This is a genomic window from Hydrogenoanaerobacterium sp., from assembly GCF_032017025.1.
In the GTDB taxonomy this organism is placed as follows: domain Bacteria; phylum Bacillota; class Clostridia; order Oscillospirales; family Ruminococcaceae; genus Hydrogenoanaerobacterium.
On record NZ_DALZQO010000022.1, the window covers coordinates 1 to 54,524 of the forward strand.

At 48.0% G+C, this 54,524-nt stretch carries 53 protein-coding genes and 1 riboswitch; of the genes, 36 read left to right on the plus strand and 17 right to left on the minus strand.

Annotated features, from left to right (window positions below; genetic code table 11):
- Positions 1 to 83: 83 nt before the first annotated feature.
- From RTV33_RS12170 to RTV33_RS12185, 4 genes are all read right to left on the minus strand, one after another.
- Positions 84 to 2,036 (minus strand): TRAP transporter permease, encoded by a 1,953-nt coding sequence (locus RTV33_RS12170; protein ID WP_312644609.1) that lies wholly within the window; start codon positions 2,034 to 2,036, stop codon positions 84 to 86.
- Between the two features lie 147 nt (positions 2,037 to 2,183).
- A complete protein-coding gene (locus RTV33_RS12175; RefSeq protein ID WP_312644610.1) occupies positions 2,184 to 2,702 on the minus strand; it encodes a DUF1850 domain-containing protein in 519 nt (172 codons plus the stop codon).
- 15 nt (positions 2,703 to 2,717) lie between these two features.
- Positions 2,718 to 3,671: a TAXI family TRAP transporter solute-binding subunit gene (locus tag RTV33_RS12180; RefSeq protein WP_312644612.1), complete on the minus strand. Its 954-nt coding sequence runs from the start codon at positions 3,669 to 3,671 to the stop codon at positions 2,718 to 2,720.
- A gap of 246 nt (positions 3,672 to 3,917) precedes the next feature.
- Complete coding sequence (locus RTV33_RS12185; RefSeq protein ID WP_312644614.1) at positions 3,918 to 5,597, minus strand: alpha-glucosidase; 1,680 nt, start codon at positions 5,595 to 5,597, stop codon at positions 3,918 to 3,920.
- Between the two features lie 625 nt (positions 5,598 to 6,222).
- Here RTV33_RS12185 and RTV33_RS12190 point away from each other — a divergent pair.
- The 12 genes from RTV33_RS12190 (at position 6,223) to spoIIID (ending at position 17,313) form a co-directional block, all read left to right on the plus strand.
- Positions 6,223 to 7,503 carry an L-serine ammonia-lyase, iron-sulfur-dependent, subunit alpha gene (locus RTV33_RS12190; protein WP_312644615.1) on the plus strand — a complete coding sequence of 427 codons (1,281 nt, stop codon included), beginning with the start codon at positions 6,223 to 6,225 and terminating at the stop codon, positions 7,501 to 7,503.
- Between the two features lie 252 nt (positions 7,504 to 7,755).
- Complete coding sequence (locus tag RTV33_RS12195; RefSeq protein ID WP_312644617.1) at positions 7,756 to 8,937, plus strand: ABC transporter substrate-binding protein; 1,182 nt, start codon at positions 7,756 to 7,758, stop codon at positions 8,935 to 8,937.
- 220 nt (positions 8,938 to 9,157) lie between these two features.
- Complete coding sequence (locus RTV33_RS12200) at positions 9,158 to 10,033, plus strand: branched-chain amino acid ABC transporter permease (protein ID WP_312644619.1); 876 nt, start codon at positions 9,158 to 9,160, stop codon at positions 10,031 to 10,033.
- 3 nt (positions 10,034 to 10,036) lie between these two features.
- On the plus strand, positions 10,037 to 11,095 hold the full coding sequence (locus tag RTV33_RS12205) for a branched-chain amino acid ABC transporter permease (protein WP_312644620.1): 1,059 nt from the start codon (positions 10,037 to 10,039) through the stop codon (positions 11,093 to 11,095).
- Positions 11,096 to 11,162: 67 nt separating this feature from the next.
- Positions 11,163 to 11,933 (plus strand): ABC transporter ATP-binding protein, encoded by a 771-nt coding sequence (locus tag RTV33_RS12210; RefSeq protein WP_312644622.1) that lies wholly within the window; start codon positions 11,163 to 11,165, stop codon positions 11,931 to 11,933.
- On the plus strand, positions 11,926 to 12,633 hold the full coding sequence (locus RTV33_RS12215) for an ABC transporter ATP-binding protein (protein WP_312644624.1): 708 nt from the start codon (positions 11,926 to 11,928) through the stop codon (positions 12,631 to 12,633). Before RTV33_RS12210 ends, RTV33_RS12215 begins: the two co-directional genes overlap by 8 nt.
- 51 nt (positions 12,634 to 12,684) lie before the next feature.
- Positions 12,685 to 13,674: a dihydroxyacetone kinase subunit DhaK gene (gene dhaK / locus RTV33_RS12220; protein WP_312644626.1), complete on the plus strand. Its 990-nt coding sequence runs from the start codon at positions 12,685 to 12,687 to the stop codon at positions 13,672 to 13,674.
- A gap of 13 nt (positions 13,675 to 13,687) precedes the next feature.
- Positions 13,688 to 14,332: a dihydroxyacetone kinase subunit DhaL gene (dhaL, locus tag RTV33_RS12225; RefSeq protein WP_312644628.1), complete on the plus strand. Its 645-nt coding sequence runs from the start codon at positions 13,688 to 13,690 to the stop codon at positions 14,330 to 14,332.
- 41 nt (positions 14,333 to 14,373) lie between these two features.
- Positions 14,374 to 16,074 (plus strand): sigma 54-interacting transcriptional regulator, encoded by a 1,701-nt coding sequence (locus tag RTV33_RS12230; RefSeq protein ID WP_312644630.1) that lies wholly within the window; start codon positions 14,374 to 14,376, stop codon positions 16,072 to 16,074.
- A gap of 15 nt (positions 16,075 to 16,089) precedes the next feature.
- Positions 16,090 to 16,572: an L-2-amino-thiazoline-4-carboxylic acid hydrolase gene (locus tag RTV33_RS12235; RefSeq protein ID WP_312644632.1), complete on the plus strand. Its 483-nt coding sequence runs from the start codon at positions 16,090 to 16,092 to the stop codon at positions 16,570 to 16,572.
- A gap of 72 nt (positions 16,573 to 16,644) precedes the next feature.
- A complete protein-coding gene (locus RTV33_RS12240) occupies positions 16,645 to 16,797 on the plus strand; it encodes a hypothetical protein (protein WP_312644634.1) in 153 nt (50 codons plus the stop codon).
- Between the two features lie 255 nt (positions 16,798 to 17,052).
- Positions 17,053 to 17,313, plus strand: coding sequence for a sporulation transcriptional regulator SpoIIID (gene spoIIID / locus RTV33_RS12245; RefSeq protein ID WP_312644636.1), 261 nt, complete (start codon positions 17,053 to 17,055; stop codon positions 17,311 to 17,313).
- Positions 17,314 to 17,458: 145 nt separating this feature from the next.
- Here the strand turns inward: spoIIID and RTV33_RS12250 are convergent, their stop codons facing one another.
- Positions 17,459 to 18,223, minus strand: coding sequence for a M23 family metallopeptidase (locus RTV33_RS12250; RefSeq protein ID WP_312644637.1), 765 nt, complete (start codon positions 18,221 to 18,223; stop codon positions 17,459 to 17,461).
- Positions 18,224 to 18,476: 253 nt separating this feature from the next.
- Here RTV33_RS12250 and RTV33_RS12255 point away from each other — a divergent pair, with 253 nt between their 5' ends.
- The 7 genes from RTV33_RS12255 (at position 18,477) to RTV33_RS12285 (ending at position 25,377) form a co-directional block, all read left to right on the plus strand.
- Positions 18,477 to 19,349, plus strand: coding sequence for a phosphate ABC transporter substrate-binding protein (locus tag RTV33_RS12255; RefSeq protein WP_312644639.1), 873 nt, complete (start codon positions 18,477 to 18,479; stop codon positions 19,347 to 19,349).
- A 193-nt stretch (positions 19,350 to 19,542) separates the two neighbouring features.
- On the plus strand, positions 19,543 to 20,415 hold the full coding sequence (gene pstC / locus RTV33_RS12260) for a phosphate ABC transporter permease subunit PstC (protein WP_312644641.1): 873 nt from the start codon (positions 19,543 to 19,545) through the stop codon (positions 20,413 to 20,415).
- Entirely contained in the window at positions 20,415 to 21,308 is an 894-nt protein-coding gene (gene pstA, locus RTV33_RS12265) for a phosphate ABC transporter permease PstA (protein ID WP_312644643.1), read from the plus strand. The genes pstC and pstA overlap by 1 nt, the downstream gene beginning before the upstream one ends.
- Before the next feature lie 20 nt (positions 21,309 to 21,328).
- Complete coding sequence (pstB, locus tag RTV33_RS12270) at positions 21,329 to 22,084, plus strand: phosphate ABC transporter ATP-binding protein PstB (protein ID WP_396327468.1); 756 nt, start codon at positions 21,329 to 21,331, stop codon at positions 22,082 to 22,084.
- Positions 22,085 to 22,136: 52 nt separating this feature from the next.
- Positions 22,137 to 22,805 (plus strand): phosphate signaling complex protein PhoU, encoded by a 669-nt coding sequence (gene phoU, locus RTV33_RS12275; RefSeq protein ID WP_312644646.1) that lies wholly within the window; start codon positions 22,137 to 22,139, stop codon positions 22,803 to 22,805.
- Positions 22,806 to 22,875: 70 nt separating this feature from the next.
- The gene (locus RTV33_RS12280; RefSeq protein ID WP_312644648.1) at positions 22,876 to 23,571 is read left to right on the plus strand and encodes a response regulator transcription factor; all 696 of its coding nucleotides are present in this window, start codon (positions 22,876 to 22,878) and stop codon (positions 23,569 to 23,571) included.
- Between the two features lie 78 nt (positions 23,572 to 23,649).
- On the plus strand, positions 23,650 to 25,377 hold the full coding sequence (locus RTV33_RS12285; RefSeq protein WP_312644650.1) for an ATP-binding protein: 1,728 nt from the start codon (positions 23,650 to 23,652) through the stop codon (positions 25,375 to 25,377).
- Between the two features lie 87 nt (positions 25,378 to 25,464).
- Here RTV33_RS12285 and RTV33_RS12290 read toward each other — a convergent pair whose 3' ends face one another.
- Positions 25,465 to 26,817 carry a GH1 family beta-glucosidase gene (locus RTV33_RS12290; protein ID WP_312644652.1) on the minus strand — a complete coding sequence of 451 codons (1,353 nt, stop codon included), beginning with the start codon at positions 26,815 to 26,817 and terminating at the stop codon, positions 25,465 to 25,467.
- A gap of 4 nt (positions 26,818 to 26,821) precedes the next feature.
- On the minus strand, positions 26,822 to 29,257 hold the full coding sequence (locus RTV33_RS12295; protein WP_312644653.1) for a GH36-type glycosyl hydrolase domain-containing protein: 2,436 nt from the start codon (positions 29,255 to 29,257) through the stop codon (positions 26,822 to 26,824).
- 500 nt (positions 29,258 to 29,757) lie between these two features.
- Here RTV33_RS12295 and RTV33_RS12300 point away from each other — a divergent pair, with 500 nt between their 5' ends.
- From RTV33_RS12300 to RTV33_RS12315, 4 genes are all read left to right on the plus strand, one after another.
- Entirely contained in the window at positions 29,758 to 30,765 is a 1,008-nt protein-coding gene (locus tag RTV33_RS12300) for a LacI family DNA-binding transcriptional regulator (RefSeq protein ID WP_312644655.1), read from the plus strand.
- Positions 30,766 to 30,809: 44 nt separating this feature from the next.
- Positions 30,810 to 32,210, plus strand: coding sequence for an ABC transporter substrate-binding protein (locus RTV33_RS12305; RefSeq protein WP_312644657.1), 1,401 nt, complete (start codon positions 30,810 to 30,812; stop codon positions 32,208 to 32,210).
- Positions 32,211 to 32,325: 115 nt separating this feature from the next.
- Positions 32,326 to 33,264: a sugar ABC transporter permease gene (locus RTV33_RS12310; protein ID WP_312644659.1), complete on the plus strand. Its 939-nt coding sequence runs from the start codon at positions 32,326 to 32,328 to the stop codon at positions 33,262 to 33,264.
- On the plus strand, positions 33,264 to 34,136 hold the full coding sequence (locus RTV33_RS12315; protein WP_312644661.1) for a carbohydrate ABC transporter permease: 873 nt from the start codon (positions 33,264 to 33,266) through the stop codon (positions 34,134 to 34,136). The genes RTV33_RS12310 and RTV33_RS12315 overlap by 1 nt, the downstream gene beginning before the upstream one ends.
- Positions 34,137 to 34,195: 59 nt before the next feature.
- On the opposite strand, the gene RTV33_RS12320 is transcribed toward RTV33_RS12315, so the two are convergent.
- The 6 genes from RTV33_RS12320 to RTV33_RS12345 all read right to left on the minus strand — a co-directional run bounded on the left by RTV33_RS12320 (position 34,196) and on the right by RTV33_RS12345 (position 39,941).
- A complete protein-coding gene (locus RTV33_RS12320; protein WP_312644663.1) occupies positions 34,196 to 34,789 on the minus strand; it encodes a flavin reductase family protein in 594 nt (197 codons plus the stop codon).
- 310 nt (positions 34,790 to 35,099) lie between these two features.
- Positions 35,100 to 35,846: a twin-arginine translocase subunit TatC gene (gene tatC, locus RTV33_RS12325; protein ID WP_312644664.1), complete on the minus strand. Its 747-nt coding sequence runs from the start codon at positions 35,844 to 35,846 to the stop codon at positions 35,100 to 35,102.
- A gap of 50 nt (positions 35,847 to 35,896) precedes the next feature.
- Positions 35,897 to 36,112 carry a twin-arginine translocase TatA/TatE family subunit gene (locus RTV33_RS12330; RefSeq protein WP_312644666.1) on the minus strand — a complete coding sequence of 72 codons (216 nt, stop codon included), beginning with the start codon at positions 36,110 to 36,112 and terminating at the stop codon, positions 35,897 to 35,899.
- A gap of 282 nt (positions 36,113 to 36,394) precedes the next feature.
- The gene (locus tag RTV33_RS12335) at positions 36,395 to 37,060 is read right to left on the minus strand and encodes a hypothetical protein (protein WP_312644668.1); all 666 of its coding nucleotides are present in this window, start codon (positions 37,058 to 37,060) and stop codon (positions 36,395 to 36,397) included.
- A gap of 83 nt (positions 37,061 to 37,143) precedes the next feature.
- The gene (locus RTV33_RS12340) at positions 37,144 to 39,243 is read right to left on the minus strand and encodes an aldehyde ferredoxin oxidoreductase (RefSeq protein ID WP_312644670.1); all 2,100 of its coding nucleotides are present in this window, start codon (positions 39,241 to 39,243) and stop codon (positions 37,144 to 37,146) included.
- 50 nt (positions 39,244 to 39,293) lie between these two features.
- Positions 39,294 to 39,941, minus strand: coding sequence for a ferredoxin-like protein (locus RTV33_RS12345; protein WP_312644672.1), 648 nt, complete (start codon positions 39,939 to 39,941; stop codon positions 39,294 to 39,296).
- A gap of 658 nt (positions 39,942 to 40,599) precedes the next feature.
- Positions 40,600 to 40,726: riboswitch (molybdenum cofactor riboswitch) on the plus strand.
- Positions 40,727 to 40,849: 123 nt separating this feature from the next.
- Between RTV33_RS12345 and RTV33_RS12350 the strand changes: the two genes are divergently transcribed.
- The 8 genes from RTV33_RS12350 (at position 40,850) to RTV33_RS12385 (ending at position 46,930) form a co-directional block, all read left to right on the plus strand.
- Positions 40,850 to 41,983: a molybdopterin-dependent oxidoreductase gene (locus RTV33_RS12350; protein ID WP_312644674.1), complete on the plus strand. Its 1,134-nt coding sequence runs from the start codon at positions 40,850 to 40,852 to the stop codon at positions 41,981 to 41,983.
- Positions 41,984 to 42,102: 119 nt separating this feature from the next.
- Positions 42,103 to 42,699 carry an ECF transporter S component gene (locus RTV33_RS12355; protein WP_312644676.1) on the plus strand — a complete coding sequence of 199 codons (597 nt, stop codon included), beginning with the start codon at positions 42,103 to 42,105 and terminating at the stop codon, positions 42,697 to 42,699.
- 80 nt (positions 42,700 to 42,779) lie between these two features.
- A complete protein-coding gene (locus RTV33_RS12360; RefSeq protein ID WP_312644678.1) occupies positions 42,780 to 43,307 on the plus strand; it encodes a molybdopterin-dependent oxidoreductase in 528 nt (175 codons plus the stop codon).
- Positions 43,308 to 43,320: 13 nt separating this feature from the next.
- Positions 43,321 to 44,022 (plus strand): ABC transporter ATP-binding protein, encoded by a 702-nt coding sequence (locus tag RTV33_RS12365; protein ID WP_312644680.1) that lies wholly within the window; start codon positions 43,321 to 43,323, stop codon positions 44,020 to 44,022.
- A complete protein-coding gene (locus tag RTV33_RS12370; RefSeq protein ID WP_312644681.1) occupies positions 43,997 to 44,671 on the plus strand; it encodes an ABC transporter ATP-binding protein in 675 nt (224 codons plus the stop codon). The genes RTV33_RS12365 and RTV33_RS12370 overlap by 26 nt, the downstream gene beginning before the upstream one ends.
- Positions 44,661 to 45,386, plus strand: coding sequence for an energy-coupling factor transporter transmembrane component T (locus tag RTV33_RS12375; RefSeq protein ID WP_312644684.1), 726 nt, complete (start codon positions 44,661 to 44,663; stop codon positions 45,384 to 45,386). Before RTV33_RS12370 ends, RTV33_RS12375 begins: the two co-directional genes overlap by 11 nt.
- A gap of 24 nt (positions 45,387 to 45,410) precedes the next feature.
- A complete protein-coding gene (locus RTV33_RS12380) occupies positions 45,411 to 46,223 on the plus strand; it encodes a molybdopterin-guanine dinucleotide biosynthesis protein MobB (protein WP_312644686.1) in 813 nt (270 codons plus the stop codon).
- A gap of 2 nt (positions 46,224 to 46,225) precedes the next feature.
- Positions 46,226 to 46,930 carry a hypothetical protein gene (locus RTV33_RS12385; RefSeq protein WP_312644688.1) on the plus strand — a complete coding sequence of 235 codons (705 nt, stop codon included), beginning with the start codon at positions 46,226 to 46,228 and terminating at the stop codon, positions 46,928 to 46,930.
- A 99-nt stretch (positions 46,931 to 47,029) separates the two neighbouring features.
- Here the strand turns inward: RTV33_RS12385 and RTV33_RS12390 are convergent, their stop codons facing one another.
- Together RTV33_RS12390 and RTV33_RS12395 are read right to left on the minus strand one after the other, a co-directional pair.
- Positions 47,030 to 47,614, minus strand: a complete 585-nt coding sequence (locus RTV33_RS12390; protein ID WP_312644690.1) for an isoprenylcysteine carboxylmethyltransferase family protein — start codon at positions 47,612 to 47,614, stop codon at positions 47,030 to 47,032.
- Positions 47,615 to 47,803: 189 nt separating this feature from the next.
- Positions 47,804 to 48,187, minus strand: a complete 384-nt coding sequence (locus tag RTV33_RS12395; protein WP_312644691.1) for a DUF1801 domain-containing protein — start codon at positions 48,185 to 48,187, stop codon at positions 47,804 to 47,806.
- 216 nt (positions 48,188 to 48,403) lie between these two features.
- Here RTV33_RS12395 and RTV33_RS12400 point away from each other — a divergent pair, with 216 nt between their 5' ends.
- Together RTV33_RS12400 and RTV33_RS12405 are read left to right on the plus strand one after the other, a co-directional pair.
- A complete protein-coding gene (locus tag RTV33_RS12400) occupies positions 48,404 to 49,429 on the plus strand; it encodes an ROK family protein (RefSeq protein WP_312644693.1) in 1,026 nt (341 codons plus the stop codon).
- 1 nt (position 49,430) lies between these two features.
- Positions 49,431 to 50,528 carry an MFS transporter gene (locus RTV33_RS12405; protein ID WP_312644696.1) on the plus strand — a complete coding sequence of 366 codons (1,098 nt, stop codon included), beginning with the start codon at positions 49,431 to 49,433 and terminating at the stop codon, positions 50,526 to 50,528.
- Positions 50,529 to 50,721: 193 nt separating this feature from the next.
- On the opposite strand, the gene RTV33_RS12410 is transcribed toward RTV33_RS12405, so the two are convergent.
- Positions 50,722 to 51,237, minus strand: a complete 516-nt coding sequence (locus RTV33_RS12410) for a GNAT family N-acetyltransferase (protein ID WP_312644698.1) — start codon at positions 51,235 to 51,237, stop codon at positions 50,722 to 50,724.
- 342 nt (positions 51,238 to 51,579) lie between these two features.
- Between RTV33_RS12410 and RTV33_RS12415 the strand changes: the two genes are divergently transcribed.
- The 3 genes from RTV33_RS12415 (at position 51,580) to RTV33_RS12425 (ending at position 53,860) form a co-directional block, all read left to right on the plus strand.
- Entirely contained in the window at positions 51,580 to 51,753 is a 174-nt protein-coding gene (locus tag RTV33_RS12415; protein WP_312644700.1) for a hypothetical protein, read from the plus strand.
- A 74-nt stretch (positions 51,754 to 51,827) separates the two neighbouring features.
- Positions 51,828 to 52,421: an RNA polymerase sigma factor gene (locus tag RTV33_RS12420; protein WP_312644702.1), complete on the plus strand. Its 594-nt coding sequence runs from the start codon at positions 51,828 to 51,830 to the stop codon at positions 52,419 to 52,421.
- Positions 52,418 to 53,860, plus strand: coding sequence for a hypothetical protein (locus RTV33_RS12425; protein ID WP_312644704.1), 1,443 nt, complete (start codon positions 52,418 to 52,420; stop codon positions 53,858 to 53,860). The genes RTV33_RS12420 and RTV33_RS12425 overlap by 4 nt, the downstream gene beginning before the upstream one ends.
- 104 nt (positions 53,861 to 53,964) lie before the next feature.
- On the opposite strand, the gene RTV33_RS12430 is transcribed toward RTV33_RS12425, so the two are convergent.
- The coding region (locus tag RTV33_RS12430; RefSeq protein WP_312644706.1) for an IS3 family transposase at positions 53,965 to 54,524 on the minus strand (560 nt) is incomplete at its 5' end.

The window sequence follows — 54,524 nt, forward strand, 5'->3', positions numbered from 1 at the left end:
TTGCTTGAACAATTTTCTTATTAAATATTTGTCTAACTTTTTGGGGTCAGTTCACTTTTGCAGGTGGCTCCTTTAATGCAGTACTATGCCTGTGCTGTTTTTGGTTTGCGGTGCGTCACATACTGGAACGCCGCAACACCACCTACCAGACCAATGCCGCATACATCAGTAACCAGTCCGGGTATAATCAGCATTAAGCCGCCTACCAGCAGAAGGATACGCTCCCACCAGGCAGTCTTGCCCATCAGGTAGCCGGTCATACATGCGCTTACACCCAGCATACCAATCATGGAAGTGCAGATAATCTGAATCACCTCATACCAAACAGTATCGATTAAGATAAGTTCTGGGCTGAGTACAAAGATATACGGAATAATAAATGCCCCGATGGCAAGCTTGGTGGCGATGCAGCCTGTTTTAAAAGCATTGCCGCCCGAAATAGCAGAACCTGCGTATGCAGCCAGTGCAACCGGCGGGGTAATGTCGGCAAGAATGCCAAAGTAAAATGCAAACATGTGGGCAGCCAGTGCGGGTACGCCAAGCTTCATAATAATAGGCGCTGCAATTACCGAAGTAATCAGGTAGTTCGCAGTGGTAGGTACGCCCATGCCAAGCACGAGAGAGGTAATCATAGTAAAGAATAAAGTTGGCAGAATCAAACCGCCGGTGAGCGAGAACAGCCCCTCTCCAAGTTTCAGTCCAAGACCCGTAAGGGTAACCACACCCACGATTATTCCGGCGACGCCGCATGCGCAAGCTACGCCAATCGTGTTTTTAGCACCCGCCACCAACGCGGAGGCAACATCCTTAATGGGTACCCAGGTGGATTTTCTCAAAAACGGAACCACCACGGAAGCTGCAATACCGCCGAGTGCCGAGAAGGTGGGGGTTTTGCCCATAATCAGCAGAGCAATAATTGCAACCAGCGGCAGCAATAGATGCCCTTTATCGCGCAGCAGCGGCCAAATTTTCGGCAGCTTTTCACGCGGAACGCCCTTAAGCCCCAGTTTTTTCGCTTCAAGGTGAACCATAATCCAAATGCCCGAGAAGTAAAGGAGTGCAGGTATAACGGCTGCCTTTGCCACATCAAAGTAGTTTACGCCAACGGCTTCGGCAATAAGAAATGCAGCAGCGCCCATGATGGGGGGCATGATCTGCCCGCCGGTGGAGGCGGCAGCTTCAACAGCACCCGCGAACTCAGGAGAGTAGCCGAGCGATTTCATCAGCGGAATGGTGAACGAGCCGGTGGTTACCGTGTTGGAAACCGATGAACCCGAAACAGTACCCTGCAGGGCGCTGGTAAGCACGGCAACCTTCGCAGGTCCGCCTGCGGAGAAGCCCGCAATACCATTGGAAAGGTCGATAAAGAACTGCCCAATGCCGGTTTTCTCAAGAAAAGCGCCAAACAGAATAAACAAAAAGATAAAGGTTGCGCATAAGCCAATGGGCATACCCATAATACCCTCGGTGGTATAGAATAGATGAGAAATAATACGTGGAATACCGTAGCCGCGGTGGTTCATAAACCCGGGCATATACGGGCCAAAATAAGCGTAAAGAATAAACACCGATGCAATGACGACAATGGGCATACCTACAATGCGTCGGCAGGCCTCGAGTACCAGCAAAATGCCGATTGCGCCAACAATAAGGTCTAGAGTGGTGTATGCGCCCGAGCGTGACACCAAGCCCTTATAGTTGACAATGTAATAGCCGGCAACGCCTACAAATACAAGGCCAAGCACAAAATCCAGCGGATGCATCTTAGTTCTATCGCCTTTTGCGGTCGCGGGGTACAGCCAATAGCCCAGCAGTATTACAAAGCCCAGATGAACCATGCGCTGAAGCTGTGCGGGTAGTGTACCTAAAACTGCTGTGCTCAGCTGAAACAATGAGAACGCGACCAGCAGTACCGTTACAATAATATGCCACGCGCCTTCAAATCGGCGGTAAGCAGATTCTTTATCAATATCGGCCAAAAGGTCGTCGGGGTTAATTACAGGAGCAGTATTCTCCTTTTTCTTAGATCCAAACAAATCAATCACCCTTTTCGTTAATTTAAAGCAATTCCATTTGCAAAATAAAACTGCTTGCAGGCCCAAAGGGCACGCTGTAGCGGTATTGGCGCCAAAAAGCCGCTTTCACGGCAGTTGCCAATGCCTAAGTTTCCGGTTTGTTACCGGCTATAGTGGGCTACCTGCAAGGCGCAGCAGCCGCTGAACGGCACTGGCTCTGCGAATGGTAAATTGTACGGGCTTGCGCGGTGCAAGCTTGTACAGGGAAAGGACATGGTCCTCGTAGTAAAACATATGCTGCGATACAATCCCAGCGACATAATCAATTTGAGGCTGATAGTAATCGGGAAAATCGAGGATGATAAACTCATCATCTGAAGAGTAGGTTACTTCGGGCGGTACGATATCGAGCATACCCGCGCCGTAGCTTTCAAAATAGCCTTTATCTAAGGTAATGGTGAGCCTCTGCACATCTATTTTGTATACCTCACGTATCAGCCCTTTATTCACCGAATGGCGAAACTGCACCTCAAAGCTGTTTGAGTGTACAGGGTACTCGCCCAGCACCTTGCCCTGTGAAACCACCAGCAGGCTGGGGGGAAGCAACGGAAGAAACAGCAAAATTGAGAAAAGTAAAATGAAAAAAGTGGGCAGGAGAGTTCCCGCCCACTTAACAGAGTGTTTCATGGGTGCGCCTTTCGTTTAGGCAAGGCCCTTTTCTTTAAAGTATTTCATTGCTCCGGGGTGAATGGTGGTGGAGATACCGTCCATTGCGGTTTCCAAAGCAACTTCTTTTCCCTTTGCATGGGCTTCGCCCAATTCACCAAGGTTTTCAAACAGAGCCTTGGTCATGGTGTAAACAACGTCCTCGCTCAATTTTTCGCTTGCAATAAGGGTTGCCTTGATAGCAAGTGTTTTTGCAGGAGCGTCGGTCTTGTAAACGTCTGCGCCGATTTCGAATGCAGTATAGAACGGGTATTTCTCAATCATAGCTGCAAGCTTGTCGTCTTCAAAGCCGAGCAGTTTGATGGGCTGAGAAACCATCAGCTCCACAATTGCAGTGTTCGGAACGCCGGCAGATACAAAGAAAGCATCAATCTGCCCATCCTGGAAGGTACTGGCAGATTCTTTAAAAGAAAGATGCTGTGTTTTAATGTCATCAAAGGTCATACCGTACATTTCAAGAATTTGTTTTGCGTTTGCTTCAACGCCCGAGCCAACGTCGCCAACCGATACCTTCTTGCCTTTGAGGTCAGCAATCGAGTTAATGCCGCTGTCTTTACCGACTACAATTTGAACTACCTCGGGGTACAGGGTTGCAATTGCGGTAAGCCCGTTAATCTTTTCGGTAAACAGCTCCTTGCCGTTTACGGCGTAATCCAGCACGTCGTTTTGTACGATTGCAAGATCGGCGTCGCCGGAGGAGATAAGGCGAATGTTCTCGGTGGATGCACCGGAAGATGTAATGGTGATGTCAACATTTTCTGAGTGGCCGCTCATAACCTGACCGATTGCGCCGCCAAATGGGAAGTATGTACCCGATGTACCGCCGGTTGCCATAATAAACTTATGGACATTGCTCTTGGGGGCGCCGCAGCCTGCAAACATGGTAAGCACCAACGTCAAAACAAGTACAACGCTCAATACCTTTTTCATAGAAATCCTCCTCATTGTTATAATGGGTCCGTTCGGCAAAGGGCTACCGTGACCGTTGCCGGCAATAATGAATTTTCTCAACTTGTACTATTCATTATAACGTAAAAGAGATAGGCAGGCAAGCAAAATAGCAGCGAGATGTTAAGATTTTATAAATTATTTTGAATGGATGACAAATATATCCTGCAAAATTTGTTTATTATTGCAATAAAAAGTCGATCTCCGAAAGCTCCGGAGATCGACTTTTTATTTGTGCAGATAAACCCTTGCTTCGTAAGGATGCAAAGAAACCTGCTCGGTGCTTGACTTACAGGGGTAATTTGCAATCAGAAGCTGCTTTTCGTTGGTGGTAAACCGTTCGGGCAATGGATAGTTCACTTCGTATGCGGCAAAGCTGCAGATTACCAAAAGTTGTTGCTCACCCCGCGTGCGGGTGTAGACAAACAGTTCCTCGCTTTGGGGCAAAAGCAAATCGTAAGCACCGTAAACAATAATAGGGTATTGATGGCGCAGTTCAATCAGCTTTTGATAATAAGAGAAGATGGAATCAGGCACCCCCACCTGTGCAGCAGCATTAATTTGCGTATAGTTTTTATTTACCGCAAGCCATGGCTCGGCGGTGGAAAAACCGGCAAAAGCACTGTCGTCCCACTGCATAGGTGTGCGCGCATTGTCACGGCTGATGCGATTGATGTAGCGCAGCATAGCCTCGGGTGAAACACCTTGCTGTGTGGTCATTTCGTGGTATGCGTTGATCGCTTCGATATCGCGGCAATCATCCACCGAGCAAAACACCGTATTGGTCATGCCCAGCTCTTCCCCCTGATAGATATAAGGAGTACCCTGCTGCATGTGCAGGCAGGTGGCGAGCATCTTTGCCGATTGCGCCCAATACTCGCTGTCATTGCCAAAGCGCGACACTACGCGCGGTTGGTCATGGTTATTCCAGTAAAGGCTGTTCCAACCGCAGCCTTCCAGCCCCTTCTGCCACTTAGTGAGAACGCGTTTGAGGTCGGTTAGCCGAAAGCGCCTGTCCGTCCATTTGCTGCCGCCTGCTGCCTCCAGCCCCATGTGCTCAAACTGAAACACCATGTTCAGTTCATGCTCGTTCTCCCCGGTATAGAGCCGTGCGTCCTCTACGCTGACCGAGGGCGTCTCACCTACCGTCATAATGTCGTATTTTGAGAGTACGCGCGTGTTCATTTCTTTTAGATATTCATGCACGCGCGGACCGTTGACTGTATACGGAGATGCATCGCCGTACAGCGCACCATTCGTCTCACCGTTAGCAAAAGATTGGTCTTTTGAAATCATGTTGATAACGTCCATGCGGAATCCATCAATTCCCTTGTCAAGCCACCAAGTCATCATGCGGTAAATTTCGTCTCGTACGGTGCGGTTTTCCCAGTTAAGATCCGGCTGTTTCGGCGAAAACAGGTGCAGATAATACTGTCCTGTTGCTTCGTCGTACTTCCAAGCACTTCCACTGAATACTGAGCCCCAGTTGTTGGGCGGGCGGTCTTTGCCTCCGTCTGCGCCGTCTTTCCAAATATAGTAGTCGCGGTAAGAATTTTCTCTGCTTTTGCGGCTTTCAATAAACCAGCTATGCTCGTCTGAGGTGTGGTTTACCACAAGGTCGAGCACCAGCTTCAGCCCGCGGCTGTGCGCTTGTACCAGCAGCTCGTCAAAGTCCTGCAGAGTGCCGAACTCCCGCATAATTTCCTGGTAATTGCTGATGTCATAGCCGTTATCGTCATTCGGGGAGCTGTAAATCGGCGAAAGCCAAATTACATCAATGCCGAGTGTTTTAAGATAATCGAGTTTTGTAATAATACCCTGTAAATCACCCACGCCGTCGCCGTTTTTATCCATAAAGCTGCGGGGGTAAATTTGATAAACAACGCTTTCTTTCCACCAATTCTTCATGTTCCAGCTCCAATCTGCCGTTTTATATTGGCATATAGTCTCTTTAAAATATAAAAAAAGAATACAACAACTGCCTATAGCAAAAATAAAGGTATGAATCTTAGGTTATAGTATTGCCTTAACAACCTAAAATAGTCCAAGGTCATGCTGCCGTTTTATGTGCAGCATGCAATAATAAAAAGAACAAACAGTGCAGATTGCGCTGAATTTCTTCACCGAAGTATCAAATTGAGACAAATGAAAAATGACAAAGTCGCAAGAGAAAGTCCTGTTATATCTTAAAAAAGAGAGGTAAACAGGTTGATTTTTTTAAAGAAAGTGCTGTTTCGACTAGTTTTACATGGAATATCTATCCAAAATAACGAGACTTGGGCGAAATGGAAGCCTGCCTTTGAGTTTGAGGGGGATGGATTAACTTGTATCATAATGATACGAAATTTGGGATGCAATGCCTTTCTCATCGAAATTTGTGAGAATTATGCACAATAACACACGATTTTAATTGATTTTTTATGAGAAAAAACAAATCGTGGCGAGAAATATGTTGAATTTTAGTTTTTAACGAATATACTGAGATTAGACCAAGAAATTGCAGTATCAAAATGAGACAACGGAGGTCAGAGTAATGTCCTTGAGCAAAGAGAAGTACCTAAACTACGTGAGCATTTTAAAAGAAGAACTGATTCCGGCATTGGGCTGTACCGAACCCATTGCGATTGCATATGCAGCGGCGAAGGCTCGCAATGTTCTCGGCGTAATGCCCGACAGAATTGTTGCAGAGTGCAGCGGCAACATTATTAAAAATGTTAAAGGCGTTATCGTACCCACCACCAAAGATTTGCGCGGCATTGAGGCTGCAGCGATCATCGGTGCGGTAGGCGGCGACCCTGCCAAAGAGCTTGAGGTGCTTACCGGAGTTACACAGGAGCATCTGGCCCAGGCCAAGGCACTGATTCAAAAGGGAATTTGTGAAGAAAAAATTCTTGAAACACCCGCTAAACTGCACATTATCATTCGTATGTTCCATGGAGATAACAGCTCGATGGTAGAAATCATCCACACACATACGGGCATTGTACGCATTGAGAAAAATGATGAAGTTCTGCTCGACGTCCCCCACAGCCAGGAGGAGAACTTTGATGGGCAGACCGACCGCAGTTGTCTCAATGTGGAAGACATTGTTGAGTTTGCAAACACAGTCAATGTAGACGACATCAGAGAAGTGTTGGCAAAACAAGTGGAGTACAATACCGCAATCTCCAACGAAGGGCTGCACAAAATTTACGGTGCAAACATCGGCATCACCCTGCTCAGTACTTACGGTGACGACGTGAAGATTCGTGCGAAAGCGGCTGCTGCTGCTGGCTCTGATGCCCGCATGGGCGGCTGCGAGATGCCGGTTGTCATCAACTCAGGCAGCGGAAATCAAGGCATGACCGTATCGCTGCCGGTAATTGAGTATGCTAAAGAGCTTTCGGTAACAACAGACAGACTCTACCGCGCGCTGTGTGTCAGCAACCTAATCGCCATCCATCAGAAAACAAAAATTGGCAGATTGTCTGCTTACTGCGGTGCAGTCAGTGCCGCAACGGGTGCAGGTGCTGCTATCACCTACCTGTATGGCGGCGGAGTCAAAGAAATTTCTCAAACCATTACCAGCACACTTGCCAATGTATCCGGTATTGTTTGCGACGGGGCAAAGCCCTCTTGTGCCGCAAAAATCGCATCCAGTGTAGACGCGGCGCTGCTTGCTTGCTATATGACAATGCAGAGCAGAGGCTTCAACTCGGGTGAGGGCATTGTAAAAGACGGCGTTGAAGAAACCATCGACAGTGTCTCGAGGCTGGCCAAAGACGGCATGCAGGTAACCGACGAAGAGATACTGAAAATTATGATCAACGGGTAATTTGGTGTTGACAAGAGCATAAGCCGGGGATATAATTCATAACATACTAATTAGATAGGAAATATAGGTTATAGAATTCTGTTTTCCTGCAACCACTGCATTTCAATTTTATCTGTTCACGGGTAACGCACCACTCAGTTCACGCGCAGCCCGTTGAAAAGAGCCTTAAGAAAAAAACCATCCAAAATCAGAAAGGAGTAGGTTGCTCAACAATTGTTACGGAAACCCGTACATAGAGCAATCGAGAGCATTATGAAGAGAGCATTGAGCATTATTTTGGCAGTCGCTATGATGGCATCTATGCTGACAGGCTGCGGCGGCGCAGCGAAATCTTCCTCTGGAGCAGATTCCAAACCGGCAGCAGGCGACGGCACAGCACCGGCAACAGATGGTGTTATTAAAATTGCGGTAGCAGGCCCGATGACCGGCGACAACGCAGAATACGGCAAAGGCTTCCTCAATGCTGCTGAAATGAAAGCGGCTGAGTGGAACGAGCAAGGCGGTGTTCTGGGCAAAAAAATTGAGATTGTCGCTTATGACGACAAGAACTCCGGTGAGGAAGCTGCTTCCATCGCACAGAAAATCGTCAGCGACAAAGATATTGTAGGCGTTATCGGTCACTTTGCTTCCGGCGTTTGCATGGTTGCTGCACCCACCTACGAAGAAAACAAGATGATTGAGATTTCCCCGTCTGCTTCTCACCCCGATTACTCCGGTATTGGCGACTACATCTTCCGTAACAACACCGTTATCAGTGTTGAGGCAGCTGCTGGTCTGGATATCGCAGTGAATGATCTGGGCAAAAAGAACATCGGTATCATCTCCATCAAAACCGACTGGGGTACCTCCACTTCCGCTGTTGTAAAAGGTCTGCTCGAAGAGAAGGCTGCTGATGGCGTAAAGCTGGTTGCACACGAAGAGGTTATGGAAGGCTCCGACGATTACAGCCCTGCTATCACCAAGCTGAAAGCTGCAGGTGCAGACGCTGTTATCTGTGTTGGTATGTACAGCCTTGTTGCTCCTGTTGCCAAACAGTACAAACAGGTTGACCCCGCTATTGAGATTATCGGTTTCTCCAACTCCTACAGCCAGCAGCTTCTTGAGCTCGGCGGCGCAGCTGTTGAAGGCGTACGCTTCCCGGTTATCTTCTTCTCCGGCTCCGAAGACCCAATGATTAAAGATTATGTTGCAAAATTCAAAGAAGAGTACGGCTCTGCCCCCAGCGCACTTACCTCTCAGGCATACGACTCTGTTGGTATGCTGCTTGAGGCTGTAAAAGCTGCCGGCACAACCGAGCGCGACAAAGTAAGAGATGCACTGCAGAACATTGATTATGCCGGCGTTACCGGTCAGACCAAGTTTAACGAAATCGGCGATGTTCAGAAGGCATTTGTTAAGGTTACTGTAAAAGACGGCGAGTTTGTTCAGCTGTAATAGCAAAAACAAGCGCGATCCGGTAAACATTTGGGAGAAATCTTAAGGCGTTATTGGAGACCCCCGGAGGGGTTTTCTCTCCGGGGGAGTTCTATTTTCACAGGCTGCTGCGGCGGTGAACAAAAACGGAAACAGATTATGCGCAATGATTTGATGCGCAGTTGAAAGTAAAGGGAAGGAGTAATGTTGTCGGGATCTTTCCCCGCCAACCGTAACAGAAATGATTATACAACAATTATTCAACGGTTTGGCACTAGGTATGGCATACGCGCTCATTGCGGTTGGCTATTCTCTGGTGTTTGGTATCCTTAGACTGATTAATTTCTCGCATGGTTCCATTTATGCCTTTGGCGCTCATATGGCACTATTGTTTGTCAGCATGAACTTTGGTATTATTCCCGCTATCGCGCTGAGTATTGTTTTTACAGGCGCGCTGGGTGTAGTAATTGACAAAACCGCACTTGAACCCCTCAGAAAGAAAAATTCGATTCCCATTGCATCGCTGATTACCACCATTGGTGTATCAAATATTATTCAAAACCTGCTGATGATCTTCTTTGGCAGTGAGAAAAAAGCGTTCCCTGGGTTTTTTGACTTTGGCATGGTGAACGTTGGCAGCGCGCAGATTAACTCCACACAAATTGTAATGTGCGTGGTTTCGCTCGTTCTGCTGGTATTCCTCACCGTTATCATTAATAAAACCAAAATCGGTCTCGCTATGCGTGCAACCGAACAGAATGCAAAAGCAGCCAGCCTGATGGGCATCAATGTAAACTTTGTTATTTCGTTTACATTCTTCCTTGGCGGTGCATCCGCCGCAATCGCAGGTTCGCTTATCAGCGGTTACTATCAGATCATTTACCCGACCATGGGCTTTATGGTAGGCCTCAAGGCCTTTGCCGCAGCAGTGCTCGGCGGTATCGGCGTTCTTTACGGATCGGTTATCGGCGGACTGGTGGTTAGTGTATCCAAGAGCTTCGCGGCTACCTTCCTCGGCTCTACCTACCGCGACTCTGTAGCGTTTATTATCCTCATTATTGTACTGATCGTGAAGCCTACTGGCCTGTTCGGTAAGAAAGGTATTACGAAGGTGTAGAATATGAGTAAAATGAAAACAACACAAGCAACCGCAACCAACAAAAAAAGCCTCATCTTCGAGATGGAAAAATTCATTGAAAAGTATAAGCTGCCCATTGCTGTCATCTCTGCCGCTGTGCTGATCGTACTTCCACTGCTGGGGCTGGGCCAGTACATTATGCGTATTCTTATCATGATCGGCATCTACTCGATGCTGGGCTTGGGCCTTAACATACTCACCGGCTACACCGGCCAGGTTTCGCTGGGGCATGCGGGCTTCTACGCAATTGGCGCTTACGGCTCCGCACTGCTCTCACTCAAGTTTGGGCTTAGCTTTGTACCCGCAGCTTTGCTGGGTGCTGCGCTTGCCGCACTTTGCGGCCTGCTGCTGGGGCTGCCCACACTGCGCCTCAAAGGCACTTACCTTTCAATTGTAACCCTCGGTTTCGGTGAAATTGTAAAAATGGTGCTGATGAACTGGGACAAGGTTACCAACGGCACACTGGGCCTTAAAAATATCCCCCGCCCCTCGCTGTTCGGCTTTGAGCTAACCCTTGCCAACCACGGTATCTATTACCTCATGCTTGCGCTTGTGGCACTGGTTACTTTGGCATGTATCGTCATTATTCGCTCCAAAATCGGCAGAGCATTTATGTCGATCAAAGAGGATGAGCTGGCGGCGACCATGATGGGCATTAAAACCACCCGCTACAAGGTTTTGGCATTCGTTATCTCCGCATTCATCACCGGTATCGCGGGCGCGTTCTACGCCTCTATGATCGGCTTCATCGACCCCAACTCCTTCACGTTCGACACCTCCACGCTGATTATCAGCATCGTTATTCTCGGCGGTATGGGTACCATCCGCGGTATGTTCCTTGGCTCTGCAATTTTGATTTCGTTTCCCGAGGTTTCACGCTTCCTCATGGATTACCGCTTCGTGGTTTATGGCCTCATCCTGATTTTAATGATGAGATTCCGCCCCCAGGGTATGCTGGGCTGGCAGTCGCAGATGCCCTATAAATTCCCGAAACTTGCCCGCAAGGCAATGAACCCCGACAAAAAAGAGGCTAAGGCATAATATCAACGGAAAAAGATAGAAAGGAGAAGCTGCCAGATTATTTGCATCTGACAGCGACCAAAACGAAATGGCATATTTACAGGTTAATGGTATAACCAAACAGTTTGGTGGACTCCTCGCCGTTGATTCCGTCAGCTTCGAGGTAAACAAGGGCGAAATCATCAGCGTAATCGGCCCTAACGGTGCCGGCAAAACCACTGTATTTAACATGCTCACCGGCGTATATCAAATTGATCAAGGTGAGATTATCTTTGATGGCAAGCCCATCCACAACAAAACCCCGCAGGAGATTGTAGATGCAGGTATCTCCAGAACCTTCCAGAACATCCGCCTGTTCCCCAATTTGCGCGTGATTGAGAACGTACTGGTTGGTACACATATTCGTACCAAATACAATTTCTTCGACGCATTTTTGCGCACCAAGCGCTACCAAGAGGAAGAAGCCGAAAAGACACTGCGCGCAGTTGAAATTTTACGTTCCATTGGTTTGGAAAGCAAGATGCACGATTACGCACAGAACCTACCCTACGGCGAGCAGAGGAAGCTGGAGATTGCACGAGCAATTGCTACCGATGCAAAAATCATTCTGCTCGACGAGCCCGCAGCGGGCATGAACCCTCAGGAATCGGAGGAGCTGCTCCGCTTTATCCGCGAGCTGCGCGACAAAGGCTATACCATTATTTTGATTGAGCACGATATGAGCGTGGTTATGAACATTTCTGACCGCATCTACGTGATTGACCACGGCAAAAAGATTGCGCAGGGTCTGCCATCTGAGATTGCCAACAACCAGAATGTAATTGAGGCTTACCTTGGAGGTGTGAAGAAAGATGCTTAGTATCAAAGATTTAAACACTTACTACGGCAACATTCACGCCCTAAAGGGCATCAATATGGAAATTGAGCAGGGTGAAATCGTTTCCCTCATCGGCAGCAACGGTGCGGGCAAAACAACAACCCTTGGTTCCATTGCGGGTCTTATTCCGTCACGTTCGGGCTCTGTCACCTTTAAAGGGCAGAACATCACCAATATTCCCGCACACAACATTGTAAAACTGGGCATCAGCCTTTCACCCGAAGGACGCGAGGTGTTCCCTGCACTTTCAGTGCAAGAAAACCTGCGCCTCGGAGCTTACATCAAAACCGATAAGGTAAAGATAAAAGAAACGTTCGAGCGTGTTTACGACCTGTTTCCCCGCCTCAAAGAGCGAATCAACCAGTCGGCGGGTACTCTGTCGGGCGGTGAGCAGCAGATGCTTGCCATTGGACGTGCGCTGATGTGTGAACCCGAGCTGCTGCTGCTGGACGAGCCGTCTCTGGGCCTTGCCCCTAACTTGGTGCTGATGATTTTTGAGCTGATTGAATCGATCAACAAGCAGGGCACTACCATCCTGCTCATTGAGCAGAATGCGAATATGGCGCTTTCTATCTCGCACAGAGCCTACGTACTTGAAACCGGCCACATCTCCATGTGCGGCAAGGCGTGCGATTTGGCAAACGACCCCAGAGTGAAAAAGGCTTATCTTGGTCAGATGTAATTTCTGTACCATTCTTAAAGTTGACGTACAAAAATATATGGAGGTAAAGACATGAAAAAGATTATCAACCATCCAAATCATGTGGTTTCCGAGCTGCTGGCAGGTATGGCAAAGGCTCACCCCGAGCTGATATACACCGAAAAGCTGGAGGTTATCTCCAGAAAAGACAAGAGCAAAAAGAAAGTAGGCGTAGTGTCGGGCGGCGGCTCCGGTCATGAGCCCGCACATGCAGGCTATGTTGGCACCGGTATGCTGGATGCTGCTGTTGCAGGCAACGTGTTCTCCTCCCCCAGCCCCGACCGTATCATTAAGGGCATTGAGGAAGCAAACACCGGCGAGGGCGTGCTTCTTGTCATCAAAAACTACTCGGGCGATATCATGAACTTCGGCATGGCAAAAGAAATGGCTGAAATGGACGATATTCGTGTGGAAAGCGTTGTGGTAAAAGACGACGTAGCAGTGCCCGACAGCACCTACTCTACCGGCCGCCGCGGCATTGCAGGCACCGTGTTTGTACATAAAATTGCAGGTGCAAAAGCAGAAACCGGCGCAAACCTCGATGAGGTAAAAGCAGCGGCAGAGAAAGCCATTGCAAACATCCGCAGCATGGGTATGGCAATGACCTCATGCACCCTGCCGGCAGTTGGCAAACCGGGCTTTGTGCTTGGCGACGAAGAAGTTGAAATTGGTATGGGTATTCATGGTGAGCCGGGTGTTGAGAGAACCGGTGTCAAAACAGCAGCAGAGTTTGCACAGATTCTGCTTGACAAAATCCTTGCAGATTACGACTACAGCGGCTCTGAGGTTGCGCTGATGGTAAACGGATTGGGCGCAACACCTTTGATGGAGCTTTACATCCTCAACAACGAGGTAGAAAAAATTCTCACCGAGAAGGGCATTAAAATTCACAGAACCTTTGTCGGAAACTATATGACAGCGCTTGAAATGTCCGGCTGCTCGCTGACCCTGATGAAGCTGGATGATGAGCTGAAAGAACTGCTGGATGCTCCCTGCGACACACCTGCGCTGAAAATAATCTAGGAGGATTTTTAAAATGGGCTTTCAATTAACCAGCAAAGACTATACCGAATATATCAAACTGGCATATGCCAAAATCCACGAGAACGGTGATTATGTAACCGCTCTTGATTCTGCAACCGGCGACGGCGACCACTGGTCGAACATCAATATGGGCTTTGAGAGCCTGGTTGAGGCAATCCCCGAGCTTGAGGCTATGAATGTGTTTGATGCATTCAAAAAAATCGGCATGATTATGATGTCGGTCATTGGCGGAAGCGGCGGTGTGCTGTACGGCAGTGCCTATATGGAAGCTGCAAAAACCCTTAAGGGCAAAGATGTAATTGAGAATCAGGATATGTGCGATGTTCTGGAAGCAATGCTAAACGGCGTTATGGCCAGAGGAAACGCAAAACCCGGCTTTAAAACCATGATCGATGCCCTGCACCCCGCGGTGGAATGCTATAAGGACTGCATTGCAAAAGGGATTTCTGAGAAAGAAACCCTTGAACTTGTGAAAAAAGCGGCACTTGATGGCGCACAGAGCACAGCGGATATGGAAGCGGTACGCGGCAGAGCCTGCTACCAGGCAAACAAGGGCGTAGGCCACCTCGACCCGGGTGCAGTCACTATGTCCTACCAGATTGAAATTCTAATGGATTACATTGCGACCAAGCTGTAATTGTATTTGAGCAGAGCAGACAGAACAGGAGGCTACCCCGAATGTTATTAGCTGAAATGAAGGATGTCGCCACAAAATTTGCGGATGTTATATCAAAGGTGCTGGACGTAGATGTTTTGATTGTAGACAGCAATCTCAAAACCGTCGGCAATACCTACCGCTATTTTGATAAGTTTACGCTGATTCGCCGAATCTCTGTGATTGGGCAGGTGATTACAACAGGTGAGGTGGTTGCGATAGACGACCGTACCAACCACAATGCTTGTAAGGAATGCCCCGATTACAAGGAATGCGAGATGAGCGGGTTTATCGGTGTCCCCATTTTCTACAACAGCACGGTGGTGGGCGCAATTGCTTTGGTTCTGCCCAAATCAAAAATACCGCAGATTTTTAAAGACGTGCGCAACTCCGTCGAGTTTTTGGAGCGCATGGCAGATTTGCTTTCAAGCAAGCTTCAAAACGGCGATGATTACAATAATTTAAATGTGATCAAGCGTGAGCGTGAAGTGATGATGGATTCGATTGAAGACGCAATGGTGTCGATGGATGATATCGGGTACATTACCTACTACAACAAACGCTTTGAGCAGTATTTTGGAATTAAAGAAAGCTGCATCGGTAAATTTATTAAGGATATTGTCTGCCATCGTTTTATTAACGAATTTTTGTCGAATTATACGGAATTTTCGGGACGCCTCATGTACTTCGAGCAGGATGACCACACCTTTTATGGGTTTCTCTCCTGCCGAAACATCAAGATTAACGAAAGCCGCACCGGTATGCTGTTTACCTTTAAATCCATCGGGCATGTCAATGCCGAGCTGGCGGATATTGGATGCAACAATACGCAAACCACCTTTGCTTGGGCAGAAAACGGCCTGATGGCACCGCACATTGTAGAAAAGGCCAAGCGACTTTCCATTACCAATAAATCTGTACTCATCTACGGCGAGTGCGGTACCGGCAAAGAGATGCTGGCAGAGGCGATACACAACTTCTCCAACCGTTCGGGCAACAGCTTTATTACAGTGCGCTGTGATGGCAGCTACCGCGATTTGATGGAAACCGCTATTTTTGGTACCGATCAATTTAACCGTGCGTTTTCGGGGCTGGGCAAACTACAGCTTGCCCACAAGGGTACCATTTACATCAGCGAGATTGACCGCCTCCCCTATTATTTGCAAAAAAGGCTCGCCGATTTCTTGAAGACCCGTACAATTCGCCAAGCGGGCATGCGCGATGTACAGATGGATGTGCGGTTCATAGCCTCCTCCGGCAAGGATTTGGAAAAGCTGGTGCAGGACGGGTACTTTGACGATGAGCTTTACTACCGCATCTCCGAAAACAGCATTAAAATTCCCTCTCTGCGCGACGACAAAAAGGCCATCAGTCGGTTGATTTCAGGCGGCATCCGGTTTTATCAGGAGAAATACAACAAACCCGATTTGCTGTTTGACCCTGCCGCCATTCGGCTGCTGGAGGATTATCACTGGCCCGGCAACCGCCAAGAGCTGGAGGAAACCCTCGATTATCTTGTACGCCATGGTAATCACACGGTAACAAACCATGATTTAGCCCAGATTCAACTGATAGCACCGGAGAGCGTTGCCACGATTCAAGATATGGAAAAGGAGCGCATTGCTGCGCTGCTGCTGTCAAATAAAAATAAAGATGAGGTTGCACGCATGCTGGGTATCAGCCGTGCTACCCTTTACCGCAAAATCAAAACATATAATATATAAAAGGAGTACATCATTATGATTACAAACAATGCATCGGACAGAGGCGAGCACATTAAAGATTTGAGAGACGCCATTGAGCACAGAGCAACATGGTTCTACTTCATGGTAGAAGAGGCTATGAAACGTGGTTTAGACTATGATTTTGCCAGAGATGCAATCACAGGCTGCGGATGCTTCCATGGCAACAACAAATACACCAAAACCGACGATTTGAAGGTATTTGGCTCTGAGTTTATCAGTGAGAACGTGAAGAACATCTTCGAGATGGACGTTGATTGCACCGACGATCAGCTCACCATCGATTTCCACTATTGCCCGCTGGTATCTGCGTGGAAAAAGCTCACCGATGATGAAGAGAAAATTGCTATGCTGTGCGACATTGCTATGGACGGCGACCGCGGAATTGCAAGCACCTTTGATGCATTTGAGTTCCACTTAGGTAAAACCATTGCGAAAGGCGATGACATCTGCGAAGTTCGTTTTAACAAAGTGAAATAACGACAAACCCCGTACAGGTTGAAAATACCCCCACAGCCGGCTTGCTATCCGTCGGTTGCGGGGGTATTTTGCATGCAGTTTTATCCACGCCCACGCACGGCGGGCGCGTTCTGCGGTGCCCATAATGTACTGCTGAACATTTTGCTCCAAGCTGTCACTTTCACGAATATGCGCAATGTACACGAGGCAGCCTTCCCCATTCTTTTATTAAGAACGAGTTACTAAAAACTAAACAACAATACAAACAAGAAAATGCAAGATTTTACATAATTATGTAAAACTATAATAATTTGAGTATATCATCCTCAAACAAACGAATCTATATGCATTGAAAGCACAAAAAAGAATTTAGCAATTGATCTATTTTATTCGGGTGTCAATTTCTGGTGATGCTTACAGAATATCCGCCCCGGATACACATACATGCCACTGCCCCCGCATATAAATGAGGTAAACACGTAACGCGGGGAGGAACACGCTTTGAAGGGATTGCCGGAGGAACGAGCAATTACGCTCGGTACCTATATCATCGAGCATGGCGCGACAGTGCGCAGCACCGCCAAGGAATTTCACATTAGCAAAAGCACGGTGCACAAGGACGTGTCTGAAAGACTGCAAAAGCTAAATCCGGAATTATATAACAAAGTAAAACAGGTGCTGGACGTTAATAAGCAGGAACGGCATATTCGTGGCGGTATGGCCACCAAAAATAAATATGCAAAACAAGCAAAGAACGGTTAAAGCATAGCTTTAACCGTTCTTTGGCAAGTGGTGCGTGGACAAAACCTGCGCGCCTGCAGAAAACCGAATCGTATTCTTTTGCAGGCAAAGCCTGCTGCCCCTGAACCGCCCGACAAGATACTTAGTCGGCTGAGGGCACTTATTTTTATAATTTACCCATTGTTTTTAAAGGATCAATAAATTTACCGTCTTGCTTCATTGCAAAATGAAGGTGGCTCTCAAGCTTTGCTTCGGCGAGGTTGGTGTCGCCTACCTGGCCAATTACTTGGGCAGTGGTGACCGCGTCGCCTTCTTTTACCGCTACCTCTTTGGCAAGTCCGCTGTAAATGCTGACAAGCTTACCGTCGTTATGGCTTACCTCTACAGTTTTACCCCATATGCCATTGTCGTATACACGGCTGACGGTACCCTTTGCAATGCAGAGTACGTCTGTACCCTTATCCGCTTTAATATCAATGCCATCGTGGGTACACCATTTATCCAGTGTGGTGTTTTTCACCAGTTCACCGTTGCTGTATTGGTTAAACACCTCTGCGGATTTGATCGGCAGCGCGTATGCTGAAATCTGCGGTTCGAGCGAAAGCGTTTGCTGTTCGTATACCTCGCCAGCATTTGGCTGCTCCTCGGATGATGAGGAAGCAGTTTGTTCCGATGAGGAGGAGCCGGATGAGATTTCGACGTTGGGTTTTGGCTTTCCCGCCTCCTCCAACTCGGGGAAACCCCAGCTGGATTCCTCACTTATTACGCTGCTTTGGGGTGAGGCTGATGGTGTGTCGGTGATGGAGCCGAGTGTCTTATCCACAACAACCCATGCAGCGGTGCCCGCACCTACCAGACAGAGCGCCAGTGCCGCATAAAAACCTTTGCCATTTAAAAAGCTTGCTAGTTTTCCTTTGTTTGATCTACTCATATTCTGAAAAACACCTCCGAAAGAAGTTAAAGATTGTATTGCTTGAACTTATTTTGAGCAGATGAATTGGTATTTATACAGCCGTATGCGGGAACAATTTTATTGCAGAAAAAAGATTTGCCTGTTTTACGCATACTTTACACAAGCTTTACCGCGCTGTGATATTGTAAGGCCTGCTAAAACAGTACAATAAACTTACAGAATAAAGAAAAAGAAATGATTTGTGAGTGACCATTTAAAAGGAGAAAACGAAATGAAAAAAATTTTAGCAGTATTGGTTAGCCTTACCATGGCAGCTTCTCTGGCAGCCTGCGGTGCACCTGCCTCGTCTTCTTCCGGGGTATCATCCGGCGCACCTGAGGCCACACCCTCCGGCAGTACACCGGTAGCAGAACTTTCCGGTAAAGTAGCGACCAACGGCTCCACTTCTATGGAAAAGGTAATTGGTGCGCTGGCAGAAGCGTTTATGCAGCAAAACGGTGGTGTTGATGTAACCTACGATCCCACAGGTTCCGGCGCAGGCATTACCGCGGCAGAAGAGGGAACCACCGACATCGGTCTTTCCAGCCGCGCGCTCAAGGATACCGAAACAGGGTTAACCAGTACCGTTGTTGCTCTGGATGGAATTGCGGTAATCGTAAACAAATCCAACACAGTCAAAGACCTCACAGTCGAGCAAATTGCAAAGCTTGCAAACGGCGAGTTCTCAAACTGGAAGGACGTTGGCGGCAAAGATGCCCCTGTGGTTATGATTGGCCGCGAGGCGGGTTCCGGCACAAGAGACGGCTTTGAAACCATTACCGGCGTAAAAGATAATGCAAAATACGGGCAAGAGCTTACCGCTACCGGCGCAGTAATCGCCGCAGTGGAGGCAAATGAAAATGCCATTGGCTATGCTTCGCTCTCATCGGTAAAAGACACCGTTGCTGCAATTATGGTTGAGGGTGTTGCCCCCTCTGAGGCTGCCGTGCTGGACGGTACCTACAAAATTCAAAGACCGTTCCTAATGGTGACCAAAGAAGGAGAGAAACTCCGCCCCGAAGTTCAGGCGTTCATCGACTTTGCGCGCAACAAAGACAATGCCGAAATTATCACCAACGCAGGTGCAGTTCCTGTTGTGAAATAACCAATAAAACAAACACATCTCTTACTATAGTTTTCGATCACATCCTCGTAAAACACCTCCATCTGCAAATGGGCATTTGGGGGTGTTTGCATAAAGAGATATTAGTGTAAAGTTTTGATGAAACAAGAATTATCTTTTTGGCAGTAAACTGCAAATAGGGCTCCGCAGCGGGCTCGCATAGGAGAGCGTATCAATGAAGCTGAAAAAAGTTACAGAAAAAATTATGAACACCATCTTTTTTTTCTGCGGTATGGTGGCGATCGCTTCGGTTTTGCTCATCACCGTTTATATGATCATTTCAGGTCTGCCCGCAATCAAAGAAATTGGTTTAAAGGAGTTTTTATTCGGGCAGGTGTGGAAAAGCACGGCATCGGAGCCGAAATTCGGTATTCTGCCTTTTATACTTACCTCCGTTTACGGCACCGGCGGCGCAATTCTCATCGGGGTGCCTATTGGGCTGCTTACGGCAGTTTTTCTTTCTAAAGTTGCGCCCCCCAACGTAGCAAACGCGGTGCGCCCCGCGGTGGAACTGCTTGCGGGCATTCCGTCGGTAGTGTATGGCTTAATTGGTATGATTGTACTGGTGCCCGCCATTGCTAAGGTGTTCAAACTGGCAAACGGAACCTCGCTGTTTGCGGCAATTTTGGTACTGGCAATTATGATTTTACCCTCTATCATAAGTGTTTCCGAAACCGCCCTCAATGCGGTGCCGCCCGAATATGAGGAGGCATCGCTCGCACTGGGCGCAACTAAAATCGAGACTATTTTTAAAGTTAGTATACCCGCTGCGCGCAGCGGTATAGCGGCGGGTGTGGTTCTCGGCATTGGGCGCGCCATCGGCGAGGCAATGGCAGTTATGATGGTTGCGGGCAACGTGGCCAATATGCCCAAGCTGTTTGAGTCGGTCACTTTTCTCACCACGGCCGTTTCAAAGGAGATGGCATATGCTTCAGGGCTGCAAAAACAGGCATTGTTCAGTATAGCACTGGTTTTGTTCCTATTTATTATGGTTATCAATGTAATACTCAATTCGCTCTTGAAAAAACGCGACGGAGGTGAAAAATAATGGCAGAAAAACAAAATGCAAACAGCCAAACTGCTGTGAATTTTCGCCTGTCAAGCAAACGCAAAAGCTACGATATCATCATCAAAAGCCTGCTCTACTTAGCCGCGTTTATTACCTTTGCACTGCTGGTGGGGCTTATCGGCTATATTTTTTACCGGGGGCTTCGCAATGTTACGTGGCCGCTGCTTTCCACCTCACCAAGCGCACTGAAAGGTACAATTGGTATTTTACCAAACATATTAAACACGTTGTATATTATTATAATCAGTTTAGTGATTGTTCTGCCGCTCGGCATCGGTGCGGCGATATACCTCACCGAATACGCCACCAACAAAAAGCTGGTTGGTATGATCGAGTTTGCTACCGAAACACTCACCGGCATCCCGTCCATTATCTATGGTTTGGTGGGCATGCTGTTCTTTGTGCAGTTTTGCAAGCTGCAAACCTCGCTGCTGGCGGGTGCGCTTACACTGGTAATTATGATATTGCCCACCATCGTGCGTACCACGCAAGAAAGCCTGAAAACGGTGCCCGCCGCGTACCGTGAGGGTGCTTTGGGGCTGGGTGCTACCAAATGGTATATGATCCGCACCATTATTCTGCCCAGCTCCATCGACGGTGTGGTCACCGGCTGCATTCTTGCCATTGGGCGCATTGTGGGTGAGTCGGCGGCACTGCTGTTTACAGCGGGCATCGGTTCGGTCATCGCTAAAAATATTTTTTCAGCCATGAGCCGCTCGGGCGGCACTCTTTCGGTTGCATTGTATGTATATGTGTTTGAGCGCGGTGAGTTCGAGGTGGGATTTGCCATTGCATCCATCCTCATGATTCTGGTGCTCATCATCAACTTTGGAGCAAAGTTAGTGAACAAAAAGCTGAAAAATAAGTTCTAGTTTAGGGGATAGAAAACATGATGGAAAACATAATTACCACAAAAGACCTCGATTTGTATTACGGATCGTTTCAGGCACTCAAAAAAATTAATCTCGAAATTCCCGAGCAGCAGATTACCGCGTTTATTGGGCCCTCGGGCTGCGGTAAATCCACCTTTCTAAAAACGCTCAACCGGATGAACGATTTGGTTGCGGGTGTTAAAATTACAGGTGAGGTGCTCTACCACGGGCAGGATATATTTGCGCCGGAGGTGGATGTTACCTGGCTGCGCAAACGCATTGGCATGGTGTTTCAAAAACCAAACCCGTTTCCAATGAGTATCTACGACAACATTGCGTATGGCCCCCGCCTGCACGGAACGCACTCTAAGGCGGAGCTCAGCGACCTTGTGGAAAAAAGCCTGCGCGGTGCGGCCTTGTGGGATGAGGTGAAGGACAGGCTGAAAAAATCGGCGCTCGGGCTTTCGGGTGGGCAGCAGCAGAGAATGTGTATTGCACGCGCACTCAGCGTGCAGCCCGATGTGCTGCTGATGGACGAACCAACCTCTGCGCTCGACCCGATTTCGACCATGAAGATTGAAGAGCTGATGAGCGAACTGAAAGACCAGTACACCGTCGCCATTGTTACCCACAACATGCAGCAGGCGGCGCGTATTTCGGATAAAACCGCATTTTTTTTACTGGGTGAAATGATAGAATTTAACGAAACCGAAAGAATGTTCTCAATGCCCAAGGACAAACGCACGGAGGATTACATTACGGGGCGCTTTGGATAAGCAAACATCGTTGCAAAACAAAGAATAATAGTGATAGTAAGGAGAGAATACAATGGCTGCAAGATCGAGTTTTGATATGGAGCTGGAACAGCTCAACCTTGACCTCATAAAAATGGGCGGGATGGTAGAAGAAGCAATTGCAAAATCCATTCGAGCGCTCGAAGTGTCAGATACCGCAATTGCCAACGAAATCATCAATGGAGACCGCAGCGTTGACGATATGGAAAAACAGATTGAAGCGCGTTGCCTGCGCCTGCTGATGCGCCAGCAGCCCGTTGCGCGCGACCTGCGTGCCATTTCCACTGCGCTGAAAATGATTACCGATATGGAACGCATTGGTGACCATGCGGCGGATATTGCCGAGCTGACCATTCGGCTGGACAGCAAAAAGCCGCTTTCGATGGCACAGCACATTCCCGAAATGGCAGATATCGCCACTCAGATGGTGCGTGCGTGTGTAAAATCGTTTATCGACAACAATCTTGACCAGGCCAAAGAGACCATTGCGCGCGACGACGAGGTGGATGAGCTGTTTAATGTGGTGCGCGACGAGCTCATCAAAACGCTTTCGGGCGAGAGTGATGCAGAAAAAGCGAATCAGGCAATCGACCTGATGATGATTGCAAAGTACCTTGAGCGCATTGGGGACCACGCGGTAAACATTTGTGAATGGGTTGTTTTTTACGATACCGGCCTGCACAAAGAGACCCAAATTATGTAATTTTGTGGTACAATAGGCACAAAGCGACTAGGATGCATGAAAATAAAGCAAATGACAGGAGGAAGCCCCTTTGAGCCATCTGATTTTTGCAACAGAGGATGAGGACAATATCCGCGAGCTGCTGCGCTGCACGGTGGAAAGCTTTGGCTATGCGGTGGAGTGCTTTGAATGTGCCGAGGATTTGCTGGAGAGGCTGAAAACCACGTTGCCCTCGCTCATCCTGCTGGATATTATGCTACCGGGCATCGACGGGCTGGCCGCACTGCAAAAAATAAAAAAGAACCCTGCCACGGCCGCCGTGCAGGTAATTTTACTGACGGCAAAATCGAGCGAGGTGGATAAGGTGCGCGGGCTGGATGTGGGAGCAGATGACTACATCACCAAGCCTTTTGGCGTGCTGGAACTCAATGCGCGCATTCGCACCGCGCTGCGCCGCCTTGAAAACACTTCTGCCGTACCTGAACCTGAAGTGCTGTTCGGTAAGGATATCACGCTGGATATCCGCAACCGCGAAGTGACGGTAGACAAAGCGGCGGTAGAGCTTACCCTAAAAGAGTTTGAACTGCTTAAAATACTGATGAGCAGTGACCGTGTAATGGAACGTGATGAGCTGCTGAACAACATTTGGGGCTACGACTATGTGGGAGAAACCCGCACACTGGATATGCACGTAAAAACACTGCGCGCCAAACTTGCCGATAGTGCCGAACGTCCGCGCTTTGTGAAAACGGTTCGCGGGATAGGCTACAAGTTTATTGGCAGATAGACAGCAGACGCAACCGGCATGGTGTGCGGTCAGCAATGTGCAAGCCGTACGCCCTTGCCGAAAAAATTGAGGTGTAACATGAAAAAACATATCATTATCCGTTGTATTTTTCTGTGCGTGGCGGTGGTGCTGCTCTCGGGGCTTGCCAGTGCGGCAATTTTGCAGTACAACAAAGAGCAGAGCATTGTCCGCAATATGAAGGATATTCTGACAGCGATTTCGCTGCAGGAGGAGACCTCTACCCTAGACTACGATAAGCTTGCCAAGGTTTACACCAAGCTGTCGTTTGATTACCGCATTACGGTAATGAACAAAGTGGGCGAGGTGCTGGGCGATTCGCACTTTGATTTTGCTACAATGCCAAATCACGCCGACCGCCCCGAAATTAAGCAGGCGATTGCGGCGGGTACCGGCTACGAAAAACGTTCCTCCGAAACATTTGGAAGACCGATGCTGTACGTGGCGATGCGTGACGGCGATATCATCTACCGCATTGCCGCGCCGGTGGATACCATTAATGCCACGTTTTTAGATTTGCTGCCCGCACTGCTGGCAGGCCTGCTGCTGGCGCTGATTATTTCGCCTGTTTTGGCGTCGTCAACAGCGAAGAGCATTACAAAACCACTTTCAAGCGTGGCGGACAGCCTCAAAACATTGGACAGCGACGATTATGCAATAAAGCTGGTGCTGCCCGAATTTGACGAGCTGCAGCCCATTGCAAGCACCATCAACTCGCTGACACAGCACATCTCCGAAAACATGCGTGAGCTTTCCCACCAAAAGGAAAAAACCGATTATCTGCTGAACAATATGGAAGATGGACTGATTTTGGTGGATCATAACATGCGTGTGCTGCAAATCAACGAAGCGGCACAAAAATTTTTGGGGGAGAGCAAAAGCGTTGAGGGCAAAAACCTGCTTGTGCTCACCCACCAGCTTAAACTGATTGACGCGGTGCAAAATGCGGTGGAGGGCGGAACCTCGTCGCTGTTTGATTTAAGCGGCAACCAGCCCGTGGGCATGATACTTTCGGTGCATGTCACGGCCATCCAGTCTGGCTGGATGGCGCAGGGTAAGGCGAACGGCGCGGTTATCCTCATAACGGATGTAACGCAGGAGCGAAAAGCCGAAAAAATGCGCAGCGAATTTGTTGCCAACGCCTCACATGAGCTGAAAACCCCCATTACCTCCATCGGCGGCTTTGCCGAGCTGCTTGCTGCGGGTGTGGTCAAAGAGCCCGACAAGGTGCAGGACTATCTGGTGCGCATTAAAAACGAAACACAGCGTATGGCAATGCTCATTGAAGACATCCTTAAGCTCTCTTGCCTTGAAAACAGCGAGGAAAGCGAACAAAACCTTGAGCCCGTTAACCTCAAAGAGGTAATTGAAGAAGTGGTTGAGAACATTCAGCCGCAGATAACCGCACGGGGTGTGCAGGTTATGGTGGATGCGCAGGATATTACCGTGCAGGCAGTGCCCGATGAAATGGAGGCGCTGGTGCAGAACCTGCTGGATAACGCGGTGAAATACAACCGTGATGGCGGCAGTGTAACGGTGACACTTGAAACGCACGGCGGTGCGGCTTATTTGTCGGTAACCGATACGGGCATTGGCATTCCGTACGAAGACCAGCCCCGTATATTCGAACGCTTCTATCGTGTCGATAAGGGCAGAAGCCGCAAGGTTGGCGGCACAGGGCTGGGGCTTTCGATTGTAAAACATGTAGCCGGCAAATACGGCGGTGAAATATCATTAAAAAGTGTGGAGGGCAAGGGCACTACGGTTGCCGTTTCTATCCCCCAATAAACAACAAGAAACAAGGCAGGGTTACTATAAAAGAGTAATCCTGCCTTGTTTTTTAGGAAAGGAGATGAGAGATGGCTGTAATTGGTATCAGAGACTTTCGCCGTTTTGGGCAGCAGTGGCACAGTACCAGTAATAGCTGTCCTTCGGAATGCGACGCTGTGTGGGATAGTCAATGTAGATAAGACCGAAACGGTCGTCATAACCCGAGTGCCACTCGTAGTTGTCGGTAAGGCCCCAATGAAAATAGCCGCGTACATCAGCGCCTTCGGCAATCGCCAGCGTCAGCTGCTGCAAATAGCGGTGCAAAAAGTCGATTCGGTCGGCATCGTGCACCTTTCCGTCTAAAAAGATGTGGTCGTTACAGCTTTGCCCGTTTTCTGTTATAAAAATTGGCAGGCGGTAACGCTCCCACACAAAGGCTACCCCGTAATGCAAAACCTCGGGTGTAACCGGCCATTTCAGTGCAGTGCGGGGGAACCCTGCATACTTGGGTGTGTATTCGGGTATACCGCCGCCTCCCGCCTGCACCTCGCGCCCGTTGTAAACATTGAGCCCGATAAAATCCGGTGGTTGATGAACAGCCTCCATATCTTCACCCGGCACAGCAAGAATGAGCCGATCTAAAAATGTTCCGGTGCTGCGGGGGTAATGGCCAAAGCAAATGGCATCTAAAAACAAGTGGTGAGTAAACACCCAGTCATCATCATAGAGGGCAAAGGTGGCGAATTTTGCCGCTGCAAGGTCTGCAGGGGCTTCTGTGGCAGGGTAGCACAGGCGGCCTGTGGTTGCAACCCCTACCTTGGCATCTGGTTCAATTTGGCGCAGCACTTTGGCAGCTGCACCATGCGCCAGCGCCAGATTGTGCATTACCTCAAACAATTGGCTTTGCGATAGGCTTTTGCCCGGTGCATGAATGCCGCTTTCGTAACCAAGCGAGGCAATGCACTGGGGCTCGTTGATGGTAATATAGTGCTTGACGCGCCCGCAAAAATGCTTACCCACCACCTGCGCGAGCCGCGCAAAGGCACTTACGGTATCGCGGCTGAGCCAGCCTCCTTTGTCCTCCAGAACTTGGGGTAAATCCCAGTGGTAAAGGGTAAGGTAGGGCGTAATGCCTTTTTCCAGGCAGCGGTTCACAATCTTATCGTAAAAGGCAAGCCCCTCGGAGTTTGCCTCTCCGTCTCCATCGGGCAGGATGCGCGACCACCCCACGCTGAAGCGGTAATGATGCAGCCCGCCTGCTGCGATCAGGTCGATGTCCTCCGCCCAACGGTGGTAGTGCTCGCAGGCGATATCGCCCGTATGCCCCCCAAAGGTTTTACCCGGGATGTGGCTGAAGGTATCCCAGATGGTAGGGGTACGCCCGCCCTCGGTTATACCGCCCTCAATTTGATAAGCGGCGGAAGCAACCCCCCAAATAAAATTGCTTGGAAATTTCATGCTTTCACCCCATGATTACAGTGATGATACAGTCTTTTTTGTGCACAGCATACGGGACAATGCGGTAAGGCACCTCGATGCCATCTGCAATTAGCCGCCGCACACCATTTTGCACACCTGCCGAATTATCTACGGTAATGCGGTACCGCACACCGCGGCAGATACGGTCGACAGTGAAGCCGGACAGTGTTTTTGGAATACAGGGGTCGATACACAGGCCATCGAAAGTAGGGCGTATGCCAAGAATATACTGGCTTACATTGACGAAATTCCATGCAGCAGTACCGGTGAGCCAGCTGTTTTTGGCTTCTCCAAAGCGGGGTGCGTCTTTTCCTGCAATCATCTGGCTGTAAACATAGGGCTCGGTGCGGTGTATCTCGCTGATCTCCTCCAGATAGGCGGGGCAGATTTTGCGGTAGATTTCAAACGCACGGTCGCCGTTGCCCAGCACGGCTTCGGCACAGGATACCCAAGGGTTGCTGTGGCAGAAAATACCCGCGTTTTCCTTATAGCCCGGCGGATAGGAGGATATCTCCCCCAAGTTCAGCCTATAGGTGGTGTAAGCCGGCTGCAGCAGAACAATGCCATATTCGGTGTCTAGTCGATCTTTTACACTTTGCAGCGCCTTGGCAGCATGACCTTCTTTTACGCCAATACCTGCCATGACGCACATGCCTTGCGGTTCAATGAAAATCTGTCCTTCATCGCATTCGCGGCTGCCCACAGGGGCGTCAAAGGCATCGTATGCCCGCCGGAACCACTCACCGTCCCATCCTGCGTCCAGCACAGTGTCGTACATCTTCTGTACCTGCGCACGGATACGGCTGGATTCCTCTGTTTTGCCGAGATGCTCACAGATTTCGGCGTATTCTGTGCCGTATTTAACAAACATACCGGCAATAAACACGCTCTCTGCCCTGCCGCTTTCAAAGTTGGAGCACGTCTGAAAGCTTTCGCCCGGCTGGTCGGAAAAGCAGTTGAGGTTCAGGCAATCGTTCCAGTCTGCCCTGCCAATCAGCGGCAAGCCGTGGGCGCCTTTGCGGGTTGCGGTATACTCAAAGCTGCGGCGCAGGTGCTCCAGCAAGGGCTGTGCTTTTTCGGTGTTGTTATCAAAGGGTACCGACTCCTGCAAAATACCAAAATCCCCTGTCTCGCGCAGATAGGCGGCGGTGGCGGCAATCAGCCAAAGCGGGTCATCGTTAAAACCGCTGCCAACGTCTGTATTCCCCCGTTTGGTGAGGGGCTGGTACTGGTGGTAGGTGCTGCCGTCCTCAAATTGAGTGGCGGCAATATCCAAAATACGTTGGCGTGCCCGATGCGGTATCAGGTGTACAAAGCCCAGTAAATCCTGGCAGGAATCGCGAAAGCCCATGCCGCGCCCCATGCCGCTTTCGTAGTAGCTTGCGCTGCGACTCATGTTAAAGGTGACCATGCACTGATACTGGTTCCAAATGTTCACCATGCGGTTCAGCTTCTCATCCTCAGACCCAATGCGGAATTTTGAGAGAAGGTCTTCCCAATAAGTGCCTAAGGCGGTGAGGGCTTCCTCCACCTGTACGTCGGTTTGAAATTTTGCTAGCATGCGCTGTGCGGAGGCTTTGTTGATAACCCCGGGGGCAGACCATTTCTTCTCCGGCAGGTTTTCGGCATAGCCCAGCACAAAGATAAAACTGCTGCTTTCGCCGGGGCGAAGCGTCACCTCCAGGCAGTGCGAGCCAATGGGTGCCCAGCCGCTGGCGACGCTATTGCGCGGCTTACCCTCAAACACAGCTTCGGCGGCTTCGAAACCATTGTGCGCGCCGCAAAAGCTTTCGCGGTCGGTATCAAAGCCTGCAACAGGCTTATTTACAGCATAAACAGCATAGTGGTTGCGCCGCTCGCGGTATTCGGTTTTGTGGTAGATGGAATTACCCTCCACCTCCACCTCGCCTGTGGAAAAGTTGCGCTGAAAGTTGCTGGCGTCATCCACGGCGTTCCACAAACAAAACTCTACCAAACTAAACAGCGTAAGTGTTTGGGGTTTGGCAGTATGGTTGGTAAGCGCTAAACGGTCAACCTCGCAATGCTCGCCCAATGGGACAAAACAAGTAAGAGCCGCGGATATGCCGCTCTTTTCCCCCTCGATTACCGTATACCCCAAGCCGTGGCGGCAGCGGTAGTGATCCAGCTCGGTTTTTACAGGCTGCCAGCCCGGGTTCCACACCTCGTCTTTATTTTTAATGTAGTAGTAGCGCCCGCCAACATCGCCGGGGCAGTTGTTGTAGCGGTAACGCGTAAGGCGCAGCAGCTTTGCGTCGCGGTAAAAGCTGTAGCCGCCTGCAGTGTTGGAGATGAGGGAGAAAAAGTCCTCGCTGCCCAAGTAATTGATCCAGGGCAAAGGCGTGCGCGGAGTTGTAATCACATACTCTTTTTTCTTATCGTCAAAATATCCGTACTGCATAAACAGTCTCCTTTTGCCCAAAGGGCGAGGTTGGAATATAGTTGCGAAAACGATTAAGAAGAACGAGCAAGGGTTTCTATGCATTAAGATTAAAACATTTTACAGTAAAAAGCAATAGCAGAAGCGAATAAATATTTTCAGACCTCAATAATTCAGATAATTCATGTGATTTTTTGCAAATTGATCATGAAAAGTTGCGAAACATACAAAACATGAACAAATTACTAGATTTACGAGTTTTTATTTAAACGTTTACTTCGATTATCTTGGTTCTTGTAGAAACTATAAGTAAACCGCACAAATTAAATGAGATTGTTTTGTAGAATTAAACAAAAATTGGAAATAACGTTAAAAATCAGAAAAATATACTTGAAAAACTGTAAATATTCGGCTATACTCAAGTTGCGAAAACGATTAAGTTAAAAATTTGCTCCAACTGGCAACTTCTGTTATACTACAGTAAGAAAACGATTAACTGAAATTGGCAGGAGGAACACAACATGGTTTCCATTAAAGATATTGCTCTCCGTTGCGGCGTTTCCGTCGCTTCTGTCAGCAAAGCACTCAACGGGCATCAGGATATCAGTGAAAAAACCCGCACAATTATTTGCCAAGCAGCCAAGGAGATGGGCTATATGCCAAACTCCGCGGCGCGTACGCTGAAAACCAACCGCACCTACAACATTGGCGTACTGTTTACCGATGACACCCAAAGCGGCCTAACCCATGAGTACTTTTCCACAGTGCTGGATAGCTTTAAGGTAGAAGCGGAAAAAAGCGGATATGACATTACCTTTATCAACCGCAACATAGGCGGGCGCAAAACCTCATACCTCGAGCACTGCCATTACCGCTGCGTGGATGGCGTGGTGATTGCGTGTGTGGATTTTAACGACCCCGAGGTGGTTGAGCTGGTCAACAGCGAAATTCCGGTGGTAACCATTGACCATATCTTTAACAACAGAACAGCAATTATTTCAGACAACATTCAGGGTGTGAGCGACTTGGTGCGTTATCTGCACCATAAGGGGCACCGCAAAATCGCTTTTATCCACGGCGAAGATACCTCGGTTACCCAGAACCGTCTGGCAAGCTTTTACAAAACTTGTGATGAGCTGAGTATTGACACGCCCGAGGAGTATGTTTTGGAGGGTGCCTACCACGACCCCAAAGCAGTGGCGCGCCGTACGCGTGAACTACTGGCATTAAAAAACAGGCCCACCTGTATTATGTTCCCTGACGACTTCTCCTACGTAGGAGGAATGAATGCAATTCTTGAGGCCGGTCTCTCGATACCGGAGGATATTTCGGTATCGGGCTATGACGGAATCTACCTTTCGCGGGTATTGGTGCCCAAGCTTACCACCCTGCGGCAGGACACTACCTCCCTGGGTAGAACGGCGGCGCAGCAGCTGGTAGATTTGATTGAGCGGCCAAGAACTACCTTGCCGGAACGCATTGTAATTGGAGGAGAGCTCCAGGAAGGGCGGTCGGTAAGGCAGCTGTAACACAGTTCCTAAAACCGACAGGTTTAATTTAAGGAGGAAATAATATGAAAAAGCATTTAGCGATTGTTTTGGCATGCGCATTAATCCTCTCAATATTTACCGCCTGCGGCAACAATGCCGCCAGTAGCGCCGCACCATCTGCGGAATCCACCCCGGCATCTTCTGCGGCTCAACCCGCCAGCACGAGCGGCTCAGAAAAAGTTCTTCGCATCTACTGCTGGAACGACGAGTTCAAAAGCCGTTTTGAAGAGTACTTTGCAAAAGCAGGCAAGGTACCCGACGGCATTACCGTTGAGTTTGTTATTACCCCGAATCAGAACAATGCCTATCAGGATAAGCTGGATGCCGCCTTGTTGAATCAGGACTCCGCTGCAGATAAAATTGATCTGTTTTTGGTGGAGGCCGACTACGCCTCGAAATACATTAAAAGCGATTACACGCTGGACGTAAAAAAGGATGTAGGCTTAACGGATGCGGATATGGCTGACCAGTATGCCTACACGCAGGAGATTGTAACCGATGATAAAGGCGTACTGAAAGGTGTTACATGGCAGGCAACACCGGGGCTGTTTGCTTACCGCCGCTCGATTGCCAAAGATGTACTGGGTACCGACGACCCCGCTGAAGTTCAGAAACAGCTTAGCGACTGGGACAAATTTAACGCGGTAGCGGTAAAGGCAAACGCCAAAGGCTATAAGATGCTTTCGGGCTACGACGATTCTTACCGTACCTTCTCGAACAACATGTCTGCTCCCTGGGTGGACGAAAACGACAACATCGTGGTTGACCCAAACATGATGAAGTGGATTGACCAGACGAAGGAATACACCGATAAGGGCTACAACAACAAGACCTCGCTGTGGGCACCCGAGTGGAGCGCCGATCAGGGGCCAAACGGCAAGGTGTTCGGATTCTTCTATTCCACCTGGGGCATCAACTTTACTTTGCTGGGTAACTCCCTCGCAACTCCGTTGGCAGATGGCGGCAAAGAGGAAGTCGGCAACGGAATCTTCGGCGATTACGCTGTATGCCAGGGCCCACAGAGCTATTACTGGGGCGGTACTTGGCTGTGCGCCGCTAAGGGCAGCGACAACCTCGACCTCGTAAAAGAAGTGATGAAGACCCTTACCTGCGACAAAGAGACAATGAAGAAAATTACCCTGGATACACAAGATTACACCAACAACAAGACCGCTATGGGCGAAATTGCAAACAGCGATTATAAGTCTGAATTTTTGGGCGGACAAAACCACATTGCACTGTTTGCCGAAGCTGCCCCCAAAATTGATATGAGCAATATCGGCGACTACGATCAGGGCTTGAACGAGGAACTGCAGGGAGCGTTTAAAGACTACTTTGACGGCAATGTAAGCAAGGAGGAGGCACTCTCCAACTTCTACACCGCAGTCGTTGAAAAGTACCCGAACCTGAAAGCGCCCGCCTGATTCCATAAAAAAATACCGTAAAAACGATGGTCAGCTGATATGCGGGGCGGGTTTTTGCCGCCCTGCATATCGCCCTTTGCACGGCTTGCGTTACTATAATAATTGAGGTGATTTTATGCCTGATAAGGCTTTGTCTGCGAAAAGGAGAAAATCCATCAGCTATGCAAAATGGGGCTACTTTTTTCTGGCACCGTTCTTTATTGTATATACCATATTTTCGCTTATTCCGCTGCTTTCTACCTTTTACAACAGTTTTTTCGAAAATTACATGGTGGGCATTAAGCAGGTTGGCCCCAGCTTTGTGGGGCTTAGTAACTATGCTGCACTTTTTAAGGATGGGGATTTGCCCAAATATTTCGGAAATACCGTCGTTATTTGGATACTGGGCTTTGTGCCCCAAATTATTGTATCGCTGCTGCTGGCGTCTTGGTTTACCGACCTGCGGTTAAAGCTGAAAGCCACCGGATTTTTTAAGACGGTCATCTATCTGCCTAACCTGATTATGGCCACCGCATTTTCGATGCTGTTTTTCGCCCTGTTTTCCGATGCCGGCCCGGTTAACAATATCCTGCTCAGCTTGGGTAGAGCGGAACCGTTCCGCTTTTTATCGAATATCTGGGGCACCCGAGGGCTGGTTGCGCTGATGAACTTTTTGATGTGGTTCGGCAACACCACCATTCTGCTAATGGCGGCGATTATGGGTGTAGACACCTCACTGTTTGAGGCCGCCGAAATAGACGGCGCATCCCCCAACAAAATTTTCTACAGGGTCACCCTTCCGCTGATCCGCCCAATACTCATTTATGTAATCATTACCTCGATGATCGGCGGTATTCAGATGTTTGACGTGCCGCAGATATTAACCAACAGCACCGGTAACCCGAACCGAACCAGCATGACATTGATTATGTACCTGAATAAACACTTATACAGTAAAAACTATGGCATGGGTGGTGCAGTTTCAGTAATCCTGTTCTTTATCTCCGCTGCCTTAAGTGTTATTGTTTATTTCACGCTCACCGAAAATACAGCCGGTAAAAGGAGGGGGAGATAATGCGAGAACTTGCAGCGGGTAGCCGTAGCAACAGCCCGATTTTACTTACCATTCGGCGCATCATCAGCTATGCAGTGCTCATCCTCCTCACCTTCCTTTGCCTGTTTGCTTTTTATATTCTTATCATCAACTCTACCCGCGCCCATCCGGATATCCAGAAGAGCTTCTCTTTTCTGCCTGGAAAGTCCCTGCTGGTGAACTTAAAAAATGTACTAAAAAACGAGAACCTTCCTGTTTTATCCGGCATTAGAAACAGCCTTTTTGTTTCCACCAGTGTGGCAGCGTTTAGTACATATTTTTCAGCGATGACCGCTTACGGTATTTACGCTTACGACTTTAAGTATAAAAAAGCGGCATTTACATTTATTATGCTGATTATGATGGTGCCCACTCAGGTTTCGGCGCTGGGCTTTGTACGGCTGATGGTTTCGATGGGGCTTAGGGATTCGTTTGCACCGCTGATCATCCCCTCCATCGCATCTCCTATCGTGTTCTTTTTTATGAAGCAGTACATGGAGAGCTCACTGCCGCTGGAGATCATTGAGGCGGCACGTATGGACGGCTCCAACGAGCTTCGCACATTCAATACCATTGTAATCCCTATTATGAAGCCGGCCATTGCCGTGCAGGCAATCTTCACCTTTGTGGGCGCATGGAACAACTATTTTATGCCTGCGCTGCTGTTGGATTCAAAAAACAAAAAAACACTCCCGATTTTGATTGCACAGCTGCGCAGTGCCGACTTTTTGAAGTTTGATATGGGGCAGGTGTATGTGCTGATTGCGGTAGCGATTATTCCCGTCATCATCGTTTACCTGCTGTTGTCTAAATTTATTGTACGCGGCGTGACGTTGGGTAGCGTGAAAGGGTAAATAGAATAAAGAGAAAAAAGACTGTACCTTTAAAGTACAGTCTTTTTATTGCTATTTTGCTATTTTCTCTTGGGTTTGCGCTTGCCGGGCGCAGGCTTTTTTCGCACCGAGTAGCCAAAGCTGCCCAGCTTTGCGCCAAGTTCAAAGTATTCGCCGTGCGCGTAGGCAATCAGCCCGCTTTTACCGAGGTGTAGCTTGCCTGCTTTGTCTACATATTGCTCGTCGACGTTTACCGCAACAACTTCAGCTAAAAACATATCGTGCGAGCCAAGCGGAAGCACATCTTTTACGCGGCATTCCAGCGAGAGCGGGCTCTGCGCAATCAAAGGCGCGGAAACCTTGCTGGCGGGCTCTGCGGTAAGCTTGCAGGCGGCCAGTTTATCTTCATTGGCACCCGACCGTACACCGCAGTAATCGCACGCACGTACCAGCTCTTTGGTGGTGAGGTTGATAACAAACTCACCGCTTTCACGAATCAGCTTGTACGAGTAGCGGCTGGGGCGGATGGATACATAGGTCATGGTGGGCTTGGTACATACAATACCTGTCCATGCAACGGTTAGGACATTGGGGTGTTCAAGGGTACCGCAGCTTACCAGCGCGGGCGGCACGGGCGCAAGCAGGGTTCCGGGGTTCCAGACGAGCTTACTCATAGTATAGGCTCCTTTATTCTTCGGCAGTTTTATGTTACAAACTGCCTTAATTAGCGGCAGGCTTTATTTTAACACAAAGGGCACTGAGGTGCAACCGGGCAGCGAAGGTGCGGTGCGAAGCCGCCTGCCTCTTCTTTTAAGTAGATTCCGCAACAACCAACGATTTAGCCCGCGCTTAAGCTTTCTGTTATTTACAAAGGAGTAAGGCTGCAAAAAATTTTGTCAGATAAAAATGCTCTTCCACTTTTGTGAAAGAGCATTTTTATCTGACAGGTTAAACCTGTTGCAATTTTTACATTAAAATTTTTTGCTATGCTACCTGTTCGAGCTCTTCTTTTTTATGGCGTTTGGTGTTCATTTTATCCACCACTACACTAATCAAAATGCTCAAATATAGCAATATCACCATAGGGATCGCCAGCATCAGCTGCGAAATTACATCAGGCGGTGTGACGATTGCAGCAACAATAAAGATGATAATAATCATAACACCCTTGTATTGCTTCAAAAATTTGGGTTTCAAAATTTCCAGCTTGGTAAGCATAAACACAATTACAGGCATTTCGAAAACAAGCCCAAAACTAAGCAGCATAACATTAACGAAGCTTGTGTAAGATTTTACGGAAATCATAGCCTTTACTTCACTGATTGCAATACGGGTAAAGAACTGCAAGGTAACCGGAAGCACCATTCTGTAGCAGAAATAAACTCCCCCCGCGAAGCATATCAAACCAAACAGCAGCGAAAACAGAACATAAATCTTTTCCCGTTTATACAGGCCTTTTTCCACAAACGCCCATACCTGATAAATGGTAATGGGGCTGCAGACAACAAACGCCGCCAAAAAGGAAATGTTCATGTAAATTAGAAATAACTCGGACGGTGAAATGTACACTAGCTGCATTCCGGGGTTGATAGCGAGCAGATACTCCATTACTACCCCGGCATATCCGAAAATGATCATAGCTGCAACCACATTGGTAACAACAACGATTACAAGCCTGCGTCTGAGTTCGCCTAAATGGTCTAAAAGAGGCATTTCATTTTTCTTCCTCAAGGGCTGTGCCTCCCAAAGTTATAGTTATTTGTTAAACGCATGCTTGCTTTTTACTTAGCAGCTGTTTCTTGTTCTTTCGGCTCGACTTCAACCGGCTCGTCGGCGAGCTTTTCTATTTTGCTGGTAACCTCCTGCGAGCCCTTACGGAACTCTTTGACGGCCTGACCCATGCTTTTTGCAAGCGCGGGCAGCTTGGATGGGCCAAAAATTAAAAGAACAATACCCAAAACGAGGAGAAGCTCCCCCATACCAATTTTCCCAAACATTTTCATAATCTCCTTATTTTTAATTTTTTGATTGTTTATGCAGGTGGTTTTTCGACGGTATGCCAAACTTTTGCTCACAGCACAAATTTCGATTGCAGACGCAAACTGTGCGGTTTTGGTTCAGACATTGCAAAGATGACGCAAGGGGTATGCCGGTATTTCGGTCGGCACGGTTCGAGACCGAACAATCCGAAGAGTTTCCCCTTAATTTTACACCTGCGTCTGCAGCATTGTCAAGTGCACAGCAGCGGCTTAGGTCTTCACGCAGTACCGTTTTGCCTGTTACTGGCAAAGGTTCCGCTCCACTTCTATGAACTCGCAAAGTGATTGCGCATATTTCTTACTCATAAACTCAGAGGAATAGATGCAGATATTTCCGTTGCTGGCTTTCACAGTGTCAATATCCTCATAGCCATCTTCCAGTTTCATTCTTGCAATAGCCCCGAGTATTTCGTCTTTCGTATAGAAATAAGGGCTATCCATCAAAGCAACTGTTCTGAGCGGCCTTGGGTATACCTTGCAGTCGTGTCTTGCCGCTGCGGCAATCGTTGCAATAATATCTTTATCCTCAAGCAAGGCCTGAACGGCGGCGAACCTTTCGGTCCACAGCTTTGTGTCATATAAATAGATGTCGTTTTTACCGGCAATGGTTGCTATGCCGGCAAGTGCAGTGTCATGTTCAAGATTTTTTACAAGTTCCGCTACATTCTCCCTTGTAAGACCTGCGGGAGGCTGAAGCTTAATTTTAGAAAGGCAAGCAAGCTTTTCTGTTTTGTTGATACTTCTTATGTGGTCAGCCAAGATTTGAGATGGTGTGGTTGTTGAAGCTTTTGCCTTTTCTTTTTCCACCTCGTCAAGCGCCTTGTCAATTGCCGCCAAGGTCTCCGGATCCATATTTTCTTCAATTTCTTTCAGCTGTTCGTCTGTAAGCTCCAATTTATCCGACATAAAATCACCTTTTGACTTATTACTTTTTTAAATTTAGGTGAAGGGCACATGCCCTTCACCCAAATTTATGCTAAGAATGGTTCTTAGGGGAGAAGGTTAAGCTCTGCGAGCTTGTCAGCAACGTCTTTCAGGTCAAATTTCTCAAGTGTTTCACGAGTAGGCGCGCCGGTTTTTTCGTCCCAGCCCATCTCCTTGTAAAGCATGGTGTGCGCAACTTTCATATCCTCGCGGTCCATCTTGACTGTGCCTTCTTCAAACGGCTTCAAATCGGGGTCCATATCAAACACCCAATCATTGGCACCGTCATGCTCATTGCGCATATCCGTTGTACCAAGCCACATTACCTGCAATGCCCTTTGAAGCTGAAGAACTCTTTCTGCAGCAAAGTCCAAAGACTCCTCTGTCCAGTTCTCACCTGTGATAGCAGCCATGTACTGTGCTTCAACGGAGAGGTCGCCCTTATAGCCCCTGTCTTTTCTTGGCGATAAGGTCATCGGCCATACCCAGTTGCACAGCGTAAAGGAATCGTGCAGCGTCTGTCTTACCACACCGAATTTGGCAAATTTAGCTTTTGCCTGATTCATGGGGGTGTAAGCCTTGGGCTTATCCAGCGCGCCCACGCCAAAGCGTTCCTCTATGATGCCCTTTTGCAGGTCATATGGAAGGCCCGAGCCGACAATGTTGACAATGGTGTGGCACATACAGTCGCGGTTAAAGAACACGTTTGTAAGCGCACCAACCTGTGCTGCGGTTTCGTTGCCGTGATGTTTGGACCAGCCCAGAGGTGACCAAAGAGACATCTTCTGGTCGTTGAGGTACTTGCCGCCAAGCAGCTCTTTGTAGCGCTCGTTAACAAAGTAAGCACCTTCGCCCAATGTAGCAAGCACGCCTTCCTGCTTGGCAATGCGGTACATAATGTCCTTAATGAAAGCAGGGTCGCCTGCCTCGTAAAGATCCCATTTGAGCGAATCGAATTCATCTTTGGGAAGGATTTCTTTTAAAAGGTCGTTGTTGATGAAGTATGTAATCGTTTTGGGGAGTTCACCGTAGTTATCCCACAGTCCGAGGTCATCTGCAGTCGACAACGATGCGACGTTGCAGTAAAATAAGCCGTCATCTTTTTCAACATAATCCTTGTGATTTTTCATGATCCCCGCCCACATGAAGTTTGGCATGCAGGTATTGGATACAGCCGCAACATAGCCTTCTTTTTCAAGCTCGGGCAGATAGACAGCCGGTGAGCAGCGGATGGGGCATGAAGTACAGCCTGTCATCTTTACGGTGTATTTTTCAGAAACCGGTCCGTAGTCCATGTGCGCTTTCTGGCAGCGATAGCCAACCTTGTTTGGCTCTCCCGGAGGGGAATCTCCCGTATCAACAGGGCCGCCCTCGGCAGCACCCCAGGTAAGACCCGGACGTCCTGTCCAGCGGCTTCCCTTGTCGGAAAACTCAGCCCACGGACGCTCGGTAGAGGGAACAACATGGTTGTTGTTTGAACCGATAAGGTCGCTGAGCACATAGTTGTTCAGCTTAAGAATTTCCTGCGGGTTGGCAACCTGTACAGAGCCTTTGCCGTATACGGCAATTGCTTTTAGGTTTTTGGAGCCGAGAACAGCACCTGAACCCGCACCGCCGCAGTGGTTTGCAGCATTGATGACGCAGGAGAGGTTTACCATGTTTTCACCTGCAAGACCGATGGAAGTAACGGTATAGCCCTGCCCGTGCTTGTCAATGATGGCAACGCTGGTTTCGCGGGTTGTTTTGCCCCACAGCGCAGACGCATCTTCCAGTGTTACAGAGTCGTTGTCTATTTTGAGGTATACGGGGGATGCAGATTTTCCTTCGATCACCACAGCATCAAAGCCCGCATATTTAAGATGAACAGCAAACTCGCCGCCCATGTGAGCGTTGACCACCATGTTGCCCTTTGTAAAGGTGCTCAGAGATGTGATCGTGGTTCTGCCAGAACATGGCGCGCTTGTGCCTGTATTAGGGCCAATCGCAAAAATGATCTTGTTTGCCTCATCGTATGGTTTTGTTCCAACGGGAACTTCTTCATACATAATGCGGTCGCCATAGCCGGTGCCGCCAATGTATTTGTTGTATTTCGAGGAATCTTCTTCCGCAATTTTGCCTGTTGTAAGGTTTACGCGGAGAAGTTTTCCGGTCCAACCATATGCCATTTGATATGACCTCCTTTAAGAAATGTTCGGTATCCTTGCGTGTACGGCGGTTACATTGCAGTTGCAATGTCCTTCCAGTCTATAATAGCAAGAGCCCCTGTCGGGCAGCCTGCCACACATGCTCCGCATGTGATGCACTTTGTGGATTTCTTCGTATCTGGGTCCACATTTGGCATATGCCACGGACAAGCATTTTTGCACATTCCGCAGCCGACGCATTTTTCCTCGTCGATTACGCGTGTGCCTGTTTCGGGGTGGGCAGAAATTGCCTTAACCGGACATGCCGCAACGCATTTTGGATCTTTGCATTGCTTGCAGGTAGTTGGACCAAAGTTCCAAACACCATAAATACCATCACCATGGCGATAGTTATCTGTCACACCCTCTTCGCCTACATTGAGGTTTTCGCGCATTCTCAGGCGAGAAATGGTGGGCATTGCCTTACCGTCGTTGGCAAGTGTACAGTTGGTCTCGCAACGCTGGCAGCCCACGCATTTTGCACGGTTGGCTACTAGCAGGCCTATAGGCAATGGCGTTACGGAAACAAGTTCCTCGTCTACCTCGTTTTGAGTACATCCGAATAAAGAAAGCATTGCCGCAGTCATGGTAACGCCAGCTAAGCCCTTACCTGAAATTTTAAGGAACTGGCGTCTGGAATATTCTTTGTCGAATACTCCTTTACTTCCTTCTTTAGCCATTTGTCCTCCTCCTTTTCATAAATTTTTTCATTTTACTATATGAGAATTGAACCAAGGGGTTTTTAGCGTTAACGCCGCATTCCCTGTTGCTTCAATCATCAACATGCAATCGGCCGTTCTAGTTTAACGGCTGCTTTCGGACAGCAAAAACGGTGCCAAAGCGCGTAAGCTGTGGCACTCGGGTTATGCATATTCGGCCGAGGCTGTCGTAGCCCTAGCGGTGTATCCGCATAACAAAACATTTCAAGTTTCAAATTGTTTTTACCTCACACTTTAAAGCGTTCCGGTTATGAAATAGAAGTAAAAAGCAATGTTTATCGTTGTAATCTAAAAAATATGTAAGGTCGTTTGAAAGTTTATACTCCTATAGATATACATATAAAGGATACAGGATAAGCAGTAATTTGTCAAATGTTTATCAAGTGCTTAATGAAAATTTATTCCTATAATATTTGTATAAATATACCAACATTTAAAATACAAGTGGACTAATATTGGAGCTTGGAAAAAGAGTGTTCAACGATTTATCAATTATTGGGCTGATTTATTTAAATGTTTAGCAGTATTGGCTGTTTGCGTATGTTAATGCAAAATAATTTTGTGTAATAATTAGAAGTTAAAACATTGACAATATCTCAACTTCACGGTATACTATGCGTAAATTCAACATCTCCGAGCTTTGGCAGCTTGCTGCGGCCTAAGGGCACTTGCCTATGGAACAAAGCCTGGGCGACAAAAGAAATTTTGTCACCTTCCTTTCGAAAAGGGGATTGCATAGTATACGATACGTGCTACGGTTAAGTTGTAGCACGGTCTGTGTATTGGCAACCTTTTTTAAGGGTTGCTTTTTTTATTGCCGTTTTTGACGTGCAATTGATTTGAATCAGAATAATTGAGGGAGCTTTTTCATGAAGAAAATTTTTGCCATATTAACCGCGATTGCTATGATGAGCTTGGCAACCGCCTGCCAAAGCCAGGTGCCAAAAGCTGAATCAGCCTCCGAAGGCCCAAGCACTACGAGCCAAAGCTCCGCAAGCCAAGGTGAGGCAATTGCGGCAACAGCGGGCAGCTTTACCCTAAAAAATGTTGCCGGGGCCGATGTGACAGTGGACGTAAGCGGAATCACGGCGTTTGAGCCAATTACGATGGAGGTTCTTCAAAAATCCACCTCGGGCGAATCCAAAATTACTGTGACCGGTGCCGACTTTAACAAGCTGCTGGAAAAATACAGCCTTGCACAGGATAAGCTCCAGTCCCTGCGCTTTGAGGCAGCCGATGGCTACTCGATGGAAATACCGAGCGAAGTGTTGGCACAAAGGCAAATTCTGCTCGTATACGGTGTAGACGGAAAGCCCCTTACCGAAAAAGAAGCACCTGTGTGGGTTGTCATTCCCGAAGAACGGGCAATGTACTGGGTTAAAAACATCAAATATATTCATTTAAATGAAACTGCCGCGCCCGCAAAGGTAGCCGCGGGTAACATCGCCTTTATGGAAACCGCGTTTCAAAAGCTTGCAGCAACCGACTACGAGGATGAAAAGACTATTTCGGGCAAAGAACTGCTGGCAGCAGCAGGGTTCGATGACGCCACTGCGAAGCTGGCAATTACCGCGGCAGATGGGCTTGAAAAAAGCGAAACCTTTGCAATTCTCTCTTCCGCTCAAATTACCACAGCGGGTGAGCACGCGCCTAAGATAACAGGCGATAAAATCCCCGAGGGCATGCGTGTACAAAATCTCCTGAGCATCCGGGCAGATGAAAACGCATTGGTCTCGTTTAACAGCTGTTTGACTGCGGCAGGCACAACCACCGTCGGCGAGAAAATAGGCGTTTCCGTGAGCAAGCTGTTTGAGCTGCTGAGCATGAACGATGCCGAAGCTTACACCTTTACCGCCGCAGACGGTTATGAAAAAGAAATTGCCAAAGCAGATATTGCAAAAGGCATCATCCTACTGAACGATAAGGGCGAGCTTGAAACATACTTTGGCGGTCTGCCAAAAAATACCTGCGTCAGAAATCTGGCTTTCGTCACCGCAAAATAACTTCCGCGTGGCGGCTACCGCACCTTATGAGTACTTATAAAACTCCTTTTCATTTTACATTTTGGAGTCGGGGCACCTGAAAGCCCCGACTCCAAAGCAATTTTTTTAGAAAGCGGGTGATGAGTATTTCTCGCTGGTTTTTAAAATATACTGTGTTCGATTTGGTGCTGATGGCAAGCATGGCTGCCCTTGGTATTGCGGTTAAACCTGTGGTTGTGCCTCTTGTACATTTTATTACGGGGCCTTTGCTCATTCCCGGCGGCTCGGTTGCCGGCGGCATTTATATGCTGTGGATTGTGCTGGGTGCGGCACTTGTGGGCAAAACGGGCAGCGGCACAACCATTGCCGCAGTTCAAGCTGTTATTGTTATTGCCACAGGTGTATCGGGAAGCCACGGCATACTTAGCTTAATTACATACCTTCTGCCGGGCATTACGGTGGACGTAACTTTGCTGCTTTTCAAAAAGGTAAAGGATTATAAAATAAAAATGTTTGCCTGTGGGCTTGCTTCCAATCTATTGGGTACACTGCTTTCCAATTTCCTGTTTTTTAGGCTGCCTGCGATTCCCCTTTTATTAAGCCTGAGCGCGGGAGCTCTCTCGGGAGGAATGGGAGGGCTGATTGCCTACGGCATTCGAAAGCGTTTAGCGGCATTTGGGTTGTTTGAACAATACGAGAAAGTCTCGAACACCGACGCACGCGAAATGCAGAGATAAAACAAAGATTCCCCCTCGAATTTTCGGGAGGGAATTGTGTTGTTTAATGCCGATTGATTGTGGATGGAGAAGTGATACATATGGGCGGTCCAAACAAGAGAATCAGTACCAATTTCATCATTATAGCCACGATTGCGGTGCTTGCCGCTGTGGTGGGCGTTTTGGCTGTGCTGAACATGCAACGCGCCGAAGGCAAGCTGCAACAGGCATCACAAAAGGAAATTATCGTGACAGCGAGCGGTCAAACCGCGGCGACAATCACATCGCAGGATTTGGGCAGTATTAAGGTGCAAGAGTTTTCTGCCGTGCAAAAATCCAATGGAAAGTCCCCGATAGAAAGAACATTCAAGGGTGCCGCACTGATCGATGTGCTGGAGTTTAAAGGGGTTTTTGTAAGCGACAGCGCACAGGTTGTGCTTTCATCCATTGATGGGTACGCCGTTACGCTCTCCGCCGCCGAGGTGGCCGATAGGGATAACATATGGTTGGCCTGGGAAATGGACGGTACCGCGTTGGATGAAAACAGCGGCCCTTATATGGTTGTGGTGAGAAAAGACGCGTTCAGCCAAAGGTGGGCGAAGCAGCTGTGCGAGATCATTGTGAAATAAAAAAGGAATTATTATGGAATCATTATCGGCTGTAGAGGTAACCCGGCTTTCCCTTTCTTATGGGCAGCGCAAGATTTTCTCTGAAATCAGCTTTAGCGCCAATCGCGGCGATATCGTTGGCATATGCGGGCAAAGCGGGAGCGGAAAAAGCAGCCTGCTACATTGCTTATGCGGAATAATTCCCCGTTTCATTCCCGCCGAAACAGCGGGCCTAGTTAAAATACTGGGCTGCAATTTGGCAGAGATGAGCATGGCGGAGGTTTCTACCAAAATCGGTATGGTGTTCCAGAACCCCGAAACACAGGTTTTTATGCCAACGGTGGAGGACGAAATTGCCTTTGGGCTTGAAAACCTGTGCATTGCTCCACAGGAAATAGAAAGGCGCATTGATTGGGCTTTGCACTGCGTGGGTTTGAGCGGGCACCGAGGGGCAAAGCCTGCCCTGCTTTCGGGCGGACAAAAGCAGCTTGTTGCCCTTGCCTGTGCCCTCAGCATGGATGCCTCTGTGCTCTTATTTGACGAGGCACTTGCTTTTGTGGACGCACAGGGTAGAAAAAAACTGCTGCCCATTCTGAAAAGCCTTGCACAAAATGGTAAGACCATTATAATGGTAGACCACATGGACGAAAATTTACAGATATGCAATAGAATAATCAGATTGGAAAACGGCACAGCAAAGGAGCATTTTCATGATACAGACACAGCCTGCCATTGAGGCGGCAGACGTTTGCTACCGCTACCCAAAGTCGAAAGATTTTGTAATTAAAAATGCATCTTTTGCTTTTTATCAGGGGGAATTCACGGCGATTACAGGCGAAAATGGAGCAGGCAAAACCACCCTTGCCAAGCTGTGCACCGCCATTCTCAAGCCAGCCTCGGGCAAAATTGAGGTGTATGGCGAGAACATCCAAAATATGCAGATTTCACAGATTGCAGCGGATGTTTGCTACTGCTTTCAGCACCCCTCCAGGCAGCTTTTTGCGGCCACGGTGGAGGACGAGGTTGCCTTTGCCCTAAGGTATAAAGGGGCTTCCGAGGTTGAAATACAAGCGCGTGTGCAAAAAATGCTGGAGCTTTTTGGTTTGTCTCATCTGCGGAAGTGCTTTCCGCTGCAATTGTCCGGGGGCGAGCAGCAGCGCCTTGCCATGGCAGCAGGGCTGGCCCTAAAACCACGCTTTTTGCTGCTGGATGAACCTACCGCTTGTTTGGATACAGGCAAGGTGGCGGAGCTCTCGGCACTTTTAAAACAGCTGATTCAGGGCGAACAGATTGGGGTTGCCGTCATCAGCCATGACAACAGCTTTGTACAGAAGAATGCCGACAAGGTTCTTACGGTTCGAGGGGGTACGGTTTATGCTGAGTAAAGCAGACCCGCGCTCAAAGCTTTGCGTTGTGGCTGTTCTATCCACCCTTGCAATTTTTTATAACAACGTGTTTCCCCTTGTGTTTCTCCTGTTTGTTGCGGCACTTTGCACTGCTTTGTTCGGCGGTAAACGGAAGGAGTTACTGATAAGCTGCAAAAACTTTTTGAATGTTATTTTGGTAATCGCACTGATTCAAAGTGTTTTTGTGAAAGGCGGCAAGGTTCTTGTTGAGCTGTTTTCGGTACCTGTGCTGACGCAAAACGGCATTGCAACTGCACTAAGCTTTGTACTGCGCATGTTCATCATCCTATGCTCGGCATTCATTCTCAGCACATCTTCCGACCGAGAGATCATTCAGGGGCTGATTCAGATGAAAATTCCCTATGAGATTGCCTTTATGTCGCTGATGGGTATCCGTTTTCTGCCACAGCTGAAAGAACAAATTCAAGACACTGTGGTGGCAATTCAGCTAAGGGGCATCGACCTGCGCAAGCTTAAACTTACAGAGAAAATTCGTCTTTTTTCTACCATGCTTGCCCCTGTAGTGGCGGGTGCGGTGGTGCATGCAAGGCAGGTTTCCATGTCGATTCAACTGCGTGCCTTCAGAGCCTATGATAAGCGAACAAGCCGGTTTCAGCTTACTCTCGGCGCGAAAGATATTGCGATTTTGTTTGTTAGCTTTGCTTTTTTTCTATGCTTCGTTCTCGCGGCATAATTGATATTAAAGGAGATTGATACAATGAAAATTTTTACCGTTGTGGGTATCAGCAACTCCGGCAAAACCACGGTTGTGGAGGGGCTGATCAAAGAACTGAAAGCCAGAGGATACTCGGTTGGCTCGGTAAAGGCGATTAGCTGTGGTACTCGCTGCCATCTGTTGGTTAACGGCAAATGCAAGTGCTCGGCAGGCCGAGACCACCGCTTTACCATAGACACCAATGTGAAAAATTCTGCAAGGCACCGCCTTGCAGGCTCATCTCAAGTTACCACATGGGCAGAAAACGAAACTGCCGTTATGTATCAGCGAGAACTTGAGTTTAAAGAACTGGTTGACTTATACGATTACGATTACCTTATTTTTGAGGGCGATTACTATAACCACGCGCCAAGAATTGTGACAGCACCGACAGAGAAAAGTGCAAGAGAGCGTATAACCGATATGACCTTCGCTGTTTGCGGACGGCTTTGCGAGCAGATGACCGAGCTTGACGGATTGCCCGTTATAAATCCTTTGTCTGACATAGCCACCCTTGCAGATTTGGTGGAGAAAAAGGTATTCCCCATGCTGCCCGAGGTTGACAACTTAAACTGTGGGCTTTGCGGCAGCTCTTGCAAAGAGTTGAGTGTAAAAATTCTTCGCGGTGAGGCATCTGTAAGCGACTGTATGCTGATAAAACAAGCAGCGGTGCTCAGCTATAACAATAATCGGGTAGAGCTTTCTGCCGCGCAGCAAAAAAAGCTGCTCACGGCGATTAACCGCGCTTTGGAGGAAAACGGCCTGCTGCCATCCAATGTTCCAATTGAAATTAACGTATCGACGGACGGATATTGATTATGAAATACAGCATCATTGAGCCGTTTTTGTCCAAGCGCAACCATGTGTATCTGGTGAGCACCGATGATGCGCACTTCCCCAAGGCGGTGTTGAAAAGCTTCGGTGGCAACAACAATGGATTTTTGGCGGAGCGGCAGGCTGCGCAGCTTTTGCGTGAGCACCATATTGCCGTGCCCCAAATGCTTTTTATGGAAGAGCAAAGCATTGTTTATGAGCATATTGAGGGCAAAGTGCTGGTGGATTATCTGGATGTGCTGGAACAGCCTGCACACAGCGATGAGGTGTTTGGCATTTTTAATTTGCTGTGCCAATGGCTTGCCCAATGCTACGCCGCCCTTGAAAGCGCTTACGGTCGCGAAATGGTTTTGGGTGACGCGCATTTAAGGAATTTTATTTATGCCGATAAAATTTACGGAGTTGACTTTGAGTGTGTAAAAGAGGGCAAAAAGGAAGCGGATATCGCCGCCCTTGCGGTGTTTACCTTGGTCTATTCGCCCATCTGCACACAGCAAAAATATAGGCTTGCAGCACATATCATGGCATGCTGCAACCGCTATATGCAGCTTGATACGCAGCTGATTGCGCTGGAGATTCTCCGCCACATCGAAACGGTAGAAAGACGGCGCGGAATTTGCTTGCCTGAGAACATTGCCCATACCCTGGAGTGCCATTTTGCAGCGGCGGCAAAATGTAAAACCGAATAGCTGTGCGAAAGGCTGCTGCATGCAGAAACGTCCTCGTTGTCGAGGACGTTTTTTTGATATTACTATTTTTGTTGCACCTTTATCACAATGGCAAGCTTCTTAAAAAAACAAGAAATACCTTCGTGTTTTGTTCTTGTATGCCAGATATGCATCACCGAACACAGCCGGCAAAAAGTTTTCCTCCTCCAGAATTTGAAGATGGAGCATAGTAATTGCAAAGGCCGCAAACATCAGGTGCACGACGTTCATATATGCCAATAAAATTCCCAGATACAGGAGATCGAAACCGAGGAACGCCGGGTTACGGCTGAAGCGGTAGATACCGAATTGTACAAGCGAAGTTTTCTCAGTTGCAGGAATCCCTGCGCGCCAGCTATCCTTCATTGTTGCCATGGCAGCAACAAAAACGGCTACGCCCACAGCCGCGAGCACAAGCCCGGCAATCGCCACAGCCTGTATTTTGATGAGCTGCGTGTTCAGCAGAATACTGACCACCTCAACTGCCACAATGGCAAGGGTTGCAATCTTCATAAAAACCTCAACACGGCGGGTTTTTGCAGGCTTTTCACCCTTGGCAATCTGATTGGTTTGAATGCCCCGCCTGCGCTGCAACAGCATTTTTGTATAATAAGCTATGTAAAATACGGCCATTATCACAAGTGCCGCAATCTGAAATCCGGTCATTTACTATCCCTCCTAAAGCCAAATTACAAGAACCAAAAACAAATTCAATTGCCAATGCTCCGCCAAACTTTTGTGCAGAGCGGTGTTCTTTTATTCCAGAGCAAAGAACAGGGTATGGGGTATCTCATTTTCCTGTTCCCCCAATTAATCCTGTGTGTAAATACCTCCAAGCCGCCCGCAGATACGTTCTTAAAGGGGCTTAGGTTTTTTCTTTTTCTCCGCAATTTCAGCATTTTCAGCTGCCCGAAACCGTACAATCTCCCGGATGAGTTGGAGCGGAAGTGGCCTTGTGTAGGGGAATTGCACAGCACCCTTGGAGCTTTTGTACTCGGACAAAGCATCTTTGAAACTTGAAATTCCGCTTTCTCCGGGATAGAAGCCGATGTGATTTTTGTGCGCGGCGAAATGCACCAGGTTCCCATGGTAGACAAAGGTCGGCATTCCCCAGCTAATTTTTTCGGCGGATTCCGGTGCTTCCTCCTTGATGACGCTCCGAAGCTCCTGCAGGGTGCCTTGAACCTCGGGCGGGCATTGTGAAATGTAATCGTCTATGGTTCGGCATGTTTTCTCCATAAATATTTCTCCCAACGTACTTCTTATGGCAGGGCACTTTTTTATAGTTTACCACGCAGGCGAGCTTTCAGCAATCGTAATTCTTCCGCGGGGCACTTGATAAAAAAATTTGCTTCGAAATATTTTGAAAGCACGGCTCTGCCTTGACATGGTTTATTCGCACTTGTATAATACTTATTATAAGCATCTTATTAACTGCATATTAAGGGGCAAAGTATGAAAACAGCAAACGTTCTTCTTGTAAAAGAAATCAATCAACATCTCATCAGGAAGCAACTGCTGTCGCTCAAAGCGGCTACAAAACAGCAGCTTGCGCAGTTGACCGGTTTGAGCTTGATGACGGTCAATTCCATTATTACCGAAATGCTGGAGCGCCGTGAGGTTTTTGAGGGCAATATGATTCCCTCCAACGGTGGGCGCCCCTCCGCGGAATATTGCTACAACGGCGGGTACGGCCACGCAGTTATTTTGTATGCTCATCAAAAGAACAATCAAAACTTTATCTGTATGCGCGTTCTGGACCTGCTTGGTAGCTGTAGGTATAGCGAAGAACAATATTTTGATACCGTTCTCTGTGACGGCTTTGATGAAATGATGGAACGCGCATTTGCAATGGTCGGGAATATTGGGGTAATTGGCTTTGGTTTGCCGGGTGAGGAAGATGACAGCAGCATCACAATCAGCGACTACCCGGATTTGATCGGCAAAGACTTTATACAGCGGTATCGTGAACGCTACAAAGTTCCGGTTGTGTTTGTCAACGACATCAATGCGGCGGTATTTGGCTATTACCAGCGCAGCAGCGAAAGAAATGGTACCAATGGAACGGTCGCCGGCCTATATTTTCCGCGCCTTTATCGCCCCGGAATGGGTTTGATTATAGACGGAAGCATCTATCATGGAAGCCAACATTTTGCCGGTGAGATTGGGTACCTTCCGTTTGGTGTTGAGTGGGATCGTTTTGATTATGAGAATAAAGCTGCTCTCTACGGCTCTGTCGCACACCTGCTTGCAATCGTCTGCTGCACGGTGGCTCCGGAAAAATTGATTTTATATGGAGACTTCTTTACCGAAGAAGATGCTCCCTGTATCAAGACGAAGACCGAAAAACGATTGCACGGTGGATTCTCGGTTCATATCGAGACCTCCACCTCTTTTGAAACTGATTATGAATACGGCCTTGCAACCGTTGTACTAGAAGCACTGTACACTGCGTTGTTCGGCAAATACAAAGGGGTATAGTATGACGCTGTTGCTAATCATCATTTACATTTCGTTTATCAGTCTCGGCCTGCCGGATTCTCTGCTTGGCTCAGCTTGGCCGGTCATCCACGCAGATTTAGGTGTGGCTGTTTCCTATGCGGGCATCTTATCAATGATTGTTTCCTGTGGCACCGTTGTGTCAAGCTTAATGAGCACACGGCTGATTAAAAAATTTGGAACCGGCATTGTAACGGCGGTAAGCGTTGGTATGACGGCGGTAGCGTTGATTGGATTTGGTTTTACAAACGTGTTCCTGTTCCTTTGTGTGCTCGCTATCCCACTTGGACTAGGTGCGGGCTCGGTTGATACGGCGCTCAATAATTTTGTGGCGCTTCATTACAAGGCAAAGCATATGAACTGGCTGCACTGCTTTTGGGGAATTGGTGCAACCTGCGGGCCTGTTATCATGTCACTTTGGCTCGCTAAAAACAACAATTGGCATATGGGGTACCTCACCATCGGTATCATCCAAAGTGTTCTTGTAGCGGTTCTGATTGCATCGCTGAAGCTATGGAAGCACGCGGCGGTAAATAGTACAGAGGAAAACAGCGACACGGTGCTGGCTGTTCCGCTTATAGAGGTTATAAAAATTCCATATGCCAAGCTGGTGTTTCTGGCGTTTTTCTGCTATAGCGTGCAAGAGCTTACGGTAGGGCTTTGGGGCGGCAGCTATGCAGTGGCAAAATACGGTGTGTCCTCTAAAACCGCCGCACTTTGGACCTCTTTGTATTACCTGGGCATTACGCTTGGGCGCTTTGTGTCCGGTTTTGTGGCGATAAAACTCGACAGCCGGCGGCTGATACGGATTGGTCAGATTTTTATTTTTTTGGGTGTTTCGTTTTTCGTAATTCCTGCTGGAGTTTGGAAAATCCCCATTGGTATGTCGCTTATCGGGTTGGGCTGCGCCCCTGTATTCCCGTGCATGCTTCATCAGACTCCCGAGCTATTTGGCAGCGAGCTTTCTCAGGCGATGATGGGCGTGCAGATGGCGTGTGCTTACATTGGCTCCACTTTTATGCCGCCGCTCTTCGGCTTAATTGCCGAGCACTCAGTATTTCGCTGCTGCCCATCTATTTAATGGTATTCCTTGTTATCATGGCTGTTAGTACAGAACTTGTAAATGCACGCCGTAAAAGAGGATAATTCACTTTAAAAAACACCTGACTGATGTGCAATCGCCACCAGTCAGGTGTTTTTTTGATGAGTTTTTGAACAACACGTACATTGTACTTATTCGGGCTTTGCAGTGCCGACAGTTTACATCGCTACATTCATTTTCTTAATACATAAATCAAATGCGGCATATCAATACCGTTATAGTGCTTGACGAATTCGCCTTCTATTTTCATGCCTAATTTTTCGGCAACCTTGCGGGACGCATCGTTGTTAGGCCTGATTTCTGCAATCACTTTATCGGCATTTAACTGGTTGAAAGCATATTCTACGCACGCTTTCGCGCCTTCAATGGCATAACCTTTCCCCCAAAATAATTGATTGAGGATATAGGCGATTCCGATGTGTGAAGCACCATCGATATTCTCAACCAAGGGCCCCATTACGCCAATAAGCCTCTCGGTACTCTTTTCAATCAGTGCAAAATAGCTGAACCCTTCGTTTGCATAGCGGGCAAGGTTTTTCTCTATCCACTGGCTGACTTCGTCTTTTGAAAAAGCATGTTCCCAGGCATACATCACTTCGGCATCTTGTAGTATCAAGCATAAATCGTCAAAATCATTTTTGCAAATTTTGCGAAACCCTAAGCGCTCTGACTGTAAAATCCAATCCATAATCGAACCACCTATTACAGAAACAGAAATTCTGCTTCCTAAAATTACAGCTAAAGTATAGCACATTTGGCATGCGATGTCATTACACCTCGTTGGAGATTTTCCCAAGCACATTATCTTCATCTAACAAACCATACCTTGATGGTTATATCTCTGATACAATATGTCTCACTTGGATTAAATGCAAAAAGAACCAATATTACCGGTAGCGAGATAGTAATCATACATCCTGTTTACCAACAATACTAATATTGGTTTGTATAAACTGGCAACAGAACCTGACAGTTTTTGCTTTGTGTGGTAGAATAAATACATAAATTCAATCTGTTTGGGCGAGGTGGTGTGCCGGCCCCAAAAAAGATTCTGCAGAGTTCTGCTCTCTTTCTGGCGGTTGCAATCCTTGCTGCGGCTGTTATTACCTATGCGAACTTTTCCTTTCGGATGGAAAGCGCCGCGGTTGAAAAGAAAGAAGTTGTCAGCCTCATTTACATTGCCAATGTTTTAGGCCGTATATAAGATTAAAATTTTTTTATACACATGCAATAAAATGCTGACTCCCTGCATTATTAAAGTGAAAGGGATCAATAACCATGCTTTTATTTTGTTTGATGTCGACCGACCAAGATAAGAAGAGGAATCGGGCTGTACCGCAGCTGCTGGATGAGGGACTGATAGCCCGCGTTGGAAACAATGACGGGGAGGCATTTCGCGCCCTTTACTGCCAAACAGACCGTGCCGTATATGGGTTTGCCCTATCGATTTTAAAGAATCAACAGGATGCAGAGGATGTTATGCAAGACACTTATCTCAAGATTCGTGCAAGCGCGCACCTGTACCAGCCCCGCGGAAAACCGATGGCTTGGGTGCTCACAATTACAAAAAACCTTGCACGGATGAAGCTGCGCAGTAAGGCCACAGTTCCTTGCCAACCCATAGAGGAGCTGGATAACCGCTTGGATTTTTCCTGTGTTACAAATCAGGAAGACCGATTGGTATTGGAGGCAGCGTTAACACTGCTGAAGGAAGACGAGCGGCAGATTGTGCTGCTGCATGCGCTTACAGGGCTGCGCCACCGAGAAATTGCACAGCTGCTTGAGATGCCGCTGGCGACGGTACTTTCAAAGTACAACCGTTCGCTCAAGAAACTAAGACAATATCTTACCAAAGAGGAGGGGACTGTATGAATCGCAAACAAATGGAACAACACATCCGGCAGGCTGCCAGGCAGTCTACCCCCGATGTTTTTGAAAAGGTATCCTCTGCTTACGTCTACAAAACAGAGAGGACGGAGCAAGCTATGAATAGTACCAAACTATGGAACCGCAAGACTCAAATAATTGGTGGTTTGGCAGCCGCATGCCTTATGCTGGGCGTAATTTTTGGAGGCTACGGCGCTGCCAGCTACAATCAGGTGGATACCACCATTGCCATTGATGTTAACCCCAGTGTGGAGATTACTGCAAACAAAGCCGACAAGGTGCTGAGCGTCAGCCCGCTGAATGATGATGCCGTGGAGATTTTGGGGGATATGAACCTGAAACGTGTTGACCTCGATGTCGCAATCAATGCGATTATGGGCTCAATGGTAAAGCATGGCTATATTACCGACGTCAAAAATTCCATCTTAGTAACCGTAGAAAATGATGATGACACAAAAGCGGATACAATTAAAACCAATATCGTATCCGACATCAACAGTTCCCTGAAGAAGAACAATATCAAAGCAACGGTGTTTAATCAAAAAGTAAGTGCTGATAAAGATCTGGAAGAGCTTGCAAAAAAATACAACCTTTCCTACGGCAAGGCAGTGTTTCTGTATCAGCTCACACTCAAAGATCCATCCCTGACCATGGAGCAGCTTGCGCCGCTGACACTTGAGGAAATTGCCCGGCTCATCAGTGATAAGAAGCTTGACATAAGCGATATTGTAGACTATGAAAAAGATGAGTCTGTCAAAGATAACATCGAGGATGTCATGGATGATTTGGATGAGGAAGACCGCTGTACCGGTTGTACCAATGGCTGCACCTGCGACGACTGCGATGATGATGGCTGTGACCGCTGGTGCGACGAATGCCCGTCCTCCTGCAAAAACGCAAAGATTAATAAACCGGGGAACAACTCCGCTGAAAAGCGCTGCAAGTTCTGCTTGACCAACTGTACCTGCGATGAGTGCGATGACGATGATGGCTGTGACCGCTGGTGCGACGAATGCTTATCCTCCTGCAAAAACGCAGAGATTAACAAACCGGGGAACAACTCCGCTGAAAAGCACTGCAAGTTCTGCTTGGCGAACTGCACCTGCGATGAGTGCAAAGACGATGATGGCTGCGACCGCTGGTGCGACGAATGCCCGTCCTCCTGTAAAAACGCAGAGGTCAACAAACCGGGAAACGGAAACAAGCCTGAAAAAGGTTGTAAGTTCTGCTTGGCTGACTGCACCTGCGATGAGTGCAAAGACGATGACGGCTGTGACCGGTGGTGTGATGATTGTCCGTCCTCCTGCAAGAATGCGCAGGTCAATAAGCCCGGCAACAATCAATCCTCTAAAAACAACGATGAAAAAGAGAAAGGCAAAGAAAAAGACAAGGGTAACTCGCAAAACGACCACGACGACGATTGAATTTGACCAAAAAAGAGCTGCAGCGAACCGCTCCATGGAAAATAGACAGTAAAAAGAAAGACCAATCGTAGAATATCTAAAGATTACGCCGTCTGGCTCCGTTTTTAAAATGGAGTCAGGCGGTATTTTAGTTGGTAGCGCTCAAAATTGTAGAAATAGATATAATCATCAATCAGTTGCTGAGCCTGCTCAAAGGACTGGATTTTTTGTCTAGAGATACACTCTGTTTTGAGCATGGAGCAGAAATTCTCAGCCATAGCATTGTCATAAGGGTTTCCTCGTCTTGACATAGAGGGTGTAATGCCATTTTCTTGAGTTAAGTTGAAATATGCTTGGGATGTGTATTGAAACCCTCGGTCGCTGTGGGGATGCAACTCCCCAGCGACCGCTTCTTTTTGCACAGCAGCCCGAACTGTGTCCAGTACCAGGCTAACGGTTTGCTGCCGGCTGGTCTTGTAGGCAACTACACTGTTGTCAAAGAGGTCACGAATAACGGATAGATATAGAAACCCTTGTGCTGTAGGGATATAAGAAATATCAGTCGCCCATTTCTTGTTGGTTTGCTCTGTTTTAAAGTTACGGTTCAGAATATTGGCGTAGCGATGAATGGATTGTCCACATGATTGCCACCTTCTGCGCCGAACCTCACTGAGCAAACCATACT

Coding starts and splice junctions, on each gene's coding strand:
- pstB (WP_396327468.1), top strand. CDS start 21,329: ATGGAAAACATAATTACCACAAAAGACCTCGATTTGTATTACGGATCG.
- RTV33_RS12215 (WP_312644624.1), top strand. CDS start 11,926: ATGCTTAGTATCAAAGATTTAAACACTTACTACGGCAACATTCACGCC.
- RTV33_RS12405 (WP_312644696.1), top strand. CDS start 49,431: ATGACGCTGTTGCTAATCATCATTTACATTTCGTTTATCAGTCTCGGC.
- RTV33_RS12230 (WP_312644630.1), top strand. CDS start 14,374: ATGTTATTAGCTGAAATGAAGGATGTCGCCACAAAATTTGCGGATGTT.
- RTV33_RS12255 (WP_312644639.1), top strand. CDS start 18,477: ATGAAAAAAATTTTAGCAGTATTGGTTAGCCTTACCATGGCAGCTTCT.
- RTV33_RS12285 (WP_312644650.1), top strand. CDS start 23,650: ATGAAAAAACATATCATTATCCGTTGTATTTTTCTGTGCGTGGCGGTG.
- RTV33_RS12240 (WP_312644634.1), top strand. CDS start 16,645: ATGCAGTTTTATCCACGCCCACGCACGGCGGGCGCGTTCTGCGGTGCC.
- RTV33_RS12385 (WP_312644688.1), top strand. CDS start 46,226: ATGAAATACAGCATCATTGAGCCGTTTTTGTCCAAGCGCAACCATGTG.
- RTV33_RS12190 (WP_312644615.1), top strand. CDS start 6,223: ATGTCCTTGAGCAAAGAGAAGTACCTAAACTACGTGAGCATTTTAAAA.
- RTV33_RS12315 (WP_312644661.1), top strand. CDS start 33,264: ATGCGAGAACTTGCAGCGGGTAGCCGTAGCAACAGCCCGATTTTACTT.
- RTV33_RS12410 (WP_312644698.1), bottom strand. CDS start 51,237: ATGGATTGGATTTTACAGTCAGAGCGCTTAGGGTTTCGCAAAATTTGC.
- RTV33_RS12300 (WP_312644655.1), top strand. CDS start 29,758: ATGGTTTCCATTAAAGATATTGCTCTCCGTTGCGGCGTTTCCGTCGCT.
- RTV33_RS12345 (WP_312644672.1), bottom strand. CDS start 39,941: ATGGCTAAAGAAGGAAGTAAAGGAGTATTCGACAAAGAATATTCCAGA.
- RTV33_RS12295 (WP_312644653.1), bottom strand. CDS start 29,257: ATGCAGTACGGATATTTTGACGATAAGAAAAAAGAGTATGTGATTACA.
- RTV33_RS12395 (WP_312644691.1), bottom strand. CDS start 48,187: ATGGAGAAAACATGCCGAACCATAGACGATTACATTTCACAATGCCCG.
- RTV33_RS12185 (WP_312644614.1), bottom strand. CDS start 5,597: ATGAAGAATTGGTGGAAAGAAAGCGTTGTTTATCAAATTTACCCCCGC.
- dhaK (WP_312644626.1), top strand. CDS start 12,685: ATGAAAAAGATTATCAACCATCCAAATCATGTGGTTTCCGAGCTGCTG.
- RTV33_RS12235 (WP_312644632.1), top strand. CDS start 16,090: ATGATTACAAACAATGCATCGGACAGAGGCGAGCACATTAAAGATTTG.
- RTV33_RS12175 (WP_312644610.1), bottom strand. CDS start 2,702: ATGAAACACTCTGTTAAGTGGGCGGGAACTCTCCTGCCCACTTTTTTC.
- dhaL (WP_312644628.1), top strand. CDS start 13,688: ATGGGCTTTCAATTAACCAGCAAAGACTATACCGAATATATCAAACTG.
- RTV33_RS12200 (WP_312644619.1), top strand. CDS start 9,158: ATGATTATACAACAATTATTCAACGGTTTGGCACTAGGTATGGCATAC.
- RTV33_RS12210 (WP_312644622.1), top strand. CDS start 11,163: ATGGCATATTTACAGGTTAATGGTATAACCAAACAGTTTGGTGGACTC.
- RTV33_RS12180 (WP_312644612.1), bottom strand. CDS start 3,671: ATGAAAAAGGTATTGAGCGTTGTACTTGTTTTGACGTTGGTGCTTACC.
- phoU (WP_312644646.1), top strand. CDS start 22,137: ATGGCTGCAAGATCGAGTTTTGATATGGAGCTGGAACAGCTCAACCTT.
- pstA (WP_312644643.1), top strand. CDS start 20,415: ATGGCAGAAAAACAAAATGCAAACAGCCAAACTGCTGTGAATTTTCGC.
- RTV33_RS12375 (WP_312644684.1), top strand. CDS start 44,661: ATGCTGAGTAAAGCAGACCCGCGCTCAAAGCTTTGCGTTGTGGCTGTT.
- RTV33_RS12355 (WP_312644676.1), top strand. CDS start 42,103: ATGAGTATTTCTCGCTGGTTTTTAAAATATACTGTGTTCGATTTGGTG.
- RTV33_RS12195 (WP_312644617.1), top strand. CDS start 7,756: ATGAAGAGAGCATTGAGCATTATTTTGGCAGTCGCTATGATGGCATCT.
- RTV33_RS12320 (WP_312644663.1), bottom strand. CDS start 34,789: ATGAGTAAGCTCGTCTGGAACCCCGGAACCCTGCTTGCGCCCGTGCCG.
- RTV33_RS12310 (WP_312644659.1), top strand. CDS start 32,326: ATGCCTGATAAGGCTTTGTCTGCGAAAAGGAGAAAATCCATCAGCTAT.
- RTV33_RS12205 (WP_312644620.1), top strand. CDS start 10,037: ATGAGTAAAATGAAAACAACACAAGCAACCGCAACCAACAAAAAAAGC.
- RTV33_RS12305 (WP_312644657.1), top strand. CDS start 30,810: ATGAAAAAGCATTTAGCGATTGTTTTGGCATGCGCATTAATCCTCTCA.
- RTV33_RS12390 (WP_312644690.1), bottom strand. CDS start 47,614: ATGACCGGATTTCAGATTGCGGCACTTGTGATAATGGCCGTATTTTAC.
- RTV33_RS12365 (WP_312644680.1), top strand. CDS start 43,321: ATGGAATCATTATCGGCTGTAGAGGTAACCCGGCTTTCCCTTTCTTAT.
- RTV33_RS12340 (WP_312644670.1), bottom strand. CDS start 39,243: ATGGCATATGGTTGGACCGGAAAACTTCTCCGCGTAAACCTTACAACA.
- RTV33_RS12330 (WP_312644666.1), bottom strand. CDS start 36,112: ATGTTTGGGAAAATTGGTATGGGGGAGCTTCTCCTCGTTTTGGGTATT.
- RTV33_RS12425 (WP_312644704.1), top strand. CDS start 52,418: ATGAATCGCAAACAAATGGAACAACACATCCGGCAGGCTGCCAGGCAG.
- RTV33_RS12370 (WP_312644681.1), top strand. CDS start 43,997: ATGATACAGACACAGCCTGCCATTGAGGCGGCAGACGTTTGCTACCGC.
- RTV33_RS12335 (WP_312644668.1), bottom strand. CDS start 37,060: ATGTCGGATAAATTGGAGCTTACAGACGAACAGCTGAAAGAAATTGAA.
- RTV33_RS12360 (WP_312644678.1), top strand. CDS start 42,780: ATGGGCGGTCCAAACAAGAGAATCAGTACCAATTTCATCATTATAGCC.
- RTV33_RS12250 (WP_312644637.1), bottom strand. CDS start 18,223: ATGAGTAGATCAAACAAAGGAAAACTAGCAAGCTTTTTAAATGGCAAA.
- RTV33_RS12380 (WP_312644686.1), top strand. CDS start 45,411: ATGAAAATTTTTACCGTTGTGGGTATCAGCAACTCCGGCAAAACCACG.
- RTV33_RS12350 (WP_312644674.1), top strand. CDS start 40,850: ATGAAGAAAATTTTTGCCATATTAACCGCGATTGCTATGATGAGCTTG.
- RTV33_RS12400 (WP_312644693.1), top strand. CDS start 48,404: ATGAAAACAGCAAACGTTCTTCTTGTAAAAGAAATCAATCAACATCTC.
- RTV33_RS12290 (WP_312644652.1), bottom strand. CDS start 26,817: ATGAAATTTCCAAGCAATTTTATTTGGGGGGTTGCTTCCGCCGCTTAT.
- pstC (WP_312644641.1), top strand. CDS start 19,543: ATGAAGCTGAAAAAAGTTACAGAAAAAATTATGAACACCATCTTTTTT.
- RTV33_RS12420 (WP_312644702.1), top strand. CDS start 51,828: ATGCTTTTATTTTGTTTGATGTCGACCGACCAAGATAAGAAGAGGAAT.